The organism is Streptomyces sp. NPDC031274 (assembly GCF_055570235.1).
Map to the genome: position 1 here is coordinate 117,681 of NZ_JBVIHP010000021.1, position 57,671 is coordinate 175,351.

Consider the following 57,671-nt stretch of genomic DNA (forward strand, 5'->3'; position numbering starts at 1 on the left):
TCTGCCCCTAGGCCAACCCGACAGAGCTGACCCCACCTCTTCACCCAGGGTCCTGGGGGGGGGGGGGGGGGGGGGGGGGGGGGGGGGCCCCCCCCCCCCCCCCCCCCCCCCGCGGAACCCCTCAGGGGGTGGACACCACCGGACGCGGCGCCTTCGCCATGCCGGAGCCGATGAAGAAGCTCGGGTGCGGGGGCTGGTTGTAGGCCGTGTTCTGCCAGGCCAGCGCCGTACGGTACTGGATGTCGTGGAGCAGCGTGGTGATCTTCGTGCCTGTCTCGTGCGGGGTGGAGTAGATCCGCAGTGCCTTGTTGTCCGAGGTGCGCCACACGACTTCCTCGCGCCAGTCGCCGAGGATGTCGCCCGAGAGCGCGGGCGTCGCCTTGGTGCCGTTGTTGGATGCGACCGAGGCCCCGGTGAGGAGCCGGGTCTCGCCGCCCGTGCCGTACTTGTCGATCCGGGTGCCGTCGAGGAGCTCGCGGGTGGTGTCGCCGTCCCACCAGTTCACGAAGTTGACGCTCGACGGCTCGCGGCCGACCGACGCCCCGGACGGCGAACGCAGGGTGCTGTCGGCCGCGGACCACGACTCGGCGCCCGGGGAACCGGCGTAGATGTCGGCGGACACGCCCCGGCCGTTGTCGGAGCCGGATGCCGTGGTCCACAGGCGCTGCCCCGTACGGGCGTCGGCCATCCAGGAGCCCGGCTTGGAACTGTCCTCGGACACCTTGAAGTACTCCAGGCCCGCGCGCGAGGGATCGAGGTCGCCGACGTGCCCGGCGTCGCCGTGCCCGAGCTTGGTCGTCCACAGGCCGCTGCCGTTGTCGTCGACGGTCATCGCGCCGTAGACGATCTCGTCCTTGCCGTCGTTGTCGACGTCCGCGACCGAGAGACTGTGGTTGCCCTGGCCGTCGTACCCCTTGCCGCTGTTCGTCGACGCGTTGGTGTCGAACGTCCAGCGCCGGGTGAAGGCTCCGCCCCGCCAGTCCCAGGCGGCGATGACGGACCGCGTGTAGTAGCCGCGCGCCATGATCAGCGAGGGCCTGCCGCCGTCGAGGTAGGCGGTCCCGGCGAGGAAGCGGTCCACACGGTTGCCGTAACTGTCGCCCCAGCTCGAGACGGCGCCGCGCGCAGGGACGTAGTCGACCGTGTCGAGTGCGGCGCCGGAGCGGCCGTCGAACATGGTCAGGTACTCGGGCCCGGCCAGGACGTAGCCGCTGGAGTTGCGGTGGTCGGCGGACGAGCTGCCGATCACCGTGCCCGCGCCGTCCTTCGTGCCGTCCGCCGTCTTCAGGGCCACTTCGGCCCTGCCGTCGCCGTCGTAGTCGTACACCTGGAACTGCGTGTAGTGCGCGCCCGAGCGGATGTTCCTGCCCAGGTCGATCCGCCACAGGCGGGTGCCGTCCAGCTTGACGCCGTCGATGACGGTGTTGCCGGTGTAGCCGGACTGGGAGTTGTCCTTGGCGTTGGTGGGCTGCCACTTCAGTACGAAGTCCAGGGCGCCGTCCCCGTCGAGATCGCCGACGGACGCGTCGTTCGCCTCGTAGGTGTACGCCACGCCGTCCGGGGTCGTGCCACCGGCGGGCGGCGTGATCGGCACGTCCTTGTATCCGGCGCGGAACTGCACCGCGTGCACGGAGTCGCCCTGCTCGGCGCCGTCGACCACAGCGCGCACGGTGTAGTCGGCGCTGTTCGGCGCGCCCGCGTGGAAGTAGTTCGTCGAGCCGGTGACCGGCGAGGAGTTGACCTTCGTACCCCCTCGGTAGACGTTGAAGGCCACGTCGTCGTCATCGGTGCCGAGCCAGCGCCAGCTGACCAGGTTCCCGGCGTCGGTGTGCACGCTGACCACGCCCCGGTCAAGGGCCTCGGCCTGGCGGGTGGTCGCCGCCGACGAGGTGGACGACAGGGCGATGAGCCCTCCGGCGGCGAGGGCGCCCGCGACGACGGCGGTGAGCAGGACCCGGCCGCGGGTGCGCCGTGCTCTTCTGCCCCTGCGGCGGTGGGGTTCGGTGTACGGGTGCTCGGGCATGGGGTGCTCCTGCGGGAGAGAGACAGTGCCTCGGCTGTGTCGCCGCGGGGCGCGCGAAAGGTTGCCGCCTGTACGGCTCCATCGCCCGGAAAGTTTCTGTTATCGGCGACGCTCTCCGCGCGTCTCCCCTCATGGCCTGGTCAGGTACAGTTCCCGGCCCGCCGACGGGGGGCCGGACAGAGGGACCCGAAGGAGTGGAACAGCGGTGGAAGAGCCCCGGACACGCGGTCTGGTCGAGGCCGCGCGCGCCGGTGACCGGCACGCACTCGACGAGCTGCTCACCGCGCATCTGCCGCTGGTCTACAACATCGTCGGCCGGGCGCTCGACGGCCATCCGGACGTCGACGACATCGTGCAGGACACCATGCTGCGCGTGGTCCGCTCCATCACCGGACTCCGCGACCCGGACGGCTTCCGGTCCTGGCTCGTGGCGATCGCCATGCACCGGATACGGGACCGGGCGCGCGCCGCCCGGTCCCGGCAGACCGTGCCCGCGTCGGCCCTGGAGCGCGAACCGGCCGACCCCGACGGCGACTTCGCGGGCCTGACCGTACTGCGCCTCGGCCTGGAGGGGCAGCGCCGCGAGGTCGCCGAGGCCACCCGATGGCTCGACCCGGAGGACCGGGAGCTGCTCTCGCTGTGGTGGCTGGAGGTGGCGGGCTCGCTCAGCAGGCCCGACCTCGCTCGGGCGCTCGGCCTGACCCGCCAGCACACGGCGGTACGGGTGCAGCGGCTCAAGGAGCGCCTGGAAACGGCCCGTTCCCTCGTACGCGCCCTCGACACCCGTCCGAGGTGCGCCGCGCTCGCCGGGGCCACCGCGGAGTGGGACGGGCGTCCGGGATCGGTGTGGCGCAAGCGCATCCTGCGGCATCTGCGCGGCTGTCCGTGGTGCGGCGGCACGGCTCCCGGCACCGTCCCGGCGGAGCGGCTCCTCGCGGGTCTCGCGCTGGTGCCGATCCCGGCGGGGTTCGCGCTGCACGCGCTGGCGGGGGTGCTCGGCGGGGGCACGGCTCAGGCGGCCGCGGCCACGGGGGCGGCCGCCGGGGGACAGGCCGCTGCCGCCGACCCGGTAGGCCTGAGCGGCCACATCCTCCAGCTGCTCGGCAAGCCCGCGGTCGCCGCCACGGCCGGTCTGACCCTCGTCGCGGGCGGCGCCTACGTGGTCCACGACCGCCAGGACCCGCCGCGCCCGCCCCACGCGGCTGCCCCGGCCCCGAAGACGAGCGCGTCCACTGCTCCCGTGACCACGCCACCGGCCGCATCACCGAAACCGAGCCGCGAGCCCGATGGCACCCCCAGTACCAAGCCCAAGTCCAAGGCCAAGTCCAAGAAATCGGACCCTCGTTACGGCAGCGTCGTCGACAAGGCCGAGCCCGCCCCCGACCCGTCGGCCCGCCCCGGCACCCTCCCGCACCGCACGGAGACCGGCATGACCAGCTCGGCGGGGCCGAAGGCGGTGATGGTGCACCGAGGCGACACCGTCACCCTGCGCGGGCGCGGCTACGCGCTGGTCCGCTGGCAGATCATGCCCGGTGAACGCGCCGGTGCGCTGGTCATGCCCACCTGGACCGGCCTGAAGGGCAAGCTCTTCCACGTCGCGTCCGGCGGCGGGCGGCGCATGGACGACCAGATGCCGACGGCGACTGACCGGCCACACACCTGGATGGGCTCGCCGGACACCGGTTTCACCGTGCTGCCCGAGGGCGCTCAACAAATGTGGCAGAACGAGTACTACTATCTCGACGGCGAAGTGACCCTCCGTCAGAATGAGCGCGGCGCCGACTACAACCTCATCGTCCAGCCCACGGACCGGGCCGCGGTGACCGGCGACATCATCCAACCCCCGGACCCGGCACGAGGGGTGGTGCGCTACGGCCGCGTACGGGACACCGGCACCGACGCGGCACCGGTCCCGCAGTACCTGAACAGGACCGGATGACCCGTACCGCCCGGCCTCTGGCCTTGGCTCCTTGGCTCCTTGGCTCAGACCTGACTGGGATTACGGACGATGTTCGATCTCTCGCACAGACGTTGCTATGCTCGCGCACCGCGCTTCGGCGGTACGGGGGCCACCAGTGCGCGTGCAGAGCCGCGCAGGCACAGGAAAGAGGTCACCCGTGGGGACAGCCGTCGACGACGCAGCCGCCGCGGAGTTCCATGATTTCTTCGAGCGGCACTACGCCGAACTGGCGCGCCTCGCCCACATGTTGACCGGCGAGAAGGATGCCGCGGACGATCTGGCGGCGGACGCCCTGGTCGCTCTCTGGCACCGCTGGGACCGGGTGCGCGCCGCCGATCACCCGGCCGCGTACGCCCGTGGGGTCGTCGCCAACATGGCGCGCACCCGCATCCGCAGCGCCGTCCGGGAGCGCCGCCGTGTGGCGCTGTTCTGGGGGCAGCGGGCGGAGGGCGTCGACGACCCCGACGTACCCGCGGTCGTCGATGTCCAGGAGGCGTTGCGTACGCTGCCGTTCCGTAAGCGGGCCTGTGTGGTCCTGCGGCACGCCTTCGACCTGTCGGAGAAGGACACCGCGCTCACCCTCGGCATATCGGTCGGTACGGTGAAGAGCCAGACGTCCAAGGGAATGGCGGAGCTGCAACGGCTCCTGGGCGAACTGGCCGCGTCGCAACTCGTGGGAGGGAGGCAGTGATGGACGACGTACGGGGGCACCTGCACGATGCCGCGGCCGAGCACCGCCCCGACCGGGAACGGATGCTCGCCCGGATCGAGCGCGGCATGGAGCGCGACGCCGTCGACCCCGGTGCCCCGTCCCGCGGCAGGCTGCCACGGCCCGCCCCCTGGCTGCGGATAGCGGGCGCGACGGCCGCCGTGGCCGGAGTCTTCGCGCTCGGCGGTTACGCCGTCGCCTCCGTCGTCCAGGGCGGCGATCCGCCGCCCCGCACCGTGGGCACACCCGCCGCCCCCGAATCGCCGTCCGCGCCGGGCCCCTCCGCCTCCGCGCCGGACGACGAGAACGCCAAGCCGAGTTCACCCGCCGAGCCCACGCACCCGTCGGGCAGGGCCACGACGGGCGCGCCGGACAGAGGCACGGACCAGGACGCGGACCGGCCGCCGAAGAAGTCCCCACCCCCGCCGTCCACCGGGCGTGTGGCGCCGCAGGCCAAGGGCGTCGAGGACGGCTACCTCTGGAGCGACGGCTCCATCGACCCGCAGAGCAACGACTTCTGGGCGCAGAGCACCCTCACCTTCAAGACCGGGAAACCCCTCACCGCGCTCACCGTCGAACTGCGTGTCGCGCAGACCGGCGGGGTCGCCGACGCGGGCAACTGGCGTTCCCTGCCCGCCGACGACTTCACCGTCTCCGTACGCGAGCAGGGCGGTGAGCTGGTCTACCGCTGGACGCTGAAGGCGGGCCGGACGGTCCCGGCGGGGGAGCACGTCTTCGCGGGCCAGTACAACCACGCCGAGGGCGGCAGGGACGCCGGCGAGGACACGTACGCGGCGGAGGCGACCGCGTCGGGCCAAAGGGCGGCCATACGGGGCGACTTCGCCCGCACTTCCTAGCGCGCCGGAGAAACTCTCGGCAGGGCGGCAACCTTCCGCATCCGGGCGGAGACCAGCAGACGCAAGGTCATCCCCCCAGCGAAAGAGCGGTCCCCATGACCACGCAACGAGCCGAACTGCGCAAGAGCAGCAAGCGCCGCCTCACCCGCCGCCGCGTCGTGGGCGCGGCGGGCGGCGCGCTCCTGCTGACCGGCGCCACCCTGGGCGCCAACGTGCTGCTCTCCCCGGCGGGAGCAGCGACCGCCGCGGCCGCCTGGCCCACGCCCACCGGCGACAAGGCCGTCACCAAGACCATCGAGGTGTCCGGCACCTACGACGGCGGACTCCAGCGCTTCTACGGCAGCGGAGACCTCGGCGGCGACGGCCAGGAAGAGGGCCAGGACCCGATCTTCAAGCTGAAGGACGGCGCCGTCCTGAAGAACGTCGTGATCGGCAAGCCCGCCGCCGACGGCGTGCACTGCTCGGGCAGCTGCACCATCCAGAACGTGTGGTGGGAGGACGTCGGCGAGGACGCGGCCAGCTTCAAGGGCACCTCGACCAGTTCCGTGTACAACGTGACCGGCGGCGGCGCGAAGAAGGCCGACGACAAGGTCCTCCAGTTCAACGGCGCGGGCAAGCTGAACATCTCCGGATTCCAGGTCTCGGACTTCGGCAAGCTGGTCCGCTCCTGCGGCAACTGCTCCAAGCAGTACAAGCGCACGATCACCATCAACGACGTGGACGTGACCGCGCCCGGCAAGTCCCTGGTCGGCATCAACACCAACTACGGCGACACGGCGACCCTGAGCAAGGTCCGCATCCACGGCGACAGCAGCAAGAAGATCAAGCCCTGTATCCGCTACACGGGCAACTCCTCGGGCGCCGAGCCCGTCGAGACGGGCAGCGGCGCCGACGGCACGTACTGCAAGTACAGCGCGTCGGACATCAGCTACCAGTAGCAGCCGTCATACCCGGGCCACCAGCGGCCGACCGGCCGGTCACTGGTGGCCCTTCGCCGTGTCCGGCAGGGGCGTCGGCGTGACGTGCGCGAGCAGCCCGTCGACGAACGCGCGCAGTCCCTGGACGTAGGTGTCCCTGGCCGCCAGCGGAACCCACCGGTCGCCGATGGCGGCCAGATGGGGAACCCGGGACGCGTCGAACGCGAAGCGCGGGGCGGGGAGTTCGCCGCCCGGCCGCCGGTGGGGAGAGCGGGCCCGGACGAGGACCTCGCCGACGGTGTAGTACCAGAGGCTGCGCAGGATGTGGACGGTCTGTTCGGGGGCGCATCCGTAGTCGTCGGCTCCGGCCAGGATGGCTTCGATCATCCAGAGGGCCGACTCGTCGAGCAGGGCGATGAAACCGTCGGCCGTGACGATCTCCGCGGCCCATGGCCACGCGGACAGGGCGTCGTGCACCGCGGTGGCCCCCATGACGATGCGTTCCCGCGGGTCACTGGGCAGTTGGGGGCGTTCGATCTCGTAGATGTAGTGGTTGAGCAGGAGGATCAGCAGGTCCTCCTTGTCCCGGATGTGGTGGTACAGCGTCGTCGCCCCGATGCCGAGCTCGGCGGCGAGACGGCGGATGGTCAGCTTCTCCCAGCCGTCCCGCTCGATCAGCTCGCGGGCCGCCACCAGGATCTGCGCGCGGGAGGTCACGGGCGGGCGGCCGGTGCGGCCGTGCGGTGCGGGAGATCGGGCCATCGCACCATCATGCCGCCCCGCCCTCCGCCGCCTTGATACGGGTGCGGATTCAGCCTTCGTGTTCACAGCGGGCCGTCTCGGTGCTACTTTCGGAACATGTTCCGAAAGTCGTTCCGGAAGTTAACGGGCGCTGCCAGCAACGGAGTTCGCAGTGATGAATAGTTCAGATGTCAGGCCAGGGCTCACGCTCGTCGTGGTGGCGGTCGTGCAGTTCATGGTGTCGCTCGACCTGTCCGTGGTGAACGTCGGACTCCCACAGATCGCCGCCGGGCTCGGCTTCAGCGCGGTGGGCCTGACCTGGGTGATCCATGCCTACGCCCTCACCTTCGGCGGGCTGCTCCTGCTCGGCGGAAAGGCCGCCGACCGGTACGGCCGGGGGCGGGTCCTGATGCTCGGGCTCGGCCTGTTCGCTCTGGCGTCGCTCGTCGGCGGCTTCGCCCAGTCGCCGGGCCAGCTCGTCGCCGCCCGAGCCGTGCAGGGCGTCGGGGCCGCCGCACTGGCTCCGGCCGCCCTTTCGCTGCTGACGGCGACGTTCCCCACGGGCAGGGCCCGCATCCGGGCCTTCGGAGTGTGGAGCGCGACGAACGCCGCCGGAGGCGCTCTCGGCGTCCTGATCGGCGGCCTGCTCACCCAGTACGCCGACTGGCGCTGGGTGATGTTCGTGAACGTGCCGATGGCCGCCTGCGCACTGGTACTGGCCTGGCGCGGCGTCGCCGCGGGGCCGGCGACCGCCCGCGCCGGCCGTCCGGACGTGCTCGGTGCCGTCCTGGTCACAGCGGGCATGACGCTCCTGGTGTTCGGGGTGGTCCGCACCGATCAGTACGCGTGGACCTCGCCGGTCACCCTGACGACGCTGGCGGTCGCTGCCGCACTCCTTGCGGCGTTCCTGCACGTCGAGCGCACCACCACCCGCGATCCGCTGGTCCGGCTCGGCCTCTTCGCCAACCGCTCGGTCGCCGGCGCGAACGCCGGCAACCTCCTGATCGGTGCGGCCATGACCTCGACCTTCTACTTCGCGTCCCTCTACCTCCAACAAGTCCTCGGTACGGGACCGGCGCTGACCGGGGTCATGTTCCTGCCGCTGGCTCTCGCGGTGGCCGCCGGATCCGTGCTCGCCGTCAAACTCGCCTACCGCCTGGCCCCCCGTACCCCTCTCGTCATCGGCGCCCTGCTGACCGCGACCGGGCTCGCCTGGTTCGGCCTGATCAGCCCCGACGGCTCCTACACCACCGACGTCCTGGGGCCGTCGATCGTCATCGGTGTCGGCTTCGGGCTCTGCCTCGGACCGGTCGTCTCCATCGCCACCGCCGGTGTCGCGCCCCACGAGACCGGCACCGCGTCGGGGCTGCTCAACAGCTCACGCCAGATCGGCGCCTCGATCGGACTCGCCGCTCTCGGCGCCGCGGCACACCACCGCTCCGGCACGAGCGCCACGCCCGCCGCCCTCAACGACGGCTACGCGCTCGGTCTGACCCTCGGCGCCGGACTCCTGGTCGCCGCCGCCCTCGTCGCCCTCACTGTCCTGCGACGGACCGGTCCACCGGCACAGGCCGAGCGGACCGATGACCGTGACCCGCGCATCACGCCCTTGGCCTCCAGTCAGTCAGGTAGCCGCCCCGCGTAGCCGACTGGGCCTGTCCTCGGGTGAGTTGGGGGCGGTTCAGCGGGACCGTGACAGCCGCCCCCGGCCCCGTGTTGCGGTACTCGGCGAACCGCTGGTCCTGCCAGGGATGGGCGTCACGCATGTTCGCGTACGGGGCCACCGCGTCGATGCCGCGCCCCAGGTGGGTCTCGCGCACCGTCAGCATGGGGCGGGCCGTCGTGTCCGAACTGGGGACCCAGGGGCGGGCCAGTTTGTAGTACGCGTCCGGGGCGCCGCTCGTCACCCGGCTCCGGGTGCCCAGGTAGCCGCGCGGGTTGGCCGCCGCGGTGGACGGCGCGAAGACGAAGCCGTACGGAGCCGCTGCCAGGTCGCTCCGGGTGAGCGTGTGGAAGCGGCAGCGCTCGAAGACCGCCGTGGCACGGCCGAAGACGAAGTCGACGTCACCCTCCACATAGCAGTCGCGGAAGTACTGGCGGGCGAAGACGCCCAGGTCCGCGGTGTCGGCGTAGAGGGTGTCCTGGTGGCCCAGGAATCGGCAGCCGAAGAACGCCGAGCGGTCGCCCGTCACCTTGAGGGCGACGGCCTGGGTTCCGGTGTAGTCGGGGTGGTCCGCCCGCAGCCAGTCGTTGGCGAACGTGAGGGCGTGGGCGGTGAAACCGGCGGCCCGCACGGTCGTGGTGGCCGAGCCGCTGGTGCCGTAGGTGCCGGACCCGTCGGGCTTCGGGGTGCCCGCGGCGTTGTCGTACACGATGACCGTGTCGCGCGGGTCGCCGCTCGCGCCGACGAGCGTGAGCCCCGCACTCGTCTCGGGCACGGTCACCGTCTCGCGGTACGTGCCCGGGGCGAGGACCAGCGTCCAGGACGTACCGGAAGCGGCGTTCACTGCGGCCTGCACGGTGGTGTGGTCGCCGCGGCCCGCCGGGTCGACGTACAGCGTCCGACGGGTGGGGCGGGGCCCGGCGGCGCGGGCGGGGACCGTGGTGCCGAGGGCGAGGGCGGCGCCCGCACCCGCGCCCGTGGTGAGCAACGTACGGCGGCTGAGGGCTCTGAGGGAGTGGTGCGAGGGCATGGCTGATCCTTCGCTGTGCGGCTCAGTCAGGAAAAGGTGGAGGTGGGGGGAGGGGGAGCTTGAGAGGGAGCTCAGCGGTGCTGCTTGCCCGCGCCCGCGTCACGCCTCAGCAGTCCCGGCAGCTTGCGCGGATCGTCCACCCGTGTCCGCAGGGTCGGCGTCCAGCCCGCACCCGACTGGAGGGTCTCCTGAGGGATCTCCGCGTTGTGGACGGCGATGAGATCGACGCGCTTGCCGTTGACGTAGTTGGCGTCGGCGGTGACCGGCGCCTCCTTCCACTTCTTGAGGATCTTCCCCGCGCCGACCCCGCCCGGGAGCGTGAACGCGTTCTTCTGCGCGACGAGCCGGGACTCCTGGCCGATGCCGAAGGAGTACTGATAGCCGCCCGCGGGGACCACGTAGTGGTTGTTGTACGTGTCGACCTGCCCGAAGCGGACACGCGGCGCCCGCTCGACGATGTCCCTGAAGACGTTGTGGTGCAGAGTGACCCGCAGCTTGCCGCGGTCCGTGGCGCCCGCGCTGTCGCTGTTGCCGATCATCAGGGTCTTGTCGTGGTCGGCGAAGACGTTCCAGGAGACGGTGACCAGGTCGGCGCCGCGTACGACGTCCAGCTCGCCGTCGTGCTGCTGATAGATCTCGCCGTAGTAGGACGGCAGCGAACTGTCGGGGTGCTCGCCGTCGGTGAACGTGTTGTGGTCGACCCACACATGCGTCGAGCCGTGGACGACCATGCTGTCGTACTCGGAGTTCCAGGCCCCCCTGTCGCCGTCCGTGGGATCCCACTGCGGGAAGCAGTCAAGCGGGCTCTCCAGCGTCAGGTCGCGGACGACCACGTTGTCCACGCCCTGGATCTGCAGGCTGCCGCCGACGATCCCGGCGCCCTTGCCGACGCCCACGATGGTCGTGTCGGCGGGGACGTACGCCTTGATCGCCGCGCCCTGCCGGGTCGCCGACGCCGCCCGCAGGTCCTCCTGCGCGCCGCTGACCGGCGTGTCGTACCCCCACACCGCGGGGTCGTAGTCGGCGAGGTACTGGTCGAAGTCGTAGCCATCGGCCTCGAACGCGGCGCAGCCCTCGGCCGTGGCGTTCAGCGTGCCCTTGACCTTGATGATCCGGGGAGCGCCCGCGTCGTCCGCGAGCGCGGCGCGCAGCTCCTCCCAGGTGGTGACCGTGTAGGTGTGCGCGGCATCGGCCCGCGCGCCCCCGGTGGTTCCCCCGTCGGCGGACGCCCAGCCGTCGCCGCGCGGCAGCACGTCGCGTGCGACCGCGGCCGAGGCCGGTGCGCTCGTGACGGCCACGACAAGCGCGGTGCACCCCGCGAGCAGGGTGAGAGATCTGCGTACAGCTGTGCCAGTCGTGCGCGTCGTTCTCGTAGCCCTCATCGTTACGGTCCTTCCGGCCAGGTGATCCAGGAATCGGGTATCGCGGCGTCGAGCCGGCGCACGTCCCGCGGTGCGAGCACGTTGCGGTGCAGCAGTTCGGCCGCCACCAGACGCGCCACGGCGATCGCGCCCGGCGGATTGAAGTGCGTGTTGTCCTGCTCGGTGGCGGTCCAGTTGAAGTACGCCTTGGTCTCCTCGACGCCGAGCCTCTGCCACAGGGCGAGCGACAGGGCCTGCACGTCGAGCAGCGGCACGCCTTCGGCCTCGGCGAGCGCCCGCATCGCGGCCGGATAGTCGCCGTGGGTGGGCAGCGCGGTGCCGTCCGCGTCGAACTTCCTGCGCTCGACGGCGGTCGCGAGCACCGGCCGCGCGCCACGGGACCGAGCCCCGTCGACGTACCTCTTCAAGTACTCCTGATACGTGGACCAGGGCTCGGTGTAGCGCGTCGGATCGGCGCTCTTCTCGTCGTTGTGCGCGAACTGGATGAGAAGGCGGTCGCCGGGTCGGATCGCCTCCAGGATCACGGCGAGGCGGCCCTCGTCGACGAAGCTCTTCGAACTCCGGCCGTTCACAGCGTGGTTGGCGACCCGCGGGCGGCGGTCGTGGAGGAAGAAGGGAAGGGCCATGCCCCAGCCGGTCTCGGGCGCCGCGTCGGTGTACTTCTGCGCGGCGGTGGAGTCCCCGGCGATGTAGAGCGTGCTCGCGGGAGCCGCTCCGGGATTCTCTCGTCCTGAGTGGCTGAACGCCGCCGGGGCCGCGGCCACCGCGAGCGGAAGGCTCGCGAGGGCCGCGACCGCACGGCGTCGGCCGACGCCGTGCGCGGGGCGCGCTGTCACTTGTTCTGTTCGTTCCACTCGGCCTGAGCCTTGTTGAGCTGCTCGGCGAGCGTGTCGAGGAAGTCCTTCGCGGACATCTTGCCGAGCAGGACCTTCTGGTAGTTCGGCTCGTTGTCGGCCTTGCTGATGGTGTTCCAGTCAGGCAGGTAGTACGGCAGCTGCACGATCTTCAGGGAGCCGTCGTTGAGCGCCGCGGCGGCCAGCTTCGTGGGCTCCGCCGCGTTCACCCAGGCGTCCTTGGAGGCCGCGGTGTTGGCGGGGATGGCGCCCGCCGACTTGTTCCACTTGCTGTTGGACTTGTGCGAGGCCGCGAACTCGATGAACTTCCAGGCCGCCGCCTTCTTCTTGCTGGACTTGAACAGGCCGAGCCCGTCGACGGGGTTGGAGACCTGGACGCGAATGCCCGCATCGGTCGTCGGGTTGGGCAGGCCGCGGAACTTGCCCTCACCGAGTGCCTTCACATGGTCCGTGTAGGAGCCGAGGTTGTGGCTGAGCATGCCGATCTGGCCCGTGTCCCACTGGGCGTTCATCTTCTTGAAGTCGTTGTTGACATCGGCCGCGGGGGTGTTGTTCTTGTAGAGCGCGACGTACTTCTTCAACGCCTCCACGTTCTTGGGGTCGTTGACGGTGGTCTTGTCGCCGTCCCAGAACGAACCGATGCCGGACTGACCGTAAGCCGCGTCGAGCGCCTGGGCGATGGAACCCTCGCCGCCGCGAATGGTGTACCCGAACTTGTTGTCGCCCTTGGCGGTGAGCTTCTTCGCCGCCTCGTAGAACTTGCTCCAGTTGGTGGGGGCGTCGAGGCCAGCCGACTTGAACAGATCGGTGCGGTAGTACAGCACACCGTTGCTCGCGGACGTCGGCACCGTGAAGAGCCGGTTGCCGCCGCCCGCCGCCCGGACGCTGTCGACCATGCCCGGGTTCAGCTCGCCCTCCAGGGAGCTCCCGCTCAGCCGGTCGTCCAGCGGCTCGAGGGCGTTCTGCGCGGAGATCCCCGCGAGCATCGCCGCACCGACGCCGCCGACGTCGGGAAGGCCGCCGCCCTGGATGGCGGTGTCGTACTTGGACTGGACGCTCTCGGCGGGGATCGGCACGTACTTGACGTGGATGTCCGGGTTCTGCGCCTCGAAGTCCTTGATGATCTCCTTCCAGACGTCGGTGCGGACACCGCCGTTGTTGTCCCAGAAGGTGATCTCGCCCTTCCCGGAACCCTCCTTGCCCTTGTCCCCGCCGGACCCGCTGCCGTCGTCGCCACAGGCGGTGGCGGTCAGCGCGAACGCGGCGGTGAGGGCGACGGCGGCCACCGCGCGACGGCTTCTGTCTCTGTCTCTGCCTCTACGGATGGTGATGTTCATGGTCGGCTCTCTTCTTCAGATGTGCGGGTCGGATGGTGCGAGGTGCTGTGGGGTCAGGAGGCGATCGCCGGCTGCGGTCCGGAGAACTTCTTCACCAGGCGCGGGACGGCCGCCGCCGGGTCGAGGTCGTAGGCGTAGAAGGCGCGCGGGTCGAAGGCCGTGCCCCACGCGTCGTGGCGTCCCGTCGTGTTCTTCACGATCGAGCCGCGCTGCACCAACTCGGCCGTCTCGTCGGCCTGGTAGGGGTGCTGTACGTCCTCGTAGAAGCTGTTCTCGATGACCATCTTCGTCTTGCCGCGCGCCCAGTTGCCGTACGTCCACACCGGGTCGCCGTCGGCGACCTGCGCCGACACGTAGTTGTTGTAGAGGTGCGCGTAGGCACAGTTGTCGGCGGACGGATTGCGCTGCTTGGTGCCGCTGAACCAGTTGTGGTCGATGGTCACCTGCGTCTTGACCTGGTCGGTCCAGCCGATGCCGAACGCCTTGTTGTGGTTCTCGAAGCGGTTGTACGAGACCGTGATGTACTCGCTGTCCTTGCGCAGGTCGATCAGGCCGTCGCCCATGCGCGTGAGCCGGTTGTGGTCGATCCAGACGTGGTCGACGGAGTCCAGCTGGATCGCGTCGAAGTCCTGCGTCTTGCCGTCCCAGTCGCCGTCCACGTACGAGTCGCGGATGGTCAGGTTGCGGATGATGACGTTGCTCGTGCCGGGGTTCAGGTGCAGCTCGCCGTGGACGATCTCGCCGGTTCCGCCGACGCCGACGATCGTCTTGTCCGAGGCGACCACGATGTCCGAGCCGAACGGCTCGACGGCCACCGTGCCCTTCACGCGGATGACGTAGGGCTCGGCGGCGCCCGCGTACTTGGCGAGCGAGGCCCGGTCGGTGACGGTGACGACCTTGCCGCCCGCGCCCCCGGTGGTGCCTCCGGCCAGCGAGGCGAAACCGTGCGGGGTGCCGGAGAGGCGGTCGTGGGCCGGGGCGGCCGAGGCCCGCGCCGGGTCGTGCACGGCCGTCAGGCCGAGGACGACGGCCAGCGCGGCCACCGCCGCGAGGGCACGTGACCTCAGGCGTCCGGTGCTGCTGCGCAGGTGCTGCTCCATTGCGGCTCCCAACAGGCGTACGGGCAGGATCAGTCAGGCAGAGACAGGCTCAGACAGGCAGAGTCAGGCAGTGGTGATCCGGAAGTGCGTGAACAGGGCCGTCCCGGCCGCGTTCCGCCCTGCCGGTGCCGTGGCGAACAGGCCGAGCAGCGCGCCCACCCACCGCCACGGCGTCGCGGTGAAGACCTGCCCCGATGGCCAAAAGCCGTCGCCGGTGTCCGCGGAGAAGCGGCAGCGTGCGCCGTCCGTGATGTCGATCCGCAGCCGCGCGGTGCCGTCGGGCGCGGGGCGAGGATGCTCCGCGTCGCGTTCCCGTTCGGCGACGGACTCGGCGAACCGGTGGACGAGGCGGACCGCTCCGTCGCCGTCGCGTTCGAGGCCGATCCAGTTGAAGGCGTCGCCGAGCACGGCGAGTCCGGCCCTGGCGTCGGCCGCGGTGCCGTCGAGGCGCAGGCCGACCTCGACGGTGCACGGCGTGAGCGGAAGACGCTGGGTCAGGACGTGCGGCAGGCGGCGCAGGTCGTGGGCGTCCGCGGACCGGACGCAGGAGAGGCGCAGGCCGTCCGCCGCGTGCGAAGTCGCCCAGCCGTCACCAGGGTTGGCGGACCACTGCCACTGGCGGCCGTGGCGTCCGCCGGGGAAGTCGTCGTCGGTGGCGGGCGCCGACACGGGCTGCGGCGGCAGGTCGGGCTTCTTGTGTACGTCGACGGGGGTGCCGCCGTGCCCGATCACCGGCCAGCCGTCCGTGTCCCGGTGCAGCGGCTGGAGGTGGACGACACGGCCGTAGGCGCCGCGCTGCTGGAAGTGCAGGAACCAGTCCTCGCCGGACGGGGTGCGCACCCAGCCGCCCTGGTGGGGGCCGTTGACGTCGGTGTCGCCCTGCTCCAGGACGATCCGCTCCTCGTAGGGACCGTGGAAGGTCCGTGAGCGGAAGGCGCCCTGCCAGCCGGTCTCCACCCCGCCGGCCGGGGCGAGGATCCAGAACCAGCCGTCGTGACGGTAGAGCTTGGGCCCCTCCAGCGTGAACCAGCCGGGGAGCCGGTCGCCGTCGACCAGCACCTGCCCCTCGTCGAGGAGTTCACGGCCGTCGGGGCTCATGCGATGACCGGTGAGCCGGTTCTTGACGCCGGAGCGCGACTTGGCCCACGCGTGCACGAGATACGCGTCGCCGCGTTCCTCGTCCCACAGCGGGCAGGCGTCGATGAGCCCCTTGCCCGCCTTGACGAGGTGCGGCGCGCTCCAAGGCCCTCGAATATCCGGGGAGTTGACCTGGAACACGCCGTGGTCGGGGTCGCCCCAGAAGATCCAGAACCGCCCCTCGTGGTGCCGGATCGAGGGCGCCCACACCCCGCAGTCGTGCCGTGGCGCGGCGAACGACTCGGCGGGTTCCAGGCGCTCCAGGGCGTGCCCGATCAGGGTCCAGTTCACCAGGTCGCGGGAGTGGAGCAGCGGCAGTCCCGGGGCGCGCCCGAAGCTGGACGCGGTGAGGTAGAAGTCGTCGCCGACGCGGACGACGTCGGGGTCGGACCAGTCGGCGGCGAGGACGGGGTTGCGGTAGGTCCCGTCGCCCAGGTCGCCAAGTCTGTGCGCGGAGCTCGTGCGGGTCGCGTTCACGCGGTCACCGCCTTGCGGACGAGTCCGGCGGCCTCGGTCCGGCTCGGGCGGCCGTCGGCGACGACGGTGATGACACGGCGTACGACGGTCTCCCCGGGGCCGATCGGCAGGCGCCGCGCATGCGCGAGCGAGGAGCCGACACCCGGATACTCCGCGGTCCGCACGAACCACGGGTCGCGCCGTGTCCCGGGCGTCGCCCCGGCGAAGACGAGGGTCCAGCCCTGGCCCGCGAGGGCGAGCCAGTCGGCCGTGGCGCCATGCGCGGCGGCCTCGCCGTCGGTGTCCGCGGTGAACACCTGGGGGGCCTTCGTCTCCTTGGGGGCACGCCAGAAGAAGCCTCCGTAGGCGGCGCCGGGGCGGCCGTTGGTGGCGGGGCTGCCGATCGAGATCTCCGCGTCGGCGGGGTTGGTGAGGGAGAACGTGAAGTCGAGGGCCCAGGCGGACGTGGTGAGGGGCGTGACGGCGACGGTCCGCCGCTCGCGAAGCAGCTCGCACTCCCCGTCGAGCCAGCCGATCTCCTCGACGAATCCGTCGGGGTCGCGCAGCTTGAACTCCAGGTGGCGCTGTTCACCGTGGTTGTCGAGCTCGGTCGGCCCCTGGTCGCGTACGTAGGTGCGCCCGCCCCAGAAGTTGCGGCCCGCCGCGTCGGGCACGGCGACACCCACGCCGAGGTGGTGCGGGTGGTCGGCCGGGCCGGACTCGGTGACGGGGAGGCCGCCGAAGGTGCGCACGGGGTGGAGGTAGGGGCGGGGCGCGAGCCGTGGATCGACCGAGGGGTGGATGACGTAGCGGCCTACGGGGCGGCCCGAGCAGCGCAGCATGAGCGCGGAGTCGGTCGCGGTTCTGTTCATGGCGTTCTCACCTCTGTGGGGTCTCGGCGGTGGGGGTGCGAGAGGTGGAGGGCCCGGCGGTGGGGGCGGCCCGGGTGTCAGGGGCCTGCCGGGCGGCGGGCCGGGACGCGGGCGACTGCTCCGGCAGCGCCCAGAACGTGCCGAGCTCCGCATAGCCGCACAGCGTGTCGGCGCTCGCCGCGACGAGCCCGTCGATGCCGTGCACGACCCGGCGCCGTACGCCTTCGTGCTCACCGGGCACACTGCGCCAGGCCTCGACCGGCAGCGGGTGCGGATCGGGCGCCAGGCGGACCGACTCGACGACCTTCATGAAGGCACCCGTCGACGACGGTGGCACCAGCAGCTCCGCACGGCCCGCGAGATGCTCGACGAGGTTCTCGAGGAGATCCGTCCGCCCGTGCAGGACCTCATCGGGCCCGTGCCCGGCGCGCTGCACGAGCACCCGGTCCTGCTTGTACCAGAACGTGATGCGGCCCTTGGTGCCGTGGACGATGACGTACGGCTCGTCGGGACGCTCGGCGCAGAGGGTCGCGGCGACCCCGATACGGCCGCCGCGCGCCGTCGTGATTCCCACGAAGGAGGTGTCGTCGGACTCGATGGCGTTGGCGCGGAACAGCTCCGTGTCCACCCGCGTGACGTCCTCGGCCCCCACGGACCCGTCGACCGCCAGGGCGGTGGCGACGGCGTGGGCGAGGGGGTTGGTGAGAACCCCGTCCACGACGTCCACGCCGCCCAGGCGGCGCCGCCCCGCCCAGGGCGCACGCCGGTAGTAGGCCTCGTCACGCGCCCAGGCCCCGGCCGCGCCGACGCCCACCGGCTCACCGATCACCCCGTCGGCGACGAGGGCGCGGATGGCGGGCACGGCGTGCGAGCCGAGCGACTGGAAACCGACCTGGCAGGCCACGCCCGCCGCGGCCACCGCGTCGGTGATCCGCCGGAAGTCGGCGTACGAAGGGGCGGGCGGCTTCTCCAGGAGCAGGTGCACGCCCCGCGCGGCGGCGGCGACGGCCAGGTCGGCGTGGGTGGGGATGGGTGTGCAGATGACGGCGACGGCGGCCGAGGTGGCATCGAGCAGAGCGGCGAAGTCCGGGGACTGGGCGGGCTCACCCAGCACCCCGTCGAGCTCGGCGCCGGTCAGCGGGTCGAGCTCACAGATCCCCACGAGCCGTACGAGACCGTCCTGTTGGAGCCGGCGGATGTTCTCCAGGTGCCATCTGCCGTGCCCGCGCGCACCGGCGAGGACGAGCGGCAGCGGGGTGCGGGGCGCCGCGGGCCCCGGGCCGCGGTTCATCGGATCCTCCTGCTGAAGGGCGCGGTGCTCATCCCTTCACCGCCCCGGCGCTGAACCCCGTGACCAGCCACTTCTGGATGAAGGCGAAGACGATCACCACGGGCAGGGCGGCGATGACGCCACCCGCCGCGAGCGCCCCGAGGTCGACGCTGTCGGCGCCCATCAGGGTGGCGAGGCCGACCGGGATCGTCTGCTTGTCCTGGTTGGAGAGGAACATCAGAGCGAAGAGGAAGTGGTTCCAGCTGTGCACGAAGGCGAAGGAGCCGACCGCGATCAGACCCGGCCGCAGGAGAGGCAGGACGACGGCGCAGAAGGCGCGGAAGCGTCCGCAGCCGTCGACCCAGGCGGCCTCCTCCAGGGAGTACGGCACGTTCTTGATGAACCCGCTGATCAGGATCATCGAGAGCGGCAGCTGGAAGACGGCCTCGGCGATGATGACGCTGCCGAGCGAGTTGATCATCTGGAGGTTGGCGAAGATCTGGAAGAGCGGCACCAGCATCAGTGCGCCGGGGATGAACTGCGAGCACAGCAGCGCCAGCATGAAGCCGCGCTTGATCTTGAAGTCGAAGCGGGCGAGTGCGTAGCCGCCGGCGAGGGCGACGAGCGTCGTCATCAGCATCGACAGGAGGCCGACGATGAGGCTGTTCTGGAAGAAGAGCGCGAAGCTCCGCTCCGTCCACACCTTGTCGAAGTGCTCGAACGTGATCGGCCAGGGAAGCAGCGAGGTCGAGCCCGCGGGGCGGATCGCGAAGAGCAGCATCCAGTAGAAGGGGATGAGGGTGAAGAGGAGGTAGATGCCGAGCGGGAGGTAGATCTGCCAGCGGGGGGCCTCGTCCCAGGGGCGCCGCTTGCGGGTGGGCGGGCCGCCGTCGTGCGGTCTGGCGGGTGCGGCGGGACCCGCCATGTCGGCTTCCCTGTTCAGGTGCTGCGTGGTGCTCACTTGTCCTGACCTCCGAACTTGCTCAGCCGCAGATAGACCATCGAGCAGAAGAGGAGGATCACGAACGCGATGGATGTCAGCGCGGAGGCGTAGCCGAAGTCGTGCGAGTCGACGGCGATGGACGCGATGCGCAGTGGCAGGGTCGTCGTCTCGCCCGCGGGTCCGCCGCCGGTGAGGGTGTAGAGCAGGTCGACGTTGTTGAACTCCCAGACCGCGCGGAGCAGCGTGGAGAGGATGATCGCGTCCTTCAGGTGCGGCAGCGTGATGTGGAAGAACTGCCGGAAGCGGCTCGCGCCGTCCACCTCGGCGGCCTCGTACAGATCCTTCGAGACGGACTGCAGGTCGGCGAGGATGAGGATCGCGAAGAAGGGGACACCGCGCCAGAGTTCGGCGACGACGACGGCCGGGAAGACGGTGCTGGTGTCCGAGAGCCAGGACGTTCCGTACGAGCCGATCCCCATGTCCGAGAGGTAACGGGTGATGCCTGTCTGCGAGTTGAAGATGAGCAGCCAGATCGTCGAGGTGAGCACGCCGGAGACGGCCCACGGCGAGAAGACCATGGCGCGGGCCATCGCACGGCCGATGAAGGTCTGGTTGACGATCAGGGCGAGCCCCAGGCCCAGGAGCAGTTGCAGGACGACCTCGACGACCACCCACTGGAGGCTGAAGCCCAGCGTCTGCCAGAACTGCGGGTCCTTGGTGAACGCGGTGACGAAGTTGTCGAATCCCGCGAAGCCGTTGCGCCAGGGCTTGGTGGGGTTGTAGTTGCGCAGGCTGTAGTAGAAGACGCTGATGACCGGGTAGGCGATGAAGCCCACCATCAGGAGTCCGGCCGGCGCGATCAGCAGATACGGGAGGCGGCGCGGGGTCGCTCCCGTTCGGCGCCGGTGCGCACCCGGCGTGCGGCGCCGGGGCGGTGGCTGCGGTGGCGCTTTCGCCACAGCTGAGGCCATGTCTGCTTCTCCGTTCTCATGGGCGGCACACAGTCGGCGAGATGAAGCGCTTCGCAGACGTTGTTCGAAATCTCGTACAAAAGGAAGACGAGTCAAGGGAGAGCGGCCGACAGGGCTCAGCCCACGTACGGGTCGGGAACCTCGCCCTCGCGGGCCAGGAACGCGAAGTCGCAGCCGGTGTCGGCCTGGGTGATCTGCTCGCTGTAGAGCGCGCCGTAGCCACGTCCGTAGCGTGCGGGCGGCGGCGTCCACGCGGCCCGGCGCCGCTCCAACTCCTCATCGGACACGTCGAGATGGAGTGAGCGCGCCTCGACGTCCAGGGTGATCGGGTCTCCCGTACGGACGAGGGCGAGCGGCCCGCCGACATGCGACTCGGGAGCCACGTGCAGCACACACGCGCCGTACGACGTGCCGCTCATCCGCGCGTCGGAGATCCGCACCATGTCGCGCACCCCCTGCTTGAGCAGATGATCGGGGATCGGGAGCATCCCGTACTCGGGCATGCCCGGGCCGCCCTTGGGGCCGGAGCCGCGCAGGACGAGGACGTGGTCGGCGGTGATGCCGAGCTCCGGGTCGTTGATGGTGCGCTGCATCTGGCGGTAGTCGTCGAAGACGACCGCGGGGCCGGTGTGCCGCAGCAGGCGCGGCTCGGCGGCGATGTGCTTGATGACGGCGCCGTCCGGACAGAGGTTCCCGCGCAGCACCGCCACGCCGCCCTCGTCGGCGAGGGGCTTCTCGCGGGGGCGGATGACCTCGGGATTGTGCACGACGGCGCCCGCGAGCTGCTCGCGCAGGGTGCCGTGGGCGACGGTCGGGCGGTCCAGATGAAGCACGTCGGTCAACTGGGCCAGGAAGGCCGGGAGTCCGCCCGCGAAGTGGAAGTCCTCCATGAGGTACTGCCCGCCGGGGCGCAGGTTGGCGAGGACCGGCACGGTCCGCGCGATCCGGTCGAAGTCGTCCAGCGTGAGGCGTACGCCGCTGCGGCCCGCCATCGCGATCAGATGGATCACGGCGTTGGTGGAGCCGCCGAGGGCCAGGACGGTGGCGACCGCGTCCTCGTACGCCTCCGCGGTCAGGAAACCCGACAACTTCAGGTCCCGGCGCACGAGTTCGACGATCCGCATCCCGGACGCCGCCGCCATCCTGTCGTGCCCGGAGTCCACCGCGGGAATCGAGGAGGCACCGGGCAGCGTCACGCCGAGCGCCTCGGCCGCCGCGGTCAGCGTCGACGCCGTACCCATGGTCATGCAGTGGCCGGGGGAGCGGGCGAGGCCGTTCTCCAGCTCGGCCAGTTCGCAGTCGCCGATGAGACCGGCGCGCTTGTCGTCCCAGTACTTCCACATGTCGGTGCCGGAACCGAGCACCTCGTTGCGCCAGTGCCCCGGGAGCATGGGCCCGGCCGGCACGAACACGGTCGGCAGGTCGACGCTCGCGGCGCCCATGAGCAGGGCGGGCGTCGTCTTGTCGCAGCCGCCGAGCAGCACGGCCCCGTCCACCGGATAGGACCTGAGCAGCTCCTCGGTCTCCATGGCGAGGAGGTTCCGGTAGAGCATCGGGGTCGGCTTCTGGAAGGTCTCCGAGAGGGTGGAGACGGGGAATTCGAGGGGGAAGCCGCCCGCCTGCCACACCCCGCGCTTGACCGCCTGGGCGCGGTCGCGCAGATGGACGTGGCACGGGTTGATGTCGGACCAGGTGTTGAGGACGGCGATGACGGGCTTGCCCAGGTGCTCCTCGGGCAGGTAGCCGAGCTGGCGGGTGCGCGCCCGGTGGCTGAAGGAGCGGAGGCCGTCCGTGCCGTACCACTGGTGGCTGCGCAGTTCGTCGGGCCTCATATCGCCCACGCCTTCACGAGCGCCGCTATCTCCTCGCGCCGCTCGTCGGGCAGGACCCGGCTCGGCGGGCGCACCTCGCGGCGGCACAGGCCGAGCGCGGCGAGGGCCTCCTTGACGACGGTGACGTTGTCCGCGGACTGGTCGGCGGCGCGCAGCTCCTCGAAGCGGCGGATCCGCTCCCAGACGTCCATGGCCGCCGGATAGTCGCCCGCCCGCAGGGCCTCCAGCATGCGGAGCGACACCTCGGGCGCGACATTGACCAGGCCCGACGTGAAACCGGTGGCGCCCACGGCCCAGTACGCGGGGGCGTACAGCTCGGCGAGCCCCGCCACCCACACGAAGCGTTCGAGCCCCGCGTCCCGCGCGAACGCGGCGAAGGTGGCGGCGTCCGGCGTCGCGTACTTCGCGCCGATCACGTTCGGGCACGACTCGCCCAGGTCCGCGAGGCACTGACCGGTGAGGCGCGGATTGCGGATGTAAGGCACGACACCGAGCTCGGGCACGGCATCGGCGACGGCACGGTGGTAGTCGACCCAGCCGTCCTGGGACACGTAGGGATGCACCGGCTGATGCACCATCACCATGTGTGCACCGGCGTCCCGCGCGTGCCGGGCGGCGGCGATCGCGGTCGGCAGGTCGTGCCCGACACCGACGAGCACGGTGGCGCCGTTCCCGCTCGCCTCCTCCATGGTCAACTCGGTGACCAGGCGCCGCTCGTCGGGGCTCAGGGCGTAGAACTCGCCGGTGTTGCCGTTCGGCGTGAGGGTGCGCACACCGCCGTCGACGAGGCGCCGTACCAGGGCGCGGTAGGTGTCCCGCTCCACGGAGCCGTCTTCGGCGAACGGGGTCACCGGGATCGCGACGACGTCGGCGAGGGCCGAACGCAGCTCGGCGAAACTGGAGTGGTGTCCGGGTCCGGTCATGAAAGCTCCCCCTCCGGGAACGCCCGCCGTACGAACGAGGCGATGTGGTCATGGAGTCCGCGGGCAGCCGCGTCGGCTTCCCCCGCGAGCGCGAGCCGCAGGATCTCCCGGTGCTCGGCCGCCTCCCGCTCCCAGGAGGGCAGGGTCGCCCAGGCGACGGCGGAGACCAGGGCCGCCTGGTCGCGCACGTCGTCGAGCATGCGGGAGAGCAGTGGATTGCCGCACGGAACGTAGAGCGCGCGGTGGAACTCCCGGTTGGCCAGCGAGCGTTCGGCCGCGTCCGCCGCGGTGTCGGCCCGCTCCAGGGCGTCGCGCGCCTCCTCCAGGAGGGCGCCGGACCGGACGGTGCGCCGCAGCGCCTCCGGTTCCAGCAGGAGGCGTACGTCGTAGACCTCCTGCGCCATGGCCGCGTCCACCGTGCGCACGGTGGCGCCCTTGTACTGGCTCATGACGACGAGCCCGGTCCCGGCGAGTGTCTTCAGCGCTTCCCGTACGGGCGTCTTGGAGACCGCGAACTGGGCGGCGAGTTCGGTCTCGACGAGTGGCTGACCTGGGGCCAGCTGCCCGGTGAGGATGCGGTGCTTGACCGCCTCGAGCACGTACTGCGTGCGCGAGGGGATGGGGTGGGGCGCAAAGTTCATCGATGCTCTCAGTCGTCGTGCAGCCGTCGTGCGATCTCCGTGCAGCCGTCCTGCAGCCATCGCGTATCGCGTCTCATATATGACGTACGAAGTACGACGCGATGAAAGTAGGACGCCGGCAGGCCCACGTCAATGTTTCGCGCAGGAAAACCCGTTCGAGATCTCGGAGTTGGGCCGGTGGGCTCGAAGCGCTTCGACCGTTCTTGTCCGAACCGTTGACGTACACACTCCGGCTCCCTACTTTGTCCCGGCAAGCGCTTACCTAAAACGATTCAATCGCGTACTGGCGTACTGACGGAGGACGAACTGTGCCGATGAATGGGGAAGTTGACAGGCGCGGCCTGTTGAAACTGGCAGGCGGCTCGTTGGCGGTCCTCGGGCTGACCGCGGCGGGCTGCGGCGGAAGCGGGTCGGGCGACGGGACCGTCACCATCCGGTACGCGTGGTGGGGCTCCGACGACCGTGCCAAGCGGATCAACCGGACCATCGAGCTCTTCGAGAAGAAGTACCCGAAGATCAAGGTGAAGACGGACTTCCAGCCCTACCTGGACTTCTGGAAGAAGTTCAACACCCAGGCCTCCGGGGGCAATCCGCCGGACGTCTTCCAGAACGCGATCGGGTTCCTGCGCAAGTACGACGAGCGCAACGTCCTTCTCGACCTGAACGCGCAGGCCAAGGCGGGAAACCTGCGCCTCGACGGCTTCCGCGCGGGTCTGGAGAAGTTCGGCGAGGTCGACGGCAAGCTGCTCGGCGTCCCGGTCGGCAGCAACTCCATGGCTCTGGTGATCGACAAGCCGGTCTACGAGAAGGCCGGAGTCACCCCGAAGATGGGCTGGACCTGGGACGACTTCCACACCGCGATGGAGAAGATCCGGAGGCAGGGCAGGTCGGGGGACAGCGGACTCTACGGCGTCATGTACCTCTACGACCCCTACCTGCGCCAGCAGGGCAAGGCCTTCTTCACCGAGAACGGCCTCGGCTTCGACGAGGCCGACCTCAAGGAGTGGTGGACCAAGGGATATGCCGGGGTGAAGTCGGGGATCTACTCCGACCCGAAGAAGGTCGCCCAGATCAAGCCCAAGTCCGCCGTGGCCGCCGAGATCGCGGCCTCCGAGTTCACCTGGGACAACTTCACCGTCCGCTACACCGCCGAGGGCAAGAGCAAGTACGGCCTCGCGCCGCTCCCCACCACCGACGGCAAGAAGACCGGGCAGTACCTCGGCTCGCTGATGCTCAGCGGCTCCAAGCGCACCCAGCACCCCAAGGAAGTCGCGCAGTTCATCGACTTCATGGTGCACGACCCCGAGGTCGCCAAGATCATGGGCTACGACCGCGGGGTGCCCACCACGACCGCGCAGTACGAGGCGTACAAGCCCGACGAGGAGAAGGACGAGGTGATCGCCGAGGTGAACAAGGAGATCGCCGCGTACGAGGAGCAGCTGGTCGACGCCGGTGTCCTGGAGGCCATCACGCCGCATCCGGCGGGCGCGGACGTCTGCGAGGCGGCGTTCCTGCGGATCGCCGAGGAACTGGCCCTGGGGGAGCGGTCGGTGGACGAAGCGGTGAAGCAGTTCTTCACCGAGTGCAAGACCGCGCTCGGTTCCTGATGGGCGGCACGACGGCCTCCCTGCGGACCCCCGTGGCGCCGACCGCGCCCGAGAGGTCGAAGCCGCCGCGCGGTGGCCGCCTCCCCGCGGCCGCGCGGCGGCGACGGCGGGGCGAGAACATCGCCGGGTTCCTCTTCATGTCGCCGTGGCTCGCGGGTTTCCTGCTCCTTACGGCCGGGCCCATGGTCGCATCGCTCTACTTCGCCTTCACCGACTACAACCTGTTCGACGCCCCCAAGTGGATCGGCCTCGACAACTTCACCGAGATGTTCGCCGACCCGCGCTGGCGCAAGTCGGTGGAGGTGACGCTCTGGTACGTCGTCGTCGGCACCCCGCTCAAGCTGGCCGCGGCGCTCGGCGTCGCGCTGCTGCTGAGCCAGAAGCGGCGCGGACAGGCCTTCTACCGGGCCGCTTTCTACGCGCCGTCCCTGATCGGCGCCAGTGTCTCGATCGCCGTCGTCTGGAAGGCCATCTTCTCGGACGACGCCATCGTCGACCGTACGCAGCGGGCGGTCTTCGGCATGGACGTGGGCGGCTGGACCGGCGACCCGCAGTGGATCATCTACAGCCTGATCGCGCTCACCGTCTGGCAGTTCGGCGCGCCGATGGTCATCTTCCTGGCCGGCCTGAAGCAAGTGCCGCGCGAGCTGTACGAGGCGGCGGAGGTGGACGGCGCGGGCACCTGGCGGCGGTTCTGGAGCATCACGCTGCCGATGATCTCCCCGGTGCTCTTCTTCAACGTCCTCCTGGAGACCATCCACTCCTTCCAGATCTTCGCGTCCGCGTACATCGTCGGCGGCGGCGCGGGCGGCAACGCCTGTGGTCCGGCGGACGGTTCGCTCGTCTACACCTGCTATCTCTACGTCCAGGGCTTCGAGAACAGCCGGATGGGCCTGGCCTCCGCCATGGCCTGGATGCTGCTGCTCGCGGTGGCGCTCGTGACGGCGGTCCTGTTCTGGTCCCAGAAGCGCTGGGTGCACTACGAGGAGGCATCCCGTTGAACAGCGCGGCACGCGGTCCCTTCGCCCATCGAGCCTCCCGTCGTCGGGGGGCGGGTTCGCTGGCCTGGCACATCGGGTCCCTCGCGGTCCTCGCCGTGGTCCTCTACCCCGTGATCTGGGCGATCGGCGGCTCGCTCAAGCCGAACGAGGAGATCGTCGGAAGCCTCGACCTCTTCCCGACGGACCCCATCGTCGCCAACTACGCCGGACTCGCCGACGGCATCGCCGACATCTCCATCTCCACCTTCTTCTCCAACTCCCTCTTCCTGGCGCTCGGTTCGGTGGTGGGAGTGCTCTTCTCCTGCTCGCTCGCGGGCTACGCCTTCGCGCGGATCAAGTTCGCGGGACGCAATCTGCTCTTCGCGCTGATGATCGGCACCCTGCTGCTTCCGTACCACGTGCTCCTGATCCCGCAGTACGTGCTGTTCCAGAAGATGGGCCTGATCAACACCTATACGCCGCTGCTGCTCGGCAAGTACCTGGCGGTGGACGCCTTCTTCGTCTTCCTGATGGTGCAGTTCATGCGGAACCTGCCCAAGGAGCTGGACGAGGCGGCGCGGCTCGACGGCTGCGGGCATCTGCGGATCTACTGGTCGATCGTCCTTCCACTGTGCAGGCCGGCATTGATCACCAGCGCGATCTTCACCTTCATCAACTCCTGGAACGACTTCATGGGGCCGCTGATCTATCTCAACGACCCCTCGAAGTACACCGTCTCCCTCGGCCTCAAGATGTTCGTCGACCAGGAGGGCCTGGCCAACTACGGCGGCATGATCGCCATGTCCCTCGTCGCGCTGCTGCCCGTCCTGGCGTTCTTCCTGGCCTTCCAGCGGTACCTGATCGACGGTATGGCCACGTCGGGTCTGAAGGGCTGAGGCCGCGTGAGTGACCGCGTGCGCCGGAAGTCAGTCTTCATGGACCGCTTCGGCGCCTTCGCCGAGTGCCTGCTGACCGGGGTGTGGATCGCGCTCGCCGCCCTGCCCCTGATCACGCTGCCCGCCGCCTTCGCGGCCGGTTCCCGCCACCTGAACCGTCACCTGGCCCACGAGACCTCCGGGTGGCGGGAGTTCACCGCCGATCTGCGCGCGGCGGTGCGGCGCGGCTGGCTGGTGGGCCTCGCGGGATGGGCGGCGCTCGCCCTGCTCCTGGCCGACATCGCGTTCGTACGGGCGGGCCTTCCCGGCGGTACGTTCGTCGGCGCGGTCGGAGTCATCGCCCTGTTCGTCCTGGTCGTCGCCGGTCTCCGGGCGGCCGCCACCTGGGGCCCCGGGGAGTCGTGGCGCGTGCTCCTGACCGGGGCGGTGCGCCGCACGCTGCGCGATCCCGCCGGTTCACTGGTGATCGTCTGCGGTTTCGCGGTGGTCGCCGCCTCCGCCTGGTTCGCCCTGCCGCTGGCGGCGCCCGCACTGGGGATGGTCGCGGCGGCGGCGCTGGCCGTCGAACGGCGCGGCGCGGCGGACTGACACCCGAGTTACAGGGCCGGTCCTGCACCGACTCACCTGCACATCTGCGTCTGTCATGCCCACGCAAAGAAAGAGGATCACCATGTCTCCGATCCCCCGCAGGTCCCTGCTCAAGGCCGCCGCAGCAGCAGGCGCCGCCGCGCAGTTCAGCTGGGCCCTCGGCCGAGGCGACGCCGAAGCGGCCCCCCGCCCGGCGGCGGACGAGGGCCCCGTCACCATCGGCTGGCTGGAGAAGGGCGGGCTCGGTGCCGCGCCGGGCTCCACCTTCGGCGTCCCGTGGCCCAAGGGCGCCCACCCCGCCGGGCAGAAGTTCGCCCTCGCCACCGCGGACGGCAAGGACATCCCGGTACAGACCTGGGCCACCGCCCACTGGCCCGACGGCTCCGTGAAGTGGACGGCGCACGCGGTCGGGCCACAGGCCGCGGGCACCGACACGTTCCGCCTCAGCGCCAAAAGCCCCGCAGACCCCGGCAAGGGCAGGAAGGTCGGCGTCACCGAGACCCGCCGGACGATCACCGTCGACACCGGCGTCGTCAAGGCCGTCATCGCCAAGGACGGCGAGAAGTTCGTCGAGTCCGTCACCCGCGGAGGCGTGAGGATCGCCACCGACGGCCGGCTCGTGCTCCTGCGCCAGGGCGACCTCGACGACGGCGACCACGGCAACGCCAAGTGGGACCGGTTCGACGGCGAGATCAGCGGCGCGAAGGTCGAGCAGGACGGCCCGGTGCGCGCCGTGGTCCGCATCGACGGCAAGCACCGCAAGGGCAGCCGCAGCTGGCTGCCCTTCAGCGTGCGTCTCTACTTCTACGCGGGGGCCGAATCCTTCCGGATGGTGCACACCATCACGTACGACGGCGACGCGGAGAAGGACTTCATCCGCGGCCTTGGCGTCCGCTTCAGCGTGCCGATGCGCGACGCGGCGTTCGACCGGCACATCCGTATCGCGGGCGAGGGTGAAGGGTTCCTGACCGAGGCGGTCAAGGGCATCACCGGACTGCGCCGCGACCCCGGCGCCGCGATCCGGACCGCTCAGGTCAAGGGCGAGAAGCTGCCGGACCCGGCGACCTGGGACCAGCGGGTCACCACCCGCCTCCAGTACGTCCCCACCTGGGGCGACTACACCCTGTCCCAGCTCTCGGCGGACGGCTTCACCCTGCGCAAGCGCACCAAGCCGGGGCACACCTGGGTCACGGCGGGAGGCGGCGGCAGGGCGACCGGATTCGGGTACGTCGGCGGAGTCGGCGGGGGTTTCTCCTTCGGCCTCCGCGACTTCTGGGAGAAGCACCCCGCCCAGCTCGACATCCGGGGCGCCGCCGGTGACACGGCCGAGGTCACGCTCTGGCTCTGGTCGCCCGAGGCGCAGCCGATGGACCTGCGCACGTACCACGACGGCATGGACCAAGACACCTACCCCGAGCAGCTCGAAGGCCTCAACATCACCTACGAGGACTACGAACCAGGCTTTGGCACCCCGTACGGCATCGCCCGCACCAGCGAGCTGATGTTCTGGGCGAACGCCGCGACGCCCACCGCCGCCACCCTCGTCGACCAGGCCGCCGCCGTCCGCACCCCGCCCCAACTGGCGGCGGCCCCCGAGCATGTGACGAAGGCGGGCGTCTTCGGCGGTCTCTTCTCGCCCGTCGACCGCTCGACCCCCGCGAAGGCGACGATCGAGGACCACCTCGACTTCCTCTTCACCTACTACAAGGACCAGGCCGAACAGCGCCGCTGGTACGGCTTCTGGGACTACGGCGACATCATGCACACCTACGACGAGGACCGTCACCAGTGGCGGTACGACGTCGGCGGATACGCCTGGGACAACTCCGAGCTCTCACCCGACCTGTGGCTCTGGTACGCCTATCTGCGCTCGGGCCGCGCCGACATCTTCCGCTTCGCCGAGGCCATGACCCGGCACACCGGCGAGGTGGACTCCTACCACCTCGGTAAGTGGGCGGGTCTAGGTACCCGGCACGGCGTCCAGCACTTCGCGGACAGTGCGAAACAGCAGCGGATCTCGACGGCCGTCTACCGCCGCCCCTACTACTTCCTCACCGCTGACGAACGCGTCGGCGACCTGATGCACGCCCTGGTCGACTCCGACGAGACGTTCCTCGTGCTCGACCCGCAGCGCAAGATCCGCACCGAGCCCTACGAACCCGACCGCAACGCCCTGTCCATCGGCTTCGGCACCGACTGGAGCGGCCTCGCGGCGGCCTGGCTCACCGAGTGGGAACGCGGCGGCCCCAAGGCGGCGAAGGCCGAGGCCCGCCTGCGCTCCACCATGGAGACCATCGGCGCCCAGCCCAACGGCTTCGTTCAGGGCAGCGGACTCTACGACCTGGACACCGGGAAGTTCGCGGTGGCCGCCGAGCCCGTGGTGAGTGTCTCCCACCTCTCCGCCATGTTCGGCCTGGTCGAGATGTGCGCCGAGCTGATCGGCCTCGTCGACGAGCCGAAGTTCAAGGAGGCGTGGCTGGACTACTGCCGCTACTTCAACGCGACCAAGGCCGAGCAGAAGGAGCGCTACGGCAAGGACTTCGGCAGCCTGCTGCTCTTCCAGGGGCACTCCCGCCAGGACGCGTACGCCGCTTCTCAGCTGAAGGACGAGAAGCTCGCGGCACGCGCCTGGCGGAAGTTCCACGAGAGCGACGGCTACACCAAGTCCATGAGCTGGGCCAAGACCGACCTGGAGGGCCCTGCTGTCCTGGAGCCCGGCTACGAGAACCTGCGGATCAACACGAACGAGACCGCGCTCTTCGGGCTCGCCGCCATCCAGAACCTTGCCCTGGTCGGCGACGAGCTTCCCGGTTAACCGCCGGACACCGTGAGGGAGTTGGTGGTGAAGTCGAGACCCCCGGCCGAGCCGCTGATCTCGTAGCCGAACTGCACGTCCCCGATGGTCTCGTTGCCCATCCAGCCCTTGGTGTTCTTGATCCACTTGAGGATCGGCAGGATGTCGACCGTCCCGGACGAGGAGTCGGAGGTGCGCAGGAAGGAGAAGACCTCGTTGGCGCCGTTGGTGCCCTTGTAGACCGTCCAGGTGTGGCCGCCGAGGGTGGCGGTGCCCTGGGCGGTGCCGAGGGGGCCGACGTTCCCGTTGTAGTTGACCCAGAGCATGATCTCGTAGTCGTGGTCGGTGTCCCAGATGTCGTACGAGGAGTTGTAGTCGCCCGCCGACGGGACCTTGACGTCGTACGAGCTCTTCAGCGAGGACAGCGAGTCGACCGGCTTGCCGATGGCCTTCGTGGAGTTGGGGTAGGACTTGATTCCGCTGGTGTTCGGGTGGTCGGCGTGCACGCTCCACTTCGTGCCCGAGTCCGCCGATACGCACTGGCTGCCCGCGCCCGAGCCCCAGATGTTGTTGTAGAGGGTGTAGCCGTTCAGGCTGGTGTTGCCCCACTGGTCGCAGGAGCTCCAGACGGCGGCTTGGGCGGGGGCCGAGGCCATCCCGAGTACGGCGCCGGCCGCCAGCGTGGGGGCGAGCAGCAGCCGGGTCAGGGTGCGGCGGGGGTGTCGTGTCATGTGTCGTCTCCAGGGTGGGGCGAGGAGTGCCGCGGGCCCGGGGCGGGACCGCGGTCGTCGTCGGCGCGGCGCAGGACGGCCACACCGTGGCGGCCGAGGGTGATCGCGCCCTCGGCCTTCCTGCCGGTCAGCAGATCGAGGTGCCTGCCCGGCACGGAAACGGTCACCTGCTCGCGGCCGTCATGCAGGCCGTGGTGCAGGAGGAACAGAAGATCGCCGCGGCGTACGGCCTCCACTCCGCGGGGGAGGCCTGCGAGCGAAGGCCGTACGCCTGCTTCGGCGGCCACGCGCGCGAGCAGCTCGCGCAGGGCCCCGGGCTCGGGAAGCGTGGACAGATACCAGGCGCGGTCGCGGCGAAGGACCGCCGGAAGACCGTCGAGCTCGCCGCCCCGGTAGGCGGCGACCGTCTCGGCGCGGTCGTCGGCCTGTAGCTCCTCCGACCAGAGCGTGCCGGTGAATGCGCCGCAGTCCACGCTCTCCTCGGCCTCAAGGGGCCACCACTCGTGCACCGTGCGGATGCCGAACAGCGCGCGAAGCCGGGCGTCCATGCCGCCGGGCCGCACGCGGTCGTCGGCGTCGGCCACGCCGGTGAGGAAGCCGCAGACGAGGGTGCCCCCGTCGCGTACGTACGACAGGAGGTTGTCGATCGCGGTGTCGGTGAGGAGGTAGAGATGCGGGACGACGACCAGGCGGTACGGGGTCAGGTCGTGCTCGGGGTGGGCGAAGTCGACGGCGGTGTCCGCCTCCCACAGCGCGCGGTGCCAGGCGCGGAGAACCTCCGCGTGGTCGACCAGGGACGAGGGGCGGCCCTCCTGCTGGCTCGCCCACCAGGAGTCCCAGTCGTGCAGGACGGCCACGTCGGCCGTGACGCGCGTGCCCGCCACCTCGGGGCCGACCGCCGCGAACTCGGCGCCGAGCTCCTTGACCTCCTGGAAGGTGCGGCCGTGCTCGCCCGCGTGGCTGAGCATCCCGGAGTGGAACTTCTCCGCGCCCTGCCGGGACTGACGCCACTGGAAGTAGCAGACGGCGTCCGCGCCGCGGGCCACCGCCTGCCAGGACCAGAGGCGGTTCAGGCCGCGCGGCTTGGGGTGGTTCACACCGCGCCAGTTGACCGGACCCGCCGCCTGCTCCATCAGCGCCCACGGAGCGCCGCGTGCCTGAGAACGCGTCATGTCCTGGACCAGCGCGCCGAGTTGAGCACCGAGCGGGTCCCTGGGGTCGGGATAGATGTCGACGGATACGACGTCCTCCTGCGCGGCCCACTTCCACGCGTCCTGCCCCGACCACAGCGGCATGAAGTTGGTGGTCACCGGCAGGTGCGGCGTGTGCGCGGCGACGATGTCACGCTCGGCGCGGTAGCACTCGAGGAGGGAGTCGGACGTGAAGCGCTTGAAGTCCAGGACCTGGGCGGGATTCTTCATGTAGTGGGCGCGGCGTGGCGGCAGGATCTCCGCCCAGTTGTCGTAACCCTGCCCCCAGAAGGCGCTGCCCCAGGCCGAGTTGAGCGCGTCGACCGAGGTGTACTTCGTCCTGAGCCAGCGGCGGAACGCGACCGCCGCCTCGTCGCCCCAGTCGTAGGTGCAGTACTCGTTGTTGATGTGCCACATCGTGAGCGCGGGGTGGCGTGCGTACCGGGCCGCCAGGTCCTCGGTGACGGCGGCGGCGAACCTGCGGTAGACGGCGCTGGAGTGCGCGAAGTGCTGACGCGAGCCCCACCACTCCACCTGGCCGTTCTCGTCCCTGGGCAGCGTCTCGGGGTACAGGCGGCCGAGCCACGGCGGGGGAGCGGAGGTCGGTGTCGCCAGGACGACGCCGATGCCGTTCTCGTGCAGCAGATCCATGAGGCGGTCGAGCCAGCCGAACTCGCGGGCCCCGGGCCGGGGTTCGATCTTCGACCAGGAGAAGACACCGAGGGTGACGGAGGTGACCGAGGCCTCGCGCATCAGGCGTACGTCGTCGAGCCAGACCTCCTCGGGCCACTGCTCGGGGTTGTAGTCGCCGCCGAACAGGATCCGGCCGCGGGTCGTGTCGTCGAGGGATGGCATGGGTGGGGTCAGCCCTTCACTGCGCCGGTGAGCATGCCCTGCTTGAAATGCCGCTGCACGAACGGCGAGAGGACGGCGACCGGCAGGAGCGCCAGGACCATCACCGCCATCTGGATGGCGAGCGGTGACAGGTGCCCCGTGTTGATCGCCTGGGCAAGGCCCGTCGGCTTCTGCTGTTTGATCACCAGCTGCTGCATGACGTTCTGCAGCGGCATCATGTCCGGGTCGCTGAGGTAGATCGACGCGTTGAACCACGCGCTCCAGTAGCCGACCGCGTAGAAGAGGGTGATGACCGCGATCACCGCGCGGGAGAGGGGCATGACGATCCGCAACAGGATGCGCACGTCCCCGGCCCCGTCGATGCGGGCGCTCTCGATCAGCTCCTGCGCCGTGCCCATGAAGAACGCCCGCAGGACGAGGATGTTGAAGACGTTCAGGGCACTCGGCAGGATCAGCGACAGATAGGAGTCCGTGAGGCCCAGGCCCTGCACCACCAGATACGTGGGGATGAGCCCGGCGCCGAAGAACATCGTGGCGACGATCACCAGGAGGATCGGGCGGTGCAGGACCGACCCCGGGCGCGAGAGGCCGTACGCGCACAGGACGGACACCACCATGCTGAACAGCGTGCCGACGACCGTGACGAGCACGCTGACCAGCGCCGCCCGCGACACCTGGCCGCCCCCGAGCAGCTCCTGGTAGTGGACGAAGGTGACACCCCGGGGGATCACCACGAGACCTCCCGTCTCGGTGATCGTCCTGACCGAGGAGAGGCTGGTGACGACCACCACCCACACGGGGAAGAGGACCGCGAGGCAGACCAGGGTCAGCGTCACACCCTTGGTGGCGAGGCCGGCCCGCGTCGGGGGCTCCTCCCACACCGGGCGCAGACCGGACCTGCTGCCCGGCTTGATCCCGAAGTTCAGCACGCTCATCGCTTGTAGACCCCCTGCTCGCCCATGAGGTGGGCGGCCTTGTTGGCCCCGAGCACCATCAGGAGGCCGAAGACGCCCTTGACGATGCCGATGGCGGCGCCGTAACCGAAGTTGCCGTTGTCCAGGCCGGTGTTCCACACATAGGTGTCAAGGACCTCGGAGGCCGAGGGGCCCACGGCCGTGCGCTGGAGCAGAATCTGCTCGAAGCCGACCGTGAGCGCGTTGCCCACCTGGAGCACGAGCAGCAGAGCCACCACCGGACGCAGCGCGGGCAGCTGGATGTGCCACATGCGCCGCCAGCGGTTGGCGCCGTCCATCGCCGAGGCCTCGTAGAGGTCAGGGCTGACCGCGGCCAGTGCGGCGAGGAAGACGATGACGCCCCAGCCCGCGTCCTTCCAGACCATCTCGAAGGTGACGAGGAACTTGAAGAGACCCGGGTCGGTCATCAGGTCGAAGCCGTCGTGCCCGTGGTCCCGCAGGACCTGGGCGACGAGCCCCGCCCCGCCGAACATCTGCTGGAAGACCGTGATGACCAGGACCCAGGAGAAGAAGTGCGGCAGGTACAGGATCGCCTGGGCGACCGCGCGCACCCTCGGCCGCACGAAGCTGTTGACGAACAGTGCGAGCACGATCGGCAGCGGGAAGAACAGCGTCAGCTGGATCGCGAAGATGGCGAAGGTGTTCCTGACCGCCTGCCAGAACAGCCGGTCCTCGACCATGTGCCGGAAGTGCTCGACGCCGATCCAGGGGCTCTGCGTCATCGCCTGGAACGCGTTGTCGGCGATGTAGGGGTCGTAGTCCTGGAAGGCGACGACATTGCCGATCAGCGGCACGTAGTTGAAGACGAGCAGGAGAAGCAGCGCGGGCAGCACCATCAGGAGCAGGACGCGGTCGCGGCGAAGCCGGTGGCGCAGCGGGACGCGGGCAGGGGTCTTCTTCGTGAGGGGCGCGGCCGCGGCGGGTGCCGTGGGCGCCCGCTCGGCAGTGGTGTCGCGCGCGTCAGTCGTGCTCTGGGCCATGTCAGGACGCCGCGTCGCCGGTCTCGTCAAGCAGCTTCTTGTACCAGTCGCGCAGCTTGTCGCCGCCGCCCGACTTCCAGTCCGACGCCGCCCGCTGCATGTCGCTGACCTTCTTGCGGCCGCGCACGACGTCCTTCTCCAGGTCCTCGAACTCGGCGTTCAGCTCGGTGTACCGGGTCGGCTCGATGATCATCATGCCGTGGAAGAGCGACTTCTTCGTGTGCGCGCCCTGCCGCTGCTGCCATCCGACCATGCCCTCGGTGACGTCCGGCAGATCGGGGTAGGCGACGAAGGGCGCGGGCGACGCCAGGTACTCGTACGTCGAGAAGACCTCGTTGTTGCCCTTGCCGTTCTTGGTGAGGACGCCGTCCTCGAACGTGTGGTGGACGCCCTCGACGCCGTACATGCGAAGGCGCTGCTCCTTCGAACCGTAGGGAGCGGCCGTGAAGTTGGCGAGGGCGAGGATGTCGCGGACGGTCTTCTCGTCGGCCTTCTCGCTGATGAACGTCCAGATGTCGGCCGGTGGACGCGCGTACAGCGTGGGCGCGCCGCCGCCGGCGGCGAAGTAGTCGAACGCCTCCATGCGGAACTTCTTGTTGTCCACGCGCTGCACGGCCGACTTGCCGTACCAGTCGGACAGGTCCTGGCAGTACATCCAGACCTTGCCCGCCGCGCACAGGTCGCCGATGTTGCCGGTCTCGGCTTTCGCGTCGGGGTGGACGAAGCCCGCCGAGTAGAGCCTCCGTGACCACTCCAGGGCTTCCAGGTACTCGTCGGTCTCGTAGCGGTTGACGAGCTTGCCGCCGACGAGCTTCCAGTAGTACGGCTTCTCGGGCAGCACGCCGAAGATGTTCCAGGCCGCCCAGCTCATGTCGCCGCATGCCCACACCTTGCTCTTGGGCGCGTTGAGCTGCTTGCACAGGTCGTAGAACTCCTGGGCGCTGGTGGGCGCCTCGATCCCCTCCTTCTCGAAGAGGTCGGTGCGGTAGAACGGCGCGATGTTCGGTGTGGTGGCGGCGGGCATCGGCAGGCCGCGCAGCTTGCCGCCGAAGATGGAGCGCTGCCACGCGCCGGTGGGGATCGCGGCGAGGTTCGGGTACTCCTCGACCTTGTCGCCGCTCAAGTAGGGGCCGAGGTCGGCGAACTTGTTGGCGATGGCGCTCGGTATCTTGCCGGTCAGCTCCCAGCCGGGCACGACCACGGCGTCCGGGACGCCGCTGGAGGCGAGCACCGCGCCCAGCTTCTGCCCGTACGTATCGCCCTGCTGGTTCTGCCACTTGACGCGGACACCGGCCGCCTCGTCCATCGCCGTCCAGTAGGGATTGCCCTGCTTGGGCACGTTCCCCCAGATCGGCGCCATGACGGTGAACTGGCCGCCCTTGCCGAGCTTCTCGGGCACCGACACCTTCAGCTGATCGGCGGGCAGCGCCTTGGTGAAGCCCGCCGCCGAGCCGTTCTTGGCGGGGATGTCCGGTCCTGTGAGTTCCGACGCGCTGTACGCGGGGAGCAGGTCCTTGAGCTTCTTCCCCGTCGTGGTGCCCTCGTTCTTCGACCCGCTGCCTCCGCAAGCCGTGAGCAGTGGGGCCCCGCCGGCCACGACGAGCGCGGCGAGACCGGAGGAGGCGAGAAAGGATCTCCGGCTCGAACGGGAGCTGGTGGGGCCGGTGGGGCCGGTAGGGCTGGTGGGGCCGGTGGAGCTTGTGGAGAGGGAGTTCGGCGTCATTGCGTCAACCCTTCGTGGCGCGTGCCCAGACACACGGCGGTCACCGCCGGTCGGCATTCGAAGCGCTTCGATGTTGCTGCGAGGTTAAGTGAAGGCTTGGGCCGTAACAAGACTCGGTCCTGAATTCCTCTCCGGTATACGGGAGTTCGGGATCACGCCAAGCAGAGCGAGATTGCGGGCACCCCGCGTCCCGCACCTTGACACGAGGCCTGAGACGCATCGAGCATCGAAGCGCTTCGAAGACCCAGCACGAGTCACCTCCTCCGTGCCCGCCGCTCGCCAAGGGGATCCGTACGTGACCGCAAGCCCTTCGCCGCTCCACGCCCCCCGGCCGCTGCCCTTCCGCGACCCCGAACTGCCCCTGGACCAGCGCGTGGACGATCTGCTGTCCCGGCTGACCATCGGCGAACGCATCGCGCTCCTGCACCAGTTCACGCCCGCCGTCGAACGGCTCGGCATCGCCCCGTTCCGCACCGGACAGGAAGCCCTGCACGGCGTCGCCTGGATGGGCCCCGCCACCGTCTTCCCACAGGCGGTCGGGCTCGGCGCCACCTGGAACGACGACCTCGTGCGCAGAGTCGGCGAGGCCGTCGCCGCGGAGACGCGCGCCATGCGCGCGCGGGACGACCGCGTCGGCCTCAACCTCTGGGCGCCGACGGTGAACCTCCTGCGCCACCCGCTGTGGGGCAGGAACGAGGAAGGCTATTCCGAGGACCCCCGCCTCACCTCCGCCATCGCCGTCGCGTACACCCGTGGCCTGCGGGGCGACCACCCAGGCCACTGGCGCACCGCCCCCGTGCTCAAGCACTGGCTGGCCCACAACAACGAGACGCGTCGGGACACGTCGTCCGCGTCCGTGCGCCCGCGCGTCCTTCACGAGTACGATCTGCGGGCCTTCCGTGCGGCCGTCGAAGCGGGCGCTGTCGCCGGAGTGATGCCCGCTTACAACCTGGTCAACGGCCGCCCGAACCACCTCTCGCCGTACCTGCGCGAGCACCTGCGCACCTGGACCGACCAGGAGCTGCTCGTCTGCTCGGACGCGGGAGCGCCCAGCAACCTCGTCGACTCCGAGAAGTACTTCGACACCCACGAGGAGGCGACAGCCGCGGCGCTCGTAGCGGGCGTGGACAGCTTCACCGACCACGGCACCGACGCGAGCATCATCACCGGACGCCTCCAACGGGCTTGGGAGCAAGGCCTGTTGACCGAACACGACATCGACACGGCCGTACGCCGTCAGCTGTCCGTCCGCTTCCGGCTCGGCGAGTTCGACCCCGGTCAGGGGCCGTACGCGGAACCGGCCACACACGCCTTCGACACCCCCGGACACCGCGCACTCGCGCAGGAGGCCGCCGAGCAGGCCGTCGTCCTGCTCAAGAACGACGGCCTGCTCCCGCTGCCCGAAGGCACCCGGATCGCGGTCGTCGGACTTCTCGCCGACGAGTGCAAGACCGACTGGTACAGCGGCACTCTGATCCGCCGCAGCACACCCCTCGACGGACTGCGCGAACGGTTCGGCACCGACCGCGTCACCTTCACGGAAGGCGCCGACCGGGTGCGTCTGAAGTGCGCGGCGGGATGGCTGCGCGTGCCGGACTTCGACGAGAGCGGGCACGTCGAGGGCGCCGAGATCGCCCTGGACCCGGCCCTGCTCACCGGTCGCACCGATCTGGCGCCGCTGACCTGCGGCCCCGAGCCGACCGAGTTCGCCCTCGTGGACTGGGGATGCGGCACGTGGACGCTGCGTGCCCCCGACGGCCGCTACCTGTCGGTCGCCGACGACGGCTTCGTGCGGGCGTCCGCGGACCAGCCCGGCGGCTGGGTCGTACAGGAGACGTTCGCGCTGGTCGGCCACGGGGACGGCTACCTCATCGAGCACAGGGGGACGGGTGGGTACGTCTCTGTCGCCGCCGACGGCGTGAAGGTTGCCGACGAGCGGGAGGTCTTCACCGTCGAAGTCCTGGAGCGCGGCGAGGACGCGGTGGCCCGCGCCGCCACCGACGCGGACGCCGTGATCGTCGTCGCCGGGAACGACCCCCACATCAACGGCCGCGAGACCGAGGACCGTACGACGCTCGCCCTGCCGCCCCACCAGGAGCGGCTGTGGCGCGCGGCCCGGGTCGCCAACCCCCGCACGGCGCTCGCCCTGGTCTCCGCCTATCCGTACGCGGTGGCCGACGCCCAAGCCCAGCTGCCCGCACTCCTGTGGACCGCGCACGGCGGGCAGTCCGCGGGCACCGCGCTCGCCCGGGTCGTCGCGGGTGACGTCTCCCCGGCCGGACGCCTCCCGCAGACCTGGTACGCGGCCGACACCGACCTCCCCGACCTGCTCGACTACGACGTCATCGGCTCACGGCAGACCTATCTCTACTTCGACGGCACCCCGCTCTACCCGTTCGGGCACGGCCTGGGGTACTCCTCCTTCGCGTACGAGGATCTGGTGGCCGTCCGCGAAGGGGAGACGCTCCGGATCGCGGTCACCGTCACCAACACCGGGTCTCGTGACGCGGACGAGGTGGCCCAGCTCTACACCCGGGCACCCCGGGAAGCCGCCGCCGTCCTCGCCCTGCCGCACCGGCAGCTGGCGGCACACCGCCGTGTGCACCTCGCGGGCGGGGCCGCACGCCGTCTGGAGTTCCAACTCCCCCTTGTGGAGCTGGCGTTCTGGGACGTACGGCACGACCGCTGGGCCGTGCCGCCTGGCGCGTACGAGGTGCTTGCCGGAGCGTCGAGCAGCGACATCCGGCTCGCGGCGACCGTCGGCATCGAGGGCGACCCGATCGGTGCACGGCCGGTGCGCGGAGCGGGCCTGGCCGCGACCGGCTACGACGAACAGCGCGGCACCGAGATCGTCGACCGTTCCAGGACGAGCGGCGACGCCGTGCGTGCGCTGGACGGCGGCACGGGTGAACTGCTCTTCCGTGACTGCGACTTCGGTGACGGAGTCTGCGGCGTCTCGGTCGAGGCCGCAGGAGCGGGAGCCGTCGACCTCATCTCGGGCAGCACGGCCACCACCGTGACCGTCCCGGCGACCGGCGGCGTGTACGACTACACCCTGCGCACCTCCGGCTTCACCGTCTTCGGAGTGCGCGATCTGCGCGTGCGGCTGCGCGGCCCTCTGCGGCTCGCACGGCTCGCCTTCACCGCCACCGCGCAGCAGACCGCACAGCAGAAGGAGACCGCATGAAGTTCACCGACGGTTTCTGGCTGATGCGCGACGGGGTGCGCGCCTCGTTCGCGACCGACGTGCGGGACGTCAGGGAAGGCGAAGGGCGGTTCACGGCGTACGCCGCCGTCCAACGCGTCCACGAGCGCGGCGACACCCTCAACACCCCGCTGATCACCGTCGAATGCTTCTCGCCCGCCGAGGGTGTCATCGGCGTCCGAGCGACGCACCACGCGGGAAAGGGCGCGCACGGACCGGAGTTCGGCCTGTCCACCACCGAGGGCGCGGGGATCCTCAAGCGTGAAGGCAGCGTCACCGAACTCACCAGTGGACCGCTCACCGTGCGCCTGGACACCGACAAGCCCTGGGGCCTGGAATTCCTCGACGCCGACGGGCAGCGGCTCACGGCCGTCGAGCGCAGAGGCACCGGCTTCGCCACCGCGCCCGACGGCAGCCACCACATGATCGGCCAACTCGCCCTGGGCGTGGGCGAGTACATCTACGGCCTCGGCGAGCGCTTCACCCCCTACGTCAAGAACGGCCAGGACGTCGACATCTGGCAGGCCGACGGCGGCACCAGCAGCGAGCAGGCCTACAAGAACATCCCCTTCCACCTCTCCTCACGCGGCTACGGCGTCTTCGTCAACCACCCCGGCAAGGTCTCCTACGAGATCGGGTCCGAGTCCGTCGGCCAGGTCCAGTTCAGCGTCGAGGACCAGTCCATCGAGTACTACGTCGTCGCGGGCCCCACGCCCAAGGACGTCCTGCGCCGCTACACCGGCCTGACCGGCCGCCCCGCACTGCCGCCCGCCTGGTCGTTCGGCCTGTGGCTGACGACCTCCTTCTGCACGCCCTACGACGAGGAGACCGTCTCCGCCTTCGTCGACGGCATGGCCGAGCGCGACATCCCGCTCGGCGTGTTCCACTTCGACTGCTTCTGGATGCGCGAGTACCAGTGGAGCGACTTCCGCTGGGACCCGGAGGTCTTCCCCGACCCCGAGGGCATGCTGCGCAGGCTCCGCGAGCGCGGTCTGAAGGTCAGCGTGTGGATCAACCCGTACATCGCCCAGAAGTCCGAGCTCTTCGCCGAAGCCGCCGCCCAGGGGTTTCTCGTCCGGCGGCCGAACGGCGACATCTGGCAGTGGGACCTCTGGCAGCCCGGCATGGCCCTGGTGGACTTCACGAACCCGGCCGCACGCGAGTGGTACTCGGGCCACCTGCGCAACCTGCTCGACCAAGGCGTCGACTGCTTCAAAACGGACTTCGGCGAACGCGTCCCCACGGACGTCGTCTGGCACGACGGCTCGGACCCCGAGCGCATGCACAACTACTACGCCCAGCTCTACAACAGCACGGTCTTCGAACTCCTGGAGAAGGAACGCGGCCCGGGCCAGGCGGTCCTCTTCGCCCGCTCCGCGACGGCCGGCGGCCAGCAGTTCCCGGTGCACTGGGGCGGCGACTGCTTCGCCTCGCTCGGCGCGATGGCCGAGTCGCTGCGCGGCGGCCTCTCCCTCTCGCTCTCCGGCTTCGGCTTCTGGAGCCACGACATCGGCGGTTTCGAGGGCACACCCGACCCCGCGGTCTTCAAGCGCTGGCTCGCCTTCGGGCTGCTCTCCTCGCACAGCCGCCTGCACGGCAACGTCTCCTACCGGGTGCCGTGGGCGTTCGGCGAGGAGGCGGTCGACGTGGCACGGAAGTTCACGCTGCTCAAGCACCGCCTCATGCCGTACCTGTACGGCGCCGCGGTCGAGGCCCACCGCACAGGCGTCCCCGTCATGCGCCCCATGCTCCTGGACTTCCCGGACGACCCCGCCTGCCGCACCCTGGACCGGCAGTACATGCTCGGCCCCGACCTCCTGGTCGCCCCCGTCTTCACCGCCGAGGGGGACGTCGAGTTCTACGTCCCCGAAGGAACCTGGACCCATCTGCTGACCGGCGAGACCGTCCAGGGCCCCGCATGGCACCACGAGACCCACGGCTTCGACAGCCTCCCCCTGTACGTACGCCCCGGCGCGCTGCTCCCGCTGGGCGCCGACGACCAGCGCCCGGACGGCGACTGGCTGAAGGACCTCACCCTCCTGGTCACGCCGGACACGGACGGAGCCGAGATCACCGTGCCCGACCTGGACGGCCGGCCCGCTGTCGTCTTCCGCGCGGTACGGGACGGCGAGGAGGTCCGGGTCACCTCGGAAGGAGCCGCCTGCACCTTCCGGGTGCGGACGGTGTAGGGCAGTACAGCGCTGCGGCACGACCGGGAAAACCGGCGGTGCCGCAGCGCTGTGTCAGGTGCTCACCTGCTCAAGTACGCCGATGTTCAGGTGCCGAGCAGCCGGTCGTACTCGGCCTGCGTCACCGGCAGAACCGTGCCGTGCCGGGCACCCGCGGGCAGGCCCGCGTTCCTCGTCTCGGTCCACTTGCCCGAAGCGAGGTCCGTCGTCTCGAAGAGGACATAGCCGCGCCCGCCGAACTCGTCGATGAGCATGTACCACTTGTCCCCGGTGTTCGACCTGAACACCGCGGGCCCCTCGCCCCGGTCGATCACGCCCTTTCCGATGCAGTCGGCCACGAAGTCGTACGACGTGTCCGTCAGGGACCTCGACTTCTCCGCGGTGATGAACTTCGAGCAGGGAGTGCCGGACGCGGGATCGCGCTCGTCCTTGGTGAAGCGGTAGTAGTCGCGGCCGTCCTTGACCACCGTGGAGTCGATCACCGAGTAACCCGGATCGTTCCAGACCTCGGGCTTGCTGAAGGTGCGGAAGTCCTTCGTCGTCGCGTACAGCATCTTGTTGTACGTCGACCCGGTGTGGCCCGGGTCGTCGGCGCCGTAGACCTTGGACGCCCAGAAGACGACGTACGCCTTCAGCTTCTCGTCGTAGTACGCCTCCGGGGCCCAGGTGTTGCCCGCCGTGTCCGGGGCGACCTTGACCAGGCGCTGGTCGGTCCAGTGCACCAGGTCGGTGGACTCCCACACCATGACCGACTTGCTGCCGGTGCGCTGCACCTGGTCCCAGCTGCCGCCGCTCCCGCCGTACATCCGCAGGTCGGTGGCGATCTGGTAGAACTTGTCGCCCTTCGGCGACCGGATGATGAACGGGTCTCGCAGCCCCTTCGTGCCGAGCTGCGAGGTGAGAACGGGCTTGCCGCCGTTCAGTTCCTGATACCGCGTGGGATCGTCGCCGCGGCTGAGCGCCATGCGGATCTGCTCACCGTCCGCGGTGCCCTCGCCGGTGAAGTAACTGAAGAGGTAGCCCGCGTACTTCTGCTCTGCCTTCGCCACAGCCGTATGCGCCGCGGCGCCGGGGGCGGCGAGCAGGCCTGCCATCAGGGCAAGCAGCGGGATCAGAGTTCTCGGGATTCTCGGGCGCACGATGTGTCCTCTCGAAGGCCGGGGCGCGGCTCAGCGCGCCGAGAAGCTGTGCACCGTGCTCGACCGGTAGGTCTGGCCGGGCCGCAGCACCGTCGAGGGGAACGTCGGCTGGTTCGGGGAGTCCGGGAAGTGCTGCGTCTCCAGGCACAGACCGTCGCCCTGCCGGTAGGTGCGCCCCGAAGGCCCGGTGAGGGTGCCATCGAGGAAGTTCCCGGAGTAGAACTGCACACCCGGCTCGGTCGTGGCGATCTTCAGGCTGCGCCCCGACTCCGGGTCCCGCAGCGTCGCGAAGTGCTCGGGGCGCTTCGTGATGCCCTTGTCCAGGACCCAGTTGTGGTCGAAGCCCTTGGCGGTCACCAACTGCGGATGGGAGACACGGATGTCCTCGCCTACCGTCTTCGCGCGCCGGAAGTCGAAGGGCGTGCCCGCCACCTTCGCGAGCTCACCCGTCGGGATGAGACCGGCGTCGGTGGGGGTGAACCGGGCAGCGGCCAGGGCCAGTTCATGGTCCAGGATGTCGCCGCTGCCCTCGCCCGCGAGGTTGTAGTACGTGTGGTTCGTCAGGTTCACCACGGTGGCCTTGTCCGTGGTCGCCGCGTAGTCGATGCGCCAGTCGCCGCGCGAGGTGAGCGTGTACGTCACGGTCACCCGCAGCGTTCCCGGATAGCCCATCTCGCCGTCCACGCTCGTGTGGTGCAGACGCAGACCCACGCCGGAGGAGTCCTTGAACGGCTCCACGTCCCACACCCGCGTGTTGAAGCCCTTGGCTCCGCCGTGCAGGCTGTTCTCGCCGTCGTTCACGGAGAGCTGGTGGGTCTTTCCGTCCAGGGTGAAGCGGCCCTTGGCGATGCGGTTGCCGTAGCGGCCGATCGTCGCGCCGAAGAACGTGGTTCCGGCGACGTACGCCTCGATGGTGTCGTAGCCGAGGGAGACGTTGGTGTACCGGCCGTGCCGGTCCGGGAGTTCGAGGGACTGCACGATGCCGCCGTACGAAAGGACTTTCATGCGGGTCCCGCCGTTGGCGAGCGACCAGCGGTACACCTTGGTGCCGTCGGCCAGCTTGCCGAAGAGTTCCTTGGTCGGCGTGCGGCCCGCCGAGGCGTACGAAGTGCCCGCGACGGCTGCGGTGAGCCCGACGGCGGCGGCCGAGGCCAGGACGGTACGTCTGCTCGTTTCCATGTGCGGCTCCAACTCCGGGAGGTGGGGACAGGGCTGAGCGGTGCGGGGCGGTAGTGCCCCGTCAGGGGCGCGGGGAACTGCGCGACCAGCCCCCACCGCCCCGCGGGTTCTCACTGGGTCTTCCGCGGCCGCCTAACGGCCGACCTTGCGCTTGTTCCAGACGTCGAACCCGACGGCGGCGAGCAGTACGAGCCCCTTGATGACCTGCTGGTAGTCGGTGCCGATGTTGACCAGGGACATGCCGTTGTTGAGCACGCCGAGCACCAGGCCACCGATCACGGCGCCCATCACCGTGCCGACGCCACCGCTCATCGACGCGCCGCCGATGAACGAGGCCGCGATCGCCTCGAGTTCGAAGTTCAGGCCCGCCTGCGGAGTGCCCGCGTTGAGACGGGCGGCGTACACACAGCCCGCGAGCGCGGCGAGCACACCCATGTTGACAAAGATCAGAAAGGTGACGCGCTTGTCCTTGACGCCGGACAGCTTCGCCGCCGCCTTGTTGCCGCCGAGGGCGTAGATGTGGCGTCCGACGACCGCGTTGCGCATCACATAGCCGAGCGCGATGAGCAGGCCGCACATGATGAGCAGCACCACGGGCACGCCGTGGAAGCTCGCGAGAGTCAGCGTGAAGGCGATGACGGCCGCGGAGATCGCCACCAGCTTCGCCGCCCACAGGCCCGTCGGCATCACGTCGAGGTCGTAGGCGAGCTGCTGCTTGCGGCTGCGCCACTCACGGAAGAGCAGGAACGCGACCGTCACGAAACCGAGCACGAGCGTCGGGTTGTGGTACTGCGTGTACGGGCCCATCTCCGGGATGAAGCCCTTGGCGATGTTCTGGAAGCCCTCGGGGAAGGGCGAGAGCGACTGGCCCTCCAGGACGATCTGCGTCAGGCCGCGGAAGAGCAGCATGCCGGCAAGGGTCACGATGAACGACGGGATGCCCACGTAGGCGATGAAGAAGCCCTGCCACGCCCCCGCGACCGCGCCGATGAGGAGCGAGAGGACGAGTGCGAGCACCCAGGGCATGTCGTGTTTGACCATCATCACCGCCGACATGGCGCCTACGAAGGCGACCAACGAGCCGACGGACAAATCGATATGACCGGCGATGATCACAATCATCATGCCGATGGCCAGAATGAGGATGTAGCCGTTCTGCTGGATCAGGTTGGAGACGTTGTTCGGCAGGAGCAGTGTGCCGTCGGTCCAGATCTGGAACAGGATGACGATGAAGGCCAGGGCGACGAGCATGCCGTACTGGCGCATGTTGGAGCGCACGCTCTGCAGCAGCAGAGCTCCGGTGGACTCCTTGGCGGGCGGCGTGGACGCCTTGTCACTCGGTGGCGTGGTCGTGGTGGTCATGGCGGATGCCTCAGCTTCTGTTCTTGGTCATGTGGCGCATCAGGAGTTCCTGGGTGGCGTCCGCGCGGTCGACCTCGCCGGTCAGCCTGCCCTCGGCCATCGTGTAGATCCGGTCGCACATCCCGAGCAGCTCGGGCAGTTCGGAGGAGATGAAGAGCACCGCCTTGCCCGAGGCCGCCAGCTTGTCGATGACGGTGTAGATCTCGAACTTGGCGTTGATGTCGATGCCGCGCGTCGGCTCGTCGAGGATCAGGACCTCGGGATCGGCGTGGATCCACTTGCTCAGGACAACCTTCTGCTGATTGCCGCCGGAGAGCCTGCCCACCTGCTCGAAGACGGTGGGCGCCTTGATGTTCATCGACTTGCGGTAGCGCTCGGAGACGGAGCGTTCCTGGTGCTCGTCGACGAATCCGTCCTTGCGCCGCATGCCCGAGAGCGAGGCGAGGGAGATGTTGCGGTTGATGTTGTCGATGAGGTTCAGGCCGTACTGCTTGCGGTCCTCGGTGACGTACGCGATCCCGGCGTCGACCGCGGCGGGCACGGTCTTCGTCACAACCTCGCGCCCGCCGACGGCGACCGTGCCGGAGACGTACGAGCCGTACGAACGCCCGAAGACGGACATCGCCAGCTCTGTCCGGCCCGCGCCCATCAGGCCCGCGATGCCGACGATCTCGCCGCGCCGCACGGTCACCGACACGTCGTCGACGACCTTGCGCTGGTGGTCGACCGGATGCCGCACCGTCCAGCCCTGTACGGACAGGGCGACTGATCCCGCGTCCTCGCCCTCGTAGGGCGTGCGGTCGGGGAAGCGGTTGTCGAGGTCGCGGCCGACCATGCCGCGGATGATGCGGTCCTCCGACAACTGCGGTTCCGCGTCGGGAGACTCACGGACCGTCAGGGTCTCGATGGTCTGCCCGTCGCGCAGGATCGTCACCGAGTCGGTGATGGCCCGGATCTCGTTCAGCTTGTGCGAGATGATGATGCAGGCGATGCCCTGATCGCGCAGTTCCAGGATGAGGTCGAGCAGCTTGGCGCTGTCCTCGTCGTTGAGCGCGGCCGTCGGCTCGTCCAGGATGAGCAGCTTCACCTCCTTCGACAGGGCCTTGGCGATCTCCACGAGCTGCTGCTTGCCCACGCCGATGTCGGCCACCGGTGTCTGCGGCTTCTCGCTCAGACCGACCCGCTTGAGCAGCGCGCTCGCCCTGCGCAGCGTGTCGTTCCAGTCGATGAAGCCCCGCTTGCTCTGTTCGTTGCCCAGGAAGATGTTCTCGGCGATCGACAGATACGGGACGAGTGCGAGCTCCTGGTGGATGATCACGATGCCGTGGCGCTCGCTGGCGCGGATGTCCTTGAAGGCCATCTGCTTGCCCTCGAAGTGGATCTCGCCGTCGTAACTGCCGTGCTCATGGACGCCGCTGAGGACCTTCATCAGCGTCGACTTGCCCGCGCCGTTCTCGCCGCAGATCGCGTGGATCTCCCCGGGGCCCACGGTCAGATTCACATGGGAGAGCGCTTTGACGCCGGGGAACGTCTTGGTGATGTTGCGCATCTCCAGCACCGGCGCGCTCACTTGAGCTGTCCAGCCTTGAAGTAACCCTCGTCCACCAGGAGCTGGGTGTTGGACTTGTCGATGCTGACCGGGTCGAGCAGGAAGGACGGCACGATCTTCTTGCCGTTGTCGTAGTCCTTGGTGTTGTTGACCTTCGGCTTCTTGTCGTTCAGGACCGCGTCCCCCATGGACACCGTCCTCGCGGCCAGCTTGCGGGTGTCCTTGAACACCGTCTGCGTCTGATCACCACGGATGATGGACTTCACCGACGCGAGCTCCGCGTCCTGGCCGGTGATCACCGGCAGTGGCTCGCTCTTGGAGCCGTACCCCGCGCTCTTGAGCGCGGAGATGATCCCGATCGAGATGCCGTCGTACGGCGAGAGGACCGCGTCGACCTTCGCGGAGCCGTAGTTCTTGCTGATCAGGTCGTCCATGCGCTTCTGCGCGGTGCCGCCGTCCCAGTCCAGAGTGGTGGCCTGGTTCATCTTCGTCTGCTTGCTGCGGACCGTCAGCTGGCCGCTCTTGAAGTACGGCTCGAGCACCTTCATGGCGCCGTTCCAGAAATACTTCGTGTTGTTGTCGTTCGGCGAACCCGCGAACAGCTCTATGTTGTGCGCGTCGCCGCCCTTCTCCGGCTTGCCCAGCTTCAGCTTGTCGACGATGTACTGGGCTTGCAGGCGGCCGACGCGCTCGTTGTCGAAGGACGCGTAGTAATCGACGTTGTCCGTGCCGAGGATGAGGCGGTCGTACGAGATCACGGGGATGCCCGCGTCGTGCGCGCGCTGGAGGACCTCGCTGAGCGCGGAGCCGTCGATGGCGGCCACCACGAGGAGGCTGCGCCCCTTGGTGATCATGTTCTCCAGCTGGGCGATCTGGTTCTCGACCTTGTTGTCGCCGTACTGCAGATCGGTCTTGTACCCGGCCTTCTTGAACTGCTTGGCCATGTTGTTGCCGTCGGCGATCCACCGCTCGGAGGCCTTGGTGGGCATCGCGAGGCCGATGGTGCTGCCCTTGCCCTCGTCCGGCTTGTAGCGGCTGCCGCCCTTGGCCTCCTGGCCGCAGGCCGCCAGCGAGCCGATCATGACGACGGTGGCCACTGCGGCGGTGAGTCGCATGCGGGATATGCGGGTTCTCATGGATCAGTCCCCTTCCGGGACGGGGAAGCGCTGGAGCTCGCCGGGCAGGCGTGCGCCGAGCGGCGACATCCCGCCGTCAGCGCCGTGCCGGGCGAGCAGATCGAGGGTGAGGCGTCCGCGGCGGACCCGCTCGCGGGCGGTGGCCAGGGTGTGGTCGCGCAGATGGGCGCCGTAGGGATAGATGCCGGGGGACTTGCTCAGGCCGAACTTGAGGTAGAGCGGGGCGCCGCGCCGGATCAGCTCGGCCGCCTCGTACGTCCGGACGTAGCCGCCGAGGTCGTCGGGCGCCTCGACGTACAGGTCCATCGGGGCGCGGCTGGCCCGGCGGATCTCCGTGAGGTGGGCCAGGGTGAGGTCGGAGGGAATGTTGAGGGAGTCGGCGCCGAGCCGCTCGTAGACCGCGTACGAGGCCGGGTTGACCGGGCCGATCAGGGCCGACACCTTGAACGTGGTGTCGGCGGGGAGCACACCGGCGACGCGCAGCCGGTGCAGCGTCCACAGCACGCCCTCGTCGGCCACGAGCAGGCAGCGCACCCCCAGCTCCGTCGCGCGCACGGCGTCCTCGACGCAGCCGGCGAGCGCGTCGTGGCCGCGCGAGCGGAGCCCGGCGCCGCCGGAGTCCGTGCGGGTGGCGGCACCGATGTCCCAGGTGCCGCGCGGCCCTGTGAACAGGCAGAGTTCGATGTCCCGCTCGGCGCAGGCCTCCACCATCTCGGTGATCTCGACGTCGGAGAGCATCCAGATGCCGCTGCCCTGGCTGATCCGGTGGATCGGCACATCGAGGCGCGAGCTCTCCTTGAGGACGACGGCCAGCGCTTCGGGACCCTCCACGGAGGGGATCTCGGTGCGCCAGGTGCCGCCGTCGGGGAACGCGTGCGGCGACGCGTCGGCCGGATCGATGGCGGGTACGGGGTGCCCGATGCGGGCTAGGGCGTCGACGCCGGGGCGGCGGGGTGCTGACGGGCTGGTCACGGGACTCCCATACGCAGTGAGTTCTGCTGTGTTCGATATGTCGTACGTTGGTCGGTTCATGAGGTGTGTACGGCGGTGTGCCACGTGCCGCTGCACGTCTCAGGGGCGCAGGAGCACCTTCCCGGTCTTCGGGTCACCGCCGCCGACCAGCGCGACGGCCTCGCCGAAGCGCTCCAGCGGGAACTCGTGCGTGATGAGCGGGGCGGGGTCCAGCAGTCCGAGCCCGAACGCCCTGACCGCGTCCGACCAGGCACGGGACGGTGCGCCGAAGACGCTGCGCACCTCCAGCTGACTCAGCGAGAGATGCACCGGATCGATGCCGACGGCGCCGGGCGTGAACATTCCGGTAAGGACCACCCGGCCGCCCCTGCGCGCGAGCAGACAGGAGGAGGCGGCCGTGCTCGGCGCGCCCGCCGTCTCCACGACCAGGTCGAAACGGCCGTGGTAGGCCTCTGCGTCGGCGGGCGTCAGGCTCTCGCTCGCCCCGAACTCCAGTGCCTGCCCGCCGCGTTCGGCCCGCGGGTCGATCACCACGAGCTCGCCGGGCGACGAGGCGGCGAGCAACTGCACGGCGAGCATCCCGAGGGTGCCCGCGCCGACCACCGCGATCCGCTCGCCGGGCCGGGGCCGTCCCGTCCGCACCGCGCCCGCGATCACCGCGGCGGGTTCCAGGAGAGCGGCGGCGGCGAGGTCCGCGTCCGGGCGCAGGAGATGCAGTAGACGGGCGGGGACGACCACGTGGTCGGCGAAGGCGCCGGGCTCGGTGAACCCCGTCTCCGCGTACCCGCCGCCGCACAGGCTCGTCTCCCCGCACCGGCACCGCTCGCAGGTGCCGCAGGCGCGGAACCCCTCGGCGACGGTCTTGTGCCCGACGAGCGCCGGGTCGGCGCCCTCACCGGTGGCCTCGACGGTGCCGGACCACTCGTGCCCGGGGATCACGGGATAGCGCACATAGGCGGCGTCCCGGTGACCGTCGTACACCTCGCGGTCGCTCATGCAGATCCCGGCGGCGGCCACCCGGACCAGGACCTCGCCGGGTCCCGGCTCGGGCCGCTCGCCGACCGTGAGCCGGTGCGCGCCAGGCCGGTCGATGACGATGGAGCGTGAGTCGGTGCTCACTTGCCGGCCGCCTTGGGAGCGCGCTTCTCCCAGCCCTCGGCCCACAGGTCGAACCGGGCCTGCTGCTGCGGGAACTCGGCCGCCGCGTCCGTGTCGAGCTCGACGCCCAGGCCCGGCTCGTGCGACACCTCGAAGTAGCCGTCGACCACCTGGGGCGCGCCCTTGACCACCTTCTTGATCTCCGCGTCCGCGAAGTCGTTGAAGTGCTCCAGGATCTTGAAGTTCGGGGTGCAGGCGGCGAGTTGCAGCGAGGCCGCGGTGAGCACGGAGCCGCCGACGTTGTGCGGGGCGATCAGCGTGTAGTGCGTCTCCGCGGTCGCGGCGAGCTTGCGGGTCTCCAGGATGCCGCCGATGTGGCCGAGGTCGGGCTGGATGATGTCGGCGGCCTGCGACTCGAACAGCTCGCGGAACTCGATGCGGTCGTGGATGCGCTCACCGGTGGCGATCGGCATGTCCACCTTGGCGGCGACCTTCTCCAGGGCCTTGAGGTTCTCCGGCGGCACCGGCTCCTCCAGCCAGGCGGGCCTGAACGGCGCCATCTCCCGCGCGAGGCGCACCGCCGTGGACGGGCTGAACCGCCCGTGCATCTCCAGCATCAGCTCGGCGTCCGGGCCTATCGCGTCCCGCACCGCCTCGATCAGCGAGACCGCGTAGTTGGTGCCCGCCTGGTCGAGCTCGAAGTGCCCGGTCCCGAACGGGTCGATCTTCAGGGCGCGGTAGCCCCGCTCGACGACGGCCTTGGCGGCCTTGTGGTACGCCTCCGGAGTGCGCTCGGTGGTGTACCAGCCGTTCGCGTACGCCTTGACCTTGTCGGTCACCTTCCCGCCCAGGAGCTGCCAGACCGGCACGCCCAGGGCCTTGCCCTTGATGTCCCAGCAGGCGATCTCCACGCAGGCGATGCCCGACATGACGATCTCGCCCGCCCGGCCGTAGTCGCCGTACTTCATCTTCCGCACGAGGTCCTCGACCGCGAACGGGTCGGACCCCACGATGTGGTTGGCCGCCGCCTCCTGGAGGTAGCCGACCAGGGCGTCGGTGCGGCCGAGCATGCGGGTCTCACCGACGCCGGTGAGGCCTTCGTCGGTGTGGACCTGGACGTAGGTGAGATTGCGCCACGGCGTTCCCACCACGTGCGTGCTGATTCCCGTAATACGCAAGGCAGTTGCCCCTTGGTTGTTCGGTATTTCGTCACACGTTCGAAATGTTGGCGTGACCGTATTCACGCAGGCGGCAGGGTGTCAATGGGTCGAGCAAAACGGTCTTGAGTCCACAGCGGACCCTCAGGCCGTTGCGCGCGGAACGTCGCAGCGCCTAGCCTGTGTTCGTCATATCGATCGTTGACCGAAGTTTCGGACACGACTTCGGACGCACGGGGTGGGAGGCCGACCATGGGACGACTGGTTCCTGCGGTGACCAGAGCACTGGACATACTGGAGCTTTTCCTGGAGGGCGACGGGACGCTGTCCGCCCCCGAGGTGACCCGCAGACTCCAGCTGCCGCGCACCACGGTGCACGAGCTGCTCACCACCCTTGCCGCCCGCTCGTACCTTGTCCAGATCCCGGATCAGACGGGCCGCTACCGCCTGGGAGTACGCGCCTACCAGCTCGGCAGCCGGTACGCGGAGCAGCTCGACCTGGCCGCGGAAGGGCAGCAAGTGGCCCGCGAGGTCGCGGAGACCTGCGACGAGACCGTCCATGTGGCGGTCCTCGAGGACGCGGACGTCATCTACATCGCCAAGGTGGACTCCACGCACGCGGTGCGCATGGTCTCCGCCGCGGGCCGCAAACTGCCCGCGCACTGCACGTCGGTCGGCAAGATGCTCCTCGCCTCGCTGCCCCCGGCCGAGCTCGAAAGCCGCCTCGCGGGGCGGGACCTCGTGGCGATGACCGAGAACAGCATCACGGAGCAGGACGCGCTGCTCGCCGCGCTCGCCGACATCCGGGAGCGCGGGGTCGCGGCCGAACACCGCGAGTCCAACCCGGACGTGAGCTGCGTGGCCGCGCCGGTCCGCGACAGCACGGGCCAGGTCGTCGCGGCGCTCTCCATCTCCGTGCCGATGATCCGCTGGAGCGAGGAGCGCGAGAACGAACTCGCCGAGTTGGCCGCGAAGGGCGCGGGCGATCTCTCGGAGCGCCTGGGCCACCGGGGCGGGCGCTAGTTCTTCGCCCGGTGCTCCGGCTGGTTCTTCGACTCCAGGTCCAGGAGCCGCCGCTTGGCCTCCAGGCCGCCCGCGTACCCGGTCAGCGAGCCGTCGGCGCCGATGATCCGGTGGCAGGGGCGCACGACCAGCAGCGGGTTGCGCCCGATCGCCGTGCCCAGGGCGCGGACCGCGGCCCGCGAGAGGCCGAGCCGCGCGGCGAGCTTCCCGTACGAGGTGGTCGTGCCGTACGGGAGGGTGTCGATGCCGTGCCAGACCCGCTGCTGGAACTCGGTCCCGACGCCGCTGACGTACTCGACGTCGAAGTGCTGACGCGTCCCCTCGAAGTACGAGCGCAGCTGCCCGGCGATCACGGCGAAGGCCGCGTCGTCGCGCACCCACCCGTCCTGGACGACGGCGCCACCCTTCTGCCCCGGCATGGACAGCGAGGCCAGCGCCGTGCCGCCGTTCGCGGTGGCCGACTCCTCGCCGACCAGCAGCAGCTCGCCCAGCGGGCTTCCGACGGTCGTGTAGACGGCCTTGGCCATGACCTTGGTCATCAGATGCTCCCTCTTTCCCGGTCACTGATCCCCGGTGACACCCTTGAGTCTGCGGGCTGCGGGGGCGCGCGGCTGGCGGGATTCGGACGTGGCGCTCATGAGGGCGTTCAGGGGCATCAGGGCGTCAGGGTCAGGAGGGCGCCGTTCGTGCGGTCGGAGGAGGGTCCGGTCTCCAGGAGCAGCTCGCCGGGCTCCACGACGTACTCAAGGGCGCGGTCCAGCGAGGCCAGGGTATCCGCCTCCACGACGAAGACGACCTCGGCGTGTTCACCGGGGGCCAGGTCGAGGCGGGCGAAGCCGCGCAGCTCACGGACGCGCGGCCAGGAGCTCGCCCCCGAGATCCGGCGCACATAGAGCTGCACGGTCTCCAGGACGGCGCGCGCGCCCGTGTTCGTCACGGCGACCGTGCAGGTGAGCGTCGGATCCGAGACCGGAGCCCGAGAGCGCGAGAGCCGGGGCTCCCCGTACTCGACGGTCGTGTACGACAGGCCGTGGCCGAAGGCGTGCGGGGCGGTGGCCGGCTGGTCCACGTACCCCCGGTAGCCGTGATCCTTGGCGTTGTAGAACACCGGGAGCTGGGCGGAGGAGCGCGGCACGGAGACGGGCAGCCGCCCCACGGGATCCGCACGCCCGAAGAGCACATCGGCGACGGCCCGCCCTCCCCACGGCCCCGGATACCAGGCCGAGAGCACCGCACGGGCCCGCCCTGCCGACTCCGGTACGGCGTGCGGTCGCCCTTGGACGAGGACCACGACGACAGGGGTGCCGGTGGCGGCCACGGCGTCGAGGAGCGCCAACTGCGCCCGAGGCAGGCTCAGATCGGCGAGGTCGACGCCCTCGCCGCACGTCATGCCCGCCGGGCCACCCGAGGCCACGACGGCAGCCCCGTTGCTGTCGAAGCGGGTATCGGCCTCCCGCGCGCTCGACCCGCCGAGCACGAGTACGGCGGTATCGGCACCGGCTGCAAGGGCCACGGCCTCCGCGATCCCGCCGCGGTCGCCGCCGACCAGCTCGCAGCCCCGCGCGTACGTCACCTTGCTGCCCGGCGGCGCCACCGCCCTGATGCCGTCCAGGACGGTGAGCCCGGTGCCGGGGCGCTGCGGCGCGGTGTAGTCGCCGAGCTGCTGGGGCAGCGAGTCGGCGTTGGGGCCGATGACGGCGATGCGGGACGGGTCCGCCAAGGGGAGCGTGGCCCCGTCATGGCTGAGCAGGACGACGGACTCGCGGGCCAGGCGCTCGCTCAGCTCCCCCAGGGCGGGGGAGTGCGCGGGATCCTCGTCGACGTAAGGCCGCTCGAAGAGCCCCAGGCGGAACTTCAGCGCGAGCACGCGGCCCACCGCCGCGTCCAGGGTGTGCTCGGCGACCAGGCCCCGCTCCACCGCCTCCACGAGCCGGGGGAAAGAGGCGTCCCACAGACTCAGATCCGTCCCCGCGCCCAGGGCGAGCGCGCCCGCCGCCACCGGGTCACCGGCAAGACGCACGAGACGATCCAGTGCGCACCCGTCGGCCATGACAAGGCCGGTGAACCCCCAGCGCTCGCGAAGGAGGCCGGTGAGCAGCTCACGGTTGGCCGCGCACGGCAGACCGTCGTACTCGTTGTACGCCGCCATGACGCCCGCCGCTCCGGCGCGGACCCCGGCCCGCGCCGCCACCAGATGGATCTCGTGGAGTTCGCGCGGGCCGAGTTCCGTGGCCGCGCTGTTGCGGCCGCCGATCGTCGCGCCCTGTCCGGCGAAGTGCTTGAGCACGACCGCCGCCCGGTCGGGGGCGAAGGCGGCGGCGTCGCCCTGCATGCCCCGCACCAGCGCCCGGGTGAAGCGCGCCGCCAGATACGGGTCCTCGCCGAAGCACTCCTCCGCGCGTCCCCAGCGCGGATCCCGCACCAGATCGAGCGCCGAGACGAGGGCGACATGGCCGCCCCGGGCGCGCAGTTGTGCCGCCGCGCCCGCCGCGGCGGCCTCGTACAGCTCCGGATCCCAGCTCGCGCCCACCGCGAGGTTCACCGGAAGGACCGTGCCGTCCAGGGCCTGATGGCCGTGCGGGACCTCCTCGACGAGGAGGACCGGAATGCCGAGCCGGGTGCTCGACATGACGTGCCGCTGAACCGAGTTGGCGACCCGCGCCGCGTCCGCGGCGGTGACGCCGTCCGCGAACGTGACACCCGACCACGGGTCGGCGCGCTGCAGGCCGTACAGCGCGCCCATGCCGTCGAACGCGGCGACCTCGGCGCGGAAGGCGTCCGTCAGACGGTGGCCGTCGGGCGTGCGCTCGTACGCGTGCCAGCCGTACATCCGCTGGTTGACCTGGCCCACCTTCTCGGTGAGCGTCATCCGCGCGAGCAGGTCGCGCACCCGGTCGGCGACCGGAGCGCCCGCCTCCTTGTACAGCGGCGCGCTCATCGCTGTTCGAGGACGCGCACGCCGAACGGGACGAGCCGCACCTCCTCCACCGCCTCTCCCGTCACCAGGTCGTGCAGCGCACCGTCCACCGCAGGACGGACCGCCAGCTCCTCGTCCGCCTGGCTCACCAGCCACACGAACCGTCGCCCGTCCTCGTGCACCAGGACGTCCGCCGAGACGTAGGGGCTGTCGACCGTCACAGGGCGCCGCACGCCCGCGAGTCGGGCCAGGGCCGCGTACAGCCGGTGCGTCTGCTCCGGGTTGACGCGGGCCGTGCGCGCGGCCATGTGCTCCAGCGGGTAGGTGGCCAGGACCGTGCGGCCGCGGCCCGTCTCGTTGACGAGGAGCGCGGGGCGGCCGTGCGCGTCCTTCGCCACGACGCGCGCTCCCTTCGGGACGACCGGCAGATAGGCGCGGCTGTCCTCGTTCCCCGCGACGGGGAAGCGCAGCGTCTCGCCCGCCGGGATGCCGCCGAACTCCTCGGTGAAGGTCAGCTCCAGGACGTCGTCCTGGATGGGTTCGGCCACCCCGTAGGTGAGCTGGAGTTCGACGCCGAAGAGCCCGTCCAGGTCGTCGAACCACGGGCCGCGCGTGCCGGGGTGCTCCCCGGAGCAGAACGACAGGTACACGGTGGCGCCCTCGCGCGCCCGCCGCTCCAGTTCGCGCCGCGTCCGGGTCGTGAACTGCCGGGTGGACGGCAGGAGATACAGCGCCGCGTCCCCGGGAAGACCGTCCGCCTCCCGCGTGAGGGCCACCGGGAGATCGGCCCCGCGCGCGGCGACGTACCCCTGATGGAGGGACGTGAAGATCAGCGGACGGTCGGCAGGACGGCTGTAGGGGTAGCCGCGCTCCAGGAACGCGGGCACGACGAGCGCCGCGTCCGCGTCCGAGCGGCGGCAGCGCGCGAAGTCGACCTGCCCCAGGATCTCGGAGAACGCGGCTATCTCGACGAGCGGGGTCTTCGGCGCGCCGGTGCGGTCCGTGATGCCGAAGTGCATCTCGAAGGGATGGTGGTCGTAGGGCGACTGCTCCCACAGGTCGTCGTAGTCGGTGTTGTTCCAGGCCATCCAGCCCGTCGCACCGCCGAGGAGGGAGTTGTGGAGCGTCTGGCGGTAGTAGACACCCGCGTTCTGGGCCGACACGGTGTCCGTCGAGAGACCGAACTCCTCCAGAATCACCGGCTGTTCGGTGACGCCCGCCAGCTCGCACTCGAACGCGGCGCGGTAGTGCTGACGTACGCGGTCCGTGTCGGAGCGGTACACGTGCGGGCCCACGAAGTCGACGTACTCCGCGGTGTCCCGCAGCGAGAAGCCGTTGTCGCGGCCCGTCACCTCGATGCCCCAGGCGCCGTCGCCGAGCGACACCGGCTGCGTGCCGCCCGCCGCGCGCACCGCGTCGCACATGAACTGCGCCCAGGCGGTGACGACATCGCTCGACGGCGGATCCACCTGGTAGACGCGGCCGTAGCCCGGCATCTCATTGGTGATGAGCCACCCCGTCACCGCCGCGTGGTCCTTGAAGCGGCGCGTCATCTGCGAGACGAACCACGCCTGGCGGCCGACGAGCCACACGTCCTCGTAGAGGTCGCGGCCCCCGCGCCACGCCGGGTCCCAGTTCTCGCCGGACATGTGCCCGACGATGAAGGTGGGCACCGTGCCCATCCCCAGTTCGGTGTGCGCGTCGAGGAAGTCACGGAAGCGCTCGCACAGCTCCTCGTCGATGCGGTGCGGCTCGGGGTGGAAGTCCGGCCAGTAGAAGAACGAGCGGGTCATCGTCAGACCGTGCTCA

42 protein-coding genes and 2 pseudogenes (1 of these 44 only partly in view) are annotated in these 57,671 nt (G+C 70.1%); 13 read left to right on the plus strand and 31 right to left on the minus strand.

All coding sequences use genetic code 11. The annotated features are described in order from the left end of the window. Positions 1 to 121: 121 nt before the first annotated feature. The gene (locus ACZ5CR_RS30070; protein WP_468863089.1) at positions 122 to 2,023 is read right to left on the minus strand and encodes a rhamnogalacturonan lyase; all 1,902 of its coding nucleotides are present in this window, start codon (positions 2,021 to 2,023) and stop codon (positions 122 to 124) included. 205 nt (positions 2,024 to 2,228) lie between these two features. Here ACZ5CR_RS30070 and ACZ5CR_RS30075 point away from each other — a divergent pair, with 205 nt between their 5' ends. The 4 genes from ACZ5CR_RS30075 (at position 2,229) to ACZ5CR_RS30090 (ending at position 6,487) form a co-directional block, all read left to right on the plus strand. Beyond that, a complete protein-coding gene (locus tag ACZ5CR_RS30075) occupies positions 2,229 to 3,962 on the plus strand; it encodes an RNA polymerase sigma factor (RefSeq protein ID WP_468863092.1) in 1,734 nt (577 codons plus the stop codon). A gap of 178 nt (positions 3,963 to 4,140) precedes the next feature. Beyond that, complete coding sequence (locus tag ACZ5CR_RS30080; protein ID WP_383265470.1) at positions 4,141 to 4,674, plus strand: SigE family RNA polymerase sigma factor; 534 nt, start codon at positions 4,141 to 4,143, stop codon at positions 4,672 to 4,674. Then, the gene (locus ACZ5CR_RS30085) at positions 4,674 to 5,549 is read left to right on the plus strand and encodes a hypothetical protein (protein ID WP_468863095.1); all 876 of its coding nucleotides are present in this window, start codon (positions 4,674 to 4,676) and stop codon (positions 5,547 to 5,549) included. The genes ACZ5CR_RS30080 and ACZ5CR_RS30085 overlap by 1 nt, the downstream gene beginning before the upstream one ends. A 95-nt stretch (positions 5,550 to 5,644) precedes the next feature. Continuing rightward, positions 5,645 to 6,487 carry a pectate lyase gene (locus tag ACZ5CR_RS30090; RefSeq protein ID WP_468863097.1) on the plus strand — a complete coding sequence of 281 codons (843 nt, stop codon included), beginning with the start codon at positions 5,645 to 5,647 and terminating at the stop codon, positions 6,485 to 6,487. A 39-nt stretch (positions 6,488 to 6,526) separates the two neighbouring features. On the opposite strand, the gene ACZ5CR_RS30095 is transcribed toward ACZ5CR_RS30090, so the two are convergent. Beyond that, a complete protein-coding gene (locus ACZ5CR_RS30095; protein WP_468863100.1) occupies positions 6,527 to 7,228 on the minus strand; it encodes a TetR/AcrR family transcriptional regulator in 702 nt (233 codons plus the stop codon). A gap of 154 nt (positions 7,229 to 7,382) precedes the next feature. Here ACZ5CR_RS30095 and ACZ5CR_RS30100 point away from each other — a divergent pair, with 154 nt between their 5' ends. Continuing rightward, positions 7,383 to 8,852, plus strand: a complete 1,470-nt coding sequence (locus ACZ5CR_RS30100) for an MFS transporter (RefSeq protein WP_468863104.1) — start codon at positions 7,383 to 7,385, stop codon at positions 8,850 to 8,852. Here the strand turns inward: ACZ5CR_RS30100 and ACZ5CR_RS30105 are convergent. The 13 genes and pseudogenes from ACZ5CR_RS30105 to ACZ5CR_RS30165 form a co-directional block, all read right to left on the minus strand. Next, on the minus strand, positions 8,809 to 9,900 hold the full coding sequence (locus ACZ5CR_RS30105) for a pectinesterase family protein (RefSeq protein WP_468863106.1): 1,092 nt from the start codon (positions 9,898 to 9,900) through the stop codon (positions 8,809 to 8,811). The genes ACZ5CR_RS30100 and ACZ5CR_RS30105 overlap by 44 nt on opposite strands. Before the next feature lie 71 nt (positions 9,901 to 9,971). Beyond that, positions 9,972 to 11,282: a pectate lyase family protein gene (locus ACZ5CR_RS30110; protein WP_468863109.1), complete on the minus strand. Its 1,311-nt coding sequence runs from the start codon at positions 11,280 to 11,282 to the stop codon at positions 9,972 to 9,974. Positions 11,283 to 11,284: 2 nt separating this feature from the next. After that, complete coding sequence (locus ACZ5CR_RS30115) at positions 11,285 to 12,118, minus strand: rhamnogalacturonan acetylesterase (RefSeq protein ID WP_468863111.1); 834 nt, start codon at positions 12,116 to 12,118, stop codon at positions 11,285 to 11,287. Further along, positions 12,115 to 13,473: an ABC transporter substrate-binding protein gene (locus ACZ5CR_RS30120; protein ID WP_468863113.1), complete on the minus strand. Its 1,359-nt coding sequence runs from the start codon at positions 13,471 to 13,473 to the stop codon at positions 12,115 to 12,117. Before ACZ5CR_RS30120 ends, ACZ5CR_RS30115 begins: the two co-directional genes overlap by 4 nt. A gap of 56 nt (positions 13,474 to 13,529) precedes the next feature. Beyond that, positions 13,530 to 14,573 (minus strand): annotated as a pseudogene (locus tag ACZ5CR_RS30125) (pectate lyase family protein); the annotation flags it as partial. Positions 14,574 to 14,636: 63 nt separating this feature from the next. Further along, positions 14,637 to 16,187 carry a glycoside hydrolase family 43 protein gene (locus ACZ5CR_RS30130; RefSeq protein WP_468863115.1) on the minus strand — a complete coding sequence of 517 codons (1,551 nt, stop codon included), beginning with the start codon at positions 16,185 to 16,187 and terminating at the stop codon, positions 14,637 to 14,639. Then, complete coding sequence (locus tag ACZ5CR_RS30135; RefSeq protein ID WP_468863117.1) at positions 16,184 to 17,038, minus strand: DUF6807 domain-containing protein; 855 nt, start codon at positions 17,036 to 17,038, stop codon at positions 16,184 to 16,186. Before ACZ5CR_RS30135 ends, ACZ5CR_RS30130 begins: the two co-directional genes overlap by 4 nt. 7 nt (positions 17,039 to 17,045) lie before the next feature. Further along, entirely contained in the window at positions 17,046 to 18,329 is a 1,284-nt protein-coding gene (locus ACZ5CR_RS30140) for a Gfo/Idh/MocA family protein (protein WP_468863120.1), read from the minus strand. A 28-nt stretch (positions 18,330 to 18,357) separates the two neighbouring features. Continuing rightward, positions 18,358 to 19,233: a carbohydrate ABC transporter permease gene (locus tag ACZ5CR_RS30145; RefSeq protein ID WP_468863220.1), complete on the minus strand. Its 876-nt coding sequence runs from the start codon at positions 19,231 to 19,233 to the stop codon at positions 18,358 to 18,360. A gap of 32 nt (positions 19,234 to 19,265) precedes the next feature. Beyond that, a complete protein-coding gene (locus tag ACZ5CR_RS30150; protein WP_468863121.1) occupies positions 19,266 to 20,222 on the minus strand; it encodes a carbohydrate ABC transporter permease in 957 nt (318 codons plus the stop codon). Between the two features lie 116 nt (positions 20,223 to 20,338). Continuing rightward, positions 20,339 to 22,054, minus strand: coding sequence for an L-arabinonate dehydratase (gene araD / locus ACZ5CR_RS30155; protein WP_468863123.1), 1,716 nt, complete (start codon positions 22,052 to 22,054; stop codon positions 20,339 to 20,341). Then, positions 22,051 to 22,977, minus strand: a complete 927-nt coding sequence (locus tag ACZ5CR_RS30160; RefSeq protein ID WP_468863125.1) for a dihydrodipicolinate synthase family protein — start codon at positions 22,975 to 22,977, stop codon at positions 22,051 to 22,053. Before ACZ5CR_RS30160 ends, araD begins: the two co-directional genes overlap by 4 nt. After that, on the minus strand, positions 22,974 to 23,618 hold the full coding sequence (locus ACZ5CR_RS30165) for a GntR family transcriptional regulator (protein WP_384266648.1): 645 nt from the start codon (positions 23,616 to 23,618) through the stop codon (positions 22,974 to 22,976). Before ACZ5CR_RS30165 ends, ACZ5CR_RS30160 begins: the two co-directional genes overlap by 4 nt. Before the next feature lie 314 nt (positions 23,619 to 23,932). Here ACZ5CR_RS30165 and ACZ5CR_RS30170 point away from each other — a divergent pair, with 314 nt between their 5' ends. The 5 genes from ACZ5CR_RS30170 to ACZ5CR_RS30190 all read left to right on the plus strand — a co-directional run bounded on the left by ACZ5CR_RS30170 (position 23,933) and on the right by ACZ5CR_RS30190 (position 30,504). After that, a complete protein-coding gene (locus ACZ5CR_RS30170) occupies positions 23,933 to 25,225 on the plus strand; it encodes an ABC transporter substrate-binding protein (RefSeq protein ID WP_468863127.1) in 1,293 nt (430 codons plus the stop codon). Continuing rightward, positions 25,225 to 26,226 (plus strand): carbohydrate ABC transporter permease, encoded by a 1,002-nt coding sequence (locus ACZ5CR_RS30175; protein WP_468863223.1) that lies wholly within the window; start codon positions 25,225 to 25,227, stop codon positions 26,224 to 26,226. Before ACZ5CR_RS30170 ends, ACZ5CR_RS30175 begins: the two co-directional genes overlap by 1 nt. Further along, the gene (locus ACZ5CR_RS30180; protein WP_468863130.1) at positions 26,223 to 27,101 is read left to right on the plus strand and encodes a carbohydrate ABC transporter permease; all 879 of its coding nucleotides are present in this window, start codon (positions 26,223 to 26,225) and stop codon (positions 27,099 to 27,101) included. Before ACZ5CR_RS30175 ends, ACZ5CR_RS30180 begins: the two co-directional genes overlap by 4 nt. 39 nt (positions 27,102 to 27,140) lie before the next feature. Continuing rightward, positions 27,141 to 27,689 (plus strand): hypothetical protein, encoded by a 549-nt coding sequence (locus tag ACZ5CR_RS30185; protein ID WP_468863226.1) that lies wholly within the window; start codon positions 27,141 to 27,143, stop codon positions 27,687 to 27,689. An 82-nt stretch (positions 27,690 to 27,771) separates the two neighbouring features. Continuing rightward, complete coding sequence (locus ACZ5CR_RS30190) at positions 27,772 to 30,504, plus strand: exo-rhamnogalacturonan lyase family protein (protein WP_468863132.1); 2,733 nt, start codon at positions 27,772 to 27,774, stop codon at positions 30,502 to 30,504. Here ACZ5CR_RS30190 and ACZ5CR_RS30195 read toward each other — a convergent pair. From ACZ5CR_RS30195 to ACZ5CR_RS30215, 5 genes are read right to left on the minus strand one after another with little or no spacing between them, the layout of a single operon-like run. Next, on the minus strand, positions 30,501 to 31,214 hold the full coding sequence (locus ACZ5CR_RS30195; RefSeq protein WP_468863134.1) for a glycoside hydrolase family 12 protein: 714 nt from the start codon (positions 31,212 to 31,214) through the stop codon (positions 30,501 to 30,503). The two genes, ACZ5CR_RS30190 and ACZ5CR_RS30195, sit on opposite strands and share 4 nt — an antisense overlap. Beyond that, positions 31,211 to 33,259, minus strand: coding sequence for a beta-galactosidase (locus tag ACZ5CR_RS30200; RefSeq protein ID WP_468863137.1), 2,049 nt, complete (start codon positions 33,257 to 33,259; stop codon positions 31,211 to 31,213). Before ACZ5CR_RS30200 ends, ACZ5CR_RS30195 begins: the two co-directional genes overlap by 4 nt. A gap of 8 nt (positions 33,260 to 33,267) precedes the next feature. After that, positions 33,268 to 34,194 carry a carbohydrate ABC transporter permease gene (locus ACZ5CR_RS30205; protein WP_468863139.1) on the minus strand — a complete coding sequence of 309 codons (927 nt, stop codon included), beginning with the start codon at positions 34,192 to 34,194 and terminating at the stop codon, positions 33,268 to 33,270. Beyond that, complete coding sequence (locus tag ACZ5CR_RS30210; RefSeq protein ID WP_468863141.1) at positions 34,191 to 35,213, minus strand: ABC transporter permease; 1,023 nt, start codon at positions 35,211 to 35,213, stop codon at positions 34,191 to 34,193. Before ACZ5CR_RS30210 ends, ACZ5CR_RS30205 begins: the two co-directional genes overlap by 4 nt. 1 nt (position 35,214) lies before the next feature. After that, positions 35,215 to 36,936: an extracellular solute-binding protein gene (locus ACZ5CR_RS30215; RefSeq protein ID WP_468863143.1), complete on the minus strand. Its 1,722-nt coding sequence runs from the start codon at positions 36,934 to 36,936 to the stop codon at positions 35,215 to 35,217. A 295-nt stretch (positions 36,937 to 37,231) separates the two neighbouring features. On the opposite strand from ACZ5CR_RS30215, the gene ACZ5CR_RS30220 reads away from it, so the two are divergent. Together ACZ5CR_RS30220 and yicI are read left to right on the plus strand one after the other, a co-directional pair. Further along, a complete protein-coding gene (locus ACZ5CR_RS30220) occupies positions 37,232 to 40,123 on the plus strand; it encodes a glycoside hydrolase family 3 C-terminal domain-containing protein (RefSeq protein WP_468863145.1) in 2,892 nt (963 codons plus the stop codon). Next, positions 40,120 to 42,330: an alpha-xylosidase gene (gene yicI, locus ACZ5CR_RS30225; protein ID WP_468863147.1), complete on the plus strand. Its 2,211-nt coding sequence runs from the start codon at positions 40,120 to 40,122 to the stop codon at positions 42,328 to 42,330. The genes ACZ5CR_RS30220 and yicI overlap by 4 nt, the downstream gene beginning before the upstream one ends. A 95-nt stretch (positions 42,331 to 42,425) precedes the next feature. Here the strand turns inward: yicI and ACZ5CR_RS30230 are convergent. The 8 genes and pseudogenes from ACZ5CR_RS30230 to ACZ5CR_RS30265 form a co-directional block, all read right to left on the minus strand. Beyond that, positions 42,426 to 43,424: pseudogene (locus tag ACZ5CR_RS30230) on the minus strand (glycoside hydrolase family 43 protein); the annotation flags it as partial. A 75-nt stretch (positions 43,425 to 43,499) separates the two neighbouring features. Continuing rightward, a complete protein-coding gene (locus ACZ5CR_RS30235; RefSeq protein WP_468863149.1) occupies positions 43,500 to 44,648 on the minus strand; it encodes an aldose epimerase family protein in 1,149 nt (382 codons plus the stop codon). Between the two features lie 132 nt (positions 44,649 to 44,780). Beyond that, the gene (gene mmsB, locus ACZ5CR_RS30240; RefSeq protein WP_468863152.1) at positions 44,781 to 46,010 is read right to left on the minus strand and encodes a multiple monosaccharide ABC transporter permease; all 1,230 of its coding nucleotides are present in this window, start codon (positions 46,008 to 46,010) and stop codon (positions 44,781 to 44,783) included. 10 nt (positions 46,011 to 46,020) lie between these two features. Next, the gene (gene mmsA, locus ACZ5CR_RS30245; protein WP_468863228.1) at positions 46,021 to 47,559 is read right to left on the minus strand and encodes a multiple monosaccharide ABC transporter ATP-binding protein; all 1,539 of its coding nucleotides are present in this window, start codon (positions 47,557 to 47,559) and stop codon (positions 46,021 to 46,023) included. A 17-nt stretch (positions 47,560 to 47,576) separates the two neighbouring features. Next, entirely contained in the window at positions 47,577 to 48,695 is a 1,119-nt protein-coding gene (chvE, locus tag ACZ5CR_RS30250; RefSeq protein WP_468863155.1) for a multiple monosaccharide ABC transporter substrate-binding protein, read from the minus strand. Positions 48,696 to 48,698: 3 nt separating this feature from the next. Next, positions 48,699 to 49,667, minus strand: a complete 969-nt coding sequence (locus ACZ5CR_RS30255) for a hypothetical protein (protein WP_468863157.1) — start codon at positions 49,665 to 49,667, stop codon at positions 48,699 to 48,701. Between the two features lie 99 nt (positions 49,668 to 49,766). Further along, complete coding sequence (locus tag ACZ5CR_RS30260) at positions 49,767 to 50,786, minus strand: zinc-dependent alcohol dehydrogenase (RefSeq protein WP_468863160.1); 1,020 nt, start codon at positions 50,784 to 50,786, stop codon at positions 49,767 to 49,769. After that, on the minus strand, positions 50,783 to 51,943 hold the full coding sequence (locus ACZ5CR_RS30265) for a mandelate racemase/muconate lactonizing enzyme family protein (protein ID WP_468863162.1): 1,161 nt from the start codon (positions 51,941 to 51,943) through the stop codon (positions 50,783 to 50,785). The genes ACZ5CR_RS30260 and ACZ5CR_RS30265 overlap by 4 nt, the downstream gene beginning before the upstream one ends. A 231-nt stretch (positions 51,944 to 52,174) precedes the next feature. On the opposite strand from ACZ5CR_RS30265, the gene ACZ5CR_RS30270 reads away from it, so the two are divergent. Beyond that, positions 52,175 to 52,945, plus strand: a complete 771-nt coding sequence (locus ACZ5CR_RS30270; protein WP_468863165.1) for an IclR family transcriptional regulator — start codon at positions 52,175 to 52,177, stop codon at positions 52,943 to 52,945. Here the strand turns inward: ACZ5CR_RS30270 and ACZ5CR_RS30275 are convergent. From ACZ5CR_RS30275 to ACZ5CR_RS30285, 3 genes are all read right to left on the minus strand, one after another. After that, complete coding sequence (locus tag ACZ5CR_RS30275; protein ID WP_468863167.1) at positions 52,942 to 53,484, minus strand: methylated-DNA--[protein]-cysteine S-methyltransferase; 543 nt, start codon at positions 53,482 to 53,484, stop codon at positions 52,942 to 52,944. The two genes, ACZ5CR_RS30270 and ACZ5CR_RS30275, sit on opposite strands and share 4 nt — an antisense overlap. A gap of 116 nt (positions 53,485 to 53,600) precedes the next feature. Further along, a complete protein-coding gene (locus tag ACZ5CR_RS30280) occupies positions 53,601 to 55,883 on the minus strand; it encodes a glycoside hydrolase family 3 N-terminal domain-containing protein (protein ID WP_468863169.1) in 2,283 nt (760 codons plus the stop codon). Next, on the minus strand, positions 55,880 to 57,671 hold the 3' portion of the coding sequence (locus ACZ5CR_RS30285) for a glycoside hydrolase 5 family protein (protein ID WP_468863171.1). It continues 143 nt past the right edge of the window; the window shows 1,792 of its 1,935 coding nt (coding positions 144-1,935); its start codon lies beyond the right edge, outside the window; it ends in the stop codon at positions 55,880 to 55,882. The genes ACZ5CR_RS30280 and ACZ5CR_RS30285 overlap by 4 nt, the downstream gene beginning before the upstream one ends.

Bases quoted from the DNA above. Each gene is read 5' to 3' on its own strand.
- ACZ5CR_RS30275 (WP_468863167.1), bottom strand. From the start codon at position 53,484: ATGACCAAGGTCATGGCCAAGGCCGTCTACACGACCGTCGGAAGCCCG.
- mmsA (WP_468863228.1), bottom strand. From the start codon at position 47,559: ATGCGCAACATCACCAAGACGTTCCCCGGCGTCAAAGCGCTCTCCCAT.
- ACZ5CR_RS30205 (WP_468863139.1), bottom strand. From the start codon at position 34,194: ATGAGCGTGCTGAACTTCGGGATCAAGCCGGGCAGCAGGTCCGGTCTG.
- ACZ5CR_RS30150 (WP_468863121.1), bottom strand. From the start codon at position 20,222: ATGGCCTCAGCTGTGGCGAAAGCGCCACCGCAGCCACCGCCCCGGCGC.
- ACZ5CR_RS30140 (WP_468863120.1), bottom strand. From the start codon at position 18,329: ATGAACCGCGGCCCGGGGCCCGCGGCGCCCCGCACCCCGCTGCCGCTC.
- ACZ5CR_RS30145 (WP_468863220.1), bottom strand. From the start codon at position 19,233: ATGGCGGGTCCCGCCGCACCCGCCAGACCGCACGACGGCGGCCCGCCC.
- ACZ5CR_RS30105 (WP_468863106.1), bottom strand. From the start codon at position 9,900: ATGCCCTCGCACCACTCCCTCAGAGCCCTCAGCCGCCGTACGTTGCTC.
- ACZ5CR_RS30175 (WP_468863223.1), top strand. From the start codon at position 25,225: ATGGGCGGCACGACGGCCTCCCTGCGGACCCCCGTGGCGCCGACCGCG.
- ACZ5CR_RS30100 (WP_468863104.1), top strand. From the start codon at position 7,383: ATGAATAGTTCAGATGTCAGGCCAGGGCTCACGCTCGTCGTGGTGGCG.
- ACZ5CR_RS30085 (WP_468863095.1), top strand. From the start codon at position 4,674: ATGGACGACGTACGGGGGCACCTGCACGATGCCGCGGCCGAGCACCGC.
- ACZ5CR_RS30070 (WP_468863089.1), bottom strand. From the start codon at position 2,023: ATGCCCGAGCACCCGTACACCGAACCCCACCGCCGCAGGGGCAGAAGA.
- ACZ5CR_RS30195 (WP_468863134.1), bottom strand. From the start codon at position 31,214: ATGACACGACACCCCCGCCGCACCCTGACCCGGCTGCTGCTCGCCCCC.
- ACZ5CR_RS30210 (WP_468863141.1), bottom strand. From the start codon at position 35,213: ATGGCCCAGAGCACGACTGACGCGCGCGACACCACTGCCGAGCGGGCG.
- ACZ5CR_RS30190 (WP_468863132.1), top strand. From the start codon at position 27,772: ATGTCTCCGATCCCCCGCAGGTCCCTGCTCAAGGCCGCCGCAGCAGCA.
- ACZ5CR_RS30135 (WP_468863117.1), bottom strand. From the start codon at position 17,038: ATGAACAGAACCGCGACCGACTCCGCGCTCATGCTGCGCTGCTCGGGC.
- mmsB (WP_468863152.1), bottom strand. From the start codon at position 46,010: ATGACCACCACGACCACGCCACCGAGTGACAAGGCGTCCACGCCGCCC.
- ACZ5CR_RS30170 (WP_468863127.1), top strand. From the start codon at position 23,933: ATGAATGGGGAAGTTGACAGGCGCGGCCTGTTGAAACTGGCAGGCGGC.
- ACZ5CR_RS30185 (WP_468863226.1), top strand. From the start codon at position 27,141: ATGGACCGCTTCGGCGCCTTCGCCGAGTGCCTGCTGACCGGGGTGTGG.
- araD (WP_468863123.1), bottom strand. From the start codon at position 22,054: ATGAGGCCCGACGAACTGCGCAGCCACCAGTGGTACGGCACGGACGGC.
- ACZ5CR_RS30095 (WP_468863100.1), bottom strand. From the start codon at position 7,228: ATGGCCCGATCTCCCGCACCGCACGGCCGCACCGGCCGCCCGCCCGTG.
- ACZ5CR_RS30120 (WP_468863113.1), bottom strand. From the start codon at position 13,473: ATGAACATCACCATCCGTAGAGGCAGAGACAGAGACAGAAGCCGTCGC.
- ACZ5CR_RS30165 (WP_384266648.1), bottom strand. From the start codon at position 23,618: ATGAACTTTGCGCCCCACCCCATCCCCTCGCGCACGCAGTACGTGCTC.
- ACZ5CR_RS30280 (WP_468863169.1), bottom strand. From the start codon at position 55,883: ATGAGCGCGCCGCTGTACAAGGAGGCGGGCGCTCCGGTCGCCGACCGG.
- ACZ5CR_RS30235 (WP_468863149.1), bottom strand. From the start codon at position 44,648: ATGGAAACGAGCAGACGTACCGTCCTGGCCTCGGCCGCCGCCGTCGGG.
- ACZ5CR_RS30110 (WP_468863109.1), bottom strand. From the start codon at position 11,282: ATGAGGGCTACGAGAACGACGCGCACGACTGGCACAGCTGTACGCAGA.
- chvE (WP_468863155.1), bottom strand. From the start codon at position 48,695: ATGAGAACCCGCATATCCCGCATGCGACTCACCGCCGCAGTGGCCACC.
- ACZ5CR_RS30160 (WP_468863125.1), bottom strand. From the start codon at position 22,977: ATGACCGGACCCGGACACCACTCCAGTTTCGCCGAGCTGCGTTCGGCC.
- ACZ5CR_RS30215 (WP_468863143.1), bottom strand. From the start codon at position 36,936: ATGACGCCGAACTCCCTCTCCACAAGCTCCACCGGCCCCACCAGCCCT.
- yicI (WP_468863147.1), top strand. From the start codon at position 40,120: ATGAAGTTCACCGACGGTTTCTGGCTGATGCGCGACGGGGTGCGCGCC.
- ACZ5CR_RS30200 (WP_468863137.1), bottom strand. From the start codon at position 33,259: ATGCCATCCCTCGACGACACGACCCGCGGCCGGATCCTGTTCGGCGGC.
- ACZ5CR_RS30090 (WP_468863097.1), top strand. From the start codon at position 5,645: ATGACCACGCAACGAGCCGAACTGCGCAAGAGCAGCAAGCGCCGCCTC.
- ACZ5CR_RS30270 (WP_468863165.1), top strand. From the start codon at position 52,175: ATGGGACGACTGGTTCCTGCGGTGACCAGAGCACTGGACATACTGGAG.